A 57,671-nucleotide genomic window follows, 5' to 3' on the forward strand; every position below is an offset into this window, starting at 1 on the left:
TTTGTAATTTTTTTTCCAACTCATGCTGCGGAAGCACCTCCTCACAGCCTCTTACTAGCTCGGCACATACTGAATCTTCAACTATCATGACATCAAAACCTTTATAAATGATTGACCTATCTTCTCACACCGAGTATCTTAGCCCGGTTGGCAATTTCCTGCCATACCTAAAAGGTGATTTAAAATAATTTGTCACCCGAAAATTTAATAAATGCAGACAATAGCATAGTTCCGGATGGCAATGTATAGGCAAACGATGGATAAGAAACCTTATATATATATCGAAAAGCGAAAGACAAATAAAAATAAAAAATCTAAGCCATCTAAGGTATTAATGGGTTTTGCCTTAATTATTGCTTTTTCACTCCCCTATTTTCTTGTAAAAAAATTTTCACATAACACGCATCAAGGAGCTACAACCCAATCTATTTCCTTACCTGATGTTGATGGAGATGATTCCGAAGAATATCAAGACGAAACCTATCAAGAAAATGCATATCAGAATGTAGAAGAGGAAATTGCTGAAGAGTCTAAACCTGTACTTGCCAAAGAAACGGCTAAAACAGTCGTTGCAAGTGCTATCAAAACGATTAAACCGGTTAAAAACATCGTCAAAGACAATGAATGGCAAACCATTAAACCCAGATCAGGCGACTCCATGGCAACCATCTTTAAGCGCCTTGGATTAACAGCACAAAATTTACACCTGGTAATGCAGAAGAACCCTTATGCAAAAGCACTTACTGCAATAAAACCAAGCCAGGAACTGAGATTTTTAATTAATAAAAACAAGTTGGAAAAATTAGTTATTCCAATGAATAACATCCAAACACTAACCGTCTATAGAGATGGGGCAGTCTATAAAACAAAAATAGATTCCAAAAAAGTAAAAACCCAAGAGCGTTATGTAACCGGTGTCGTTACAGGTTCGTTATATTCTACGGCGCAACGCTTAGGCATTCCTAGAAAGCTAATTCAACAAATGACTGCGGTTTTACGTAAAGAAATAGACTTCTCACGTTCAGTTCGTAGTGGCGATCGTTTCGCTATAGCCTATGACAGTCTTCATGTAGAAGGCAAAATGGTAGGCATTGGAGATATTGTTGCTGTAAGTTACACCAATCAGGGAAAAACTGCACAGGCAGTGCGACATATTAGCAGGAATGGCAACCGTGATTACTATACTCCTAAAGGCGAAAGCTTTAAGAAAGCTTTTTCACGCTATCCTATTAAGTTTAGCCATATCAGCTCAACCTTTACTTCTACAAGATACCATCCGATATTGCACTATAAAAGAGCACATAAAGGTATTGATCTGGCTGCCCCCATTGGCACACCAATTCAATCAGTCGGTGATGGAACCATTACCAATATCGGTAGACACAATGGCTATGGCAATATGATTGAAATCAAACACGATAAAACCTATAGCACACTATATGGACACATGCTTCGATTTGCAAAAGGACTATCCAAAGGCAGTAGAATCAAACGAGGTCAAGTGATAGGTTATGTTGGTCAAACAGGCCTTGCTACAGGTCCTCATTGTCATTATGAGCTTCATGTTCATAATCAACCAAGAAATCCAACAACAACCTACCTGCCTACATCTTCTCCAGTTCCTGCGCGAGAAATGGCTCAATTTAAAGCGAAGGTACGTCATGTGTTTGCTCACTTGAAATCACTTGAAAAAACAAGTTACGCCAGTAAAGATAAAAGCAAAGGGAAGAAAAAAACAAAAATTGGATAATTGTTAATTCCGTACGCGCGAATGCGAATTTGTCTGAAATTCCATACCTTGTGGTAGCCCCATAACCTTTCTATAGGAATTTTAAAAAAGTAGCTTGCTTGTTTGCAGCTGGGATTAATCTTTGCAAACTCTTCCCGGTTGTAAACAACCGGGCTACAAGTTCAGTTAACATCAGTGACAGACTTAGGAAAGTTCATCCAAATAAATAACGACACACCATCACAGAGGCAATGATTCCTGCTAGATCTGCTAATAAGCCTGCGGGTATCGCATGTCGTGTCCGCCGAATTCCTATAGAACCAAAATAAACAGCGATCACATAGAATGTTGTTTCTGTGCTTCCCATCATCGTTGCTGCAATTTTAGATATGAGCGAGTCACCACCATATTGATGAACCAGTTCTGCCATCATTCCTGTTGAAGCACTTCCAGAAAAAGGACGAATTAAAGCCAATGGCAATACTTCTGGAGGCATGCCAATCATAGCGAGAAGAGGGGCAAGCAATTTTGCTAGTAAACCAAAAAAACCTGAAGCACGTAGCATGCCTATAGCCACTATCATGGCGATTAAGTAGGGCACAATACTCAAAATCGTATCAAATCCTTGTTTGGCACCAACAATAAATGCGTCAAAAACATTAATTTTTTTTACTGCTGCGGCATATAAAGGAATGCCTACAATAAAAATTAAAAGCATCCAATTGGACAATTGATTCGCAAATCCACTCATAAGCTGTCTTTCCTTCCAACACGAAATATGGATAATTTTGCTAATTGTTTTACGGAAATAATGGCAACTAGAGTAGAAATGATTGTCGCGATTAAAGAGCTGACAATGACACTACTTGGATTAGTGCTGCCGTTTGCTGCCAGATAAGCGATAGCAGTAGCAGGGATTAATTGTACGCTCGAAGTATTAATTGCTAGAAAAGTACACATAGAATTGGTTGCAATTTTTGCATGTTGGTTCAGCGTTTGTAACTCTTTCATCGCTTGCAATCCAAATGGAGTTGCTGCATTGGCAAGTCCCAGCATGTTTGCGGCGATATTCAAGGTCATAGCCCCCATTGCGGGATGATCTATGGGAATATCAGGAAATAGCCTTCTTAAAATAGGTCTAAGTAGCTTTCCCAATAAAGTAACCAAGCCTGATTCATTTGCTATAGACATGATTCCCAGCCATAGGGACATGATTCCTGCCAAGCCAAGAGCGATTTCAAAGCCAAGTTTCGCTGACTCAGTAACAGCACGAGCAACCTCATCAATACGCCCTTCTATCACACCAACTACAACAGAAATCAGTATCATCCCTAACCAGATTAAGTTGAGCATTCTTGCCTCCATACTTCCGAACGGGTTAAGATGTAGTCATTATTTTGCTTTAGATAGAAAAAACTGATGAAGTACACTCTTACTCCCTTAAAAAATCTGATTTTTGTAACCTGTTTCCTCATTTCTTTTTTAAGTTATGCTTTTGACTCAAACGCTACAGAAAAACAGGCCAATTCCTCAATAGAAGAACTATATCATAGACTAAGCAGCATGCCGAATAATTCCATGCCAGACAGGATCGATTGGTTTAGTAGCCAATTTTTAGGTATACATTATGTGCTTGGCTCCTTAGGAGAAGGCCCAAAAGCCCGATACGATCAGTTTCCCCAATACCGTGTTGATGCATTTGATTGTGATACTTATGTGAACACAGTTTTATCTTTAGCTTTGGCAAATTCTCTTACTTCATTTCAACAATGCATCAAAAATATGCGTTATAAAAATGGCACTGTATCTTATCTGCAACGAAATCATTTCCAAGGCTTAGATTGGAATCAAAACAATCAATACAACGGGATACTCAAAGACATTACATTAACGATTAAAGATAAAAATAATCAACCAGTAGCTCAAATTGCTGATGCCGTGATTAATAAACCTAATTGGTATGCTTATAAAACGGTGCAAACAATCAGACTCGAAAATGCGGATAAAGTCAAAGAACAAGAACGGTTAGATGAATTAAAAAAGAAAGGGGCTAAATTGGAAGTCGCATCAGAAAAAGTTCCTTACATTCCCTTTACCGCTCTCTTTCCCGAAAAAAATAAAGCAAATAAGTATTTATTTTCGCAAATTCCTCATGGTGCAATCATTGAAATTGTCAGACCAAACTGGAATCTAAGCGAAAAAATTGGCACTGCATTAAACATTTCCCATTTAGGGTTTGCGATTAAACATAAAGGACAATTGTATTTTCGGCAAGCTTCGTCAGAATATGGTAAGGTAGTTGATGTTCCATTGATTGAATATCTTGAAAAGGCCCAAAGTAGCCCGACAATTAAAGGCATTAATGTACAAATTGTTGTCCCTACAAAACCATTAACAGATTGTAAAATGCCTGTTTAAAACCAGCGTTAGTTTAGGTAAACTACAAAACAAAAGACGTCATCCATCGCTATACTCGGGATGACAGGGAAGGCGCTGCGCTTCACCCAGGTTACACGAAGCATTAGGAACATAAAAAATGAATTACGAATTAACACAAAAGCTCTCATTATCAGACAGCGAATGTCTTGTGCTCGGCGTATTTTCTGATGCGGAACTATCTGATGCAGTGCAAGCCTTAGATAAAGAAAACCATAGTCTAATCAGCAGGCTCATTAAAAAAACATCTGAAGCAGGCGATATACAATGGCATCATAATCTACATGGAACCTTATTAATCATTCACTGTGGCGAGCAAGCTAAATTCAGTCCTTCTCAATTTAAAAAAAGAGTCACTGATATTACAGTAGCATTAATTAAACAACGTGTTCGCAGTGCAACCGTATACCTCCCTCAACTCACCCAATGCTCCGCAGACTGGCAATTGGAACAAATGATTTTGCAAATTGATAATCAACGCTATCAATTACTGGATTTTAAAAAGAAAAAAGCAAAAGCTCATCAATTAGAATCTGTAACTTTTTATTTACCTACCGCCAAAGGCGAGGGATTAATGCTAGGTAAAGCAATTGCAGCAGGCGTTGAGTTGACCCGCAATCTAGCGAATATGCCAGCTAATATCTGTACCCCCACTTATTTGGGCGAGCAAGCAATGCATTTAGCTCAAGAGTTTGCACCCAATATGAGTTGCAAGGTAATGGGGCCAGAAGAAATAAATCAAATGGGAATGGAAACTTTATTAGCAGTTGCTCAAGGTTCAGCCCAGCCACCAAGACTCATAGACATTCATTACAAAGGTGCGAAAGATGCGCCACCAATCATTCTAGTAGGCAAAGGCATTACTTTTGATTCTGGTGGATTATCCATCAAGCCTGCCAATGCTATGGATGAAATGAAATATGATATGTCAGGTGCAGCCAGTGTATTGGGTACTTTAAAAGCCTGTGCTTTACTGAAACTCCCCATTAATATAATCGGTTTGATTGCCAGTGCTGAAAACATGATAAGTGGCACTGCTGTCAAATCCGGTGATATTGTCACCAGTATGTCAGGACAAACTGTTGAAATCATTAATACAGATGCCGAAGGCCGTCTGGTATTAGCTGATGCATTAACCTATGCAGAGCGTTATCAACCCGAATTTGTCATCGATGTCGCAACGTTAACAGGTGGTATTATTGTTGCTCTGGGTACTGTAGCATCAGGTTTTATGACCCAAGATGAAGAGCTTGCACAGTTAATCGAAGAGGCAGCAAAAGAAAGCAATGACCGAGTCTGGCGTATGCCTTTGGATGATGAATACCAAGATGCGCTTGATAGCCCTTTAGCAGATATGATCAATGCAAATTTTGATCGTACTGCGAGTAGTGTTACTGCCGCGTGTTTCCTGTCCCGCTTTACTGAAAAATATCGTTGGGCACATTTAGATATCGCAGGTACGGCCTGGATTTTTGGTAAAAATCGTAACGCAACAGGCAGACCTGTTCCCTTATTAACTCAAATAATACGCCATGCCATCAATTCGCGTTGATTTTTATTTATTAGCAAGCAACCAGAACGATGCACGTTGGCTAATCGCCTGCCGCCTTTTGGAAAAAGCTTATGCTAAAGGACATAAAGTTTATGTTTTATGTAATAACCAGCAGGATGCTGAATTACTGGACGAACTGTTATGGACTTTCAAAGAAGACAGTTTTATCCCACATAACCTACAAGGAGAAGGACCTGAACCGCCTCCCCCAATTCAAATTGGCTATGGGCGTGAACCAAGAGGGTTTAATGATATTTTATTGAATCTTGCGAATTATATTCCGGATTTTTACCCCAAATTTAAGCGCATTATGGAAATCGTAATCAACGAAGAAACCGATAAAGAACAAAGTCGTGCACATTATAGAGACTATAGAGCCAAAGGTTGCGAATTACATACGCATCAGATCGATTGAATAGTCAACAAAATGGAATCCAAAACCGTGCCTGGGTACAGCGCAGCGAAACCCAGGCTACCAAGAAATGCATTAATCCCAGAGCACATCCTTATCTTTTTTGATAGCCGCTTGCAGCAAACTAATTAAAGGAACAGCACGTTTTGCCAAACTGATTTGGGGCTCACCGTCCTCTTCATTTTCAACAACTTTTTTTTCTGTACCGAGACCAGACTGCAACTTCTCTAAAGCCTCAGGAAGATTTTCGGCTTTAATCGCTCCTGGAATAGTGCCACTATGCCCCATTAGAGAAAGCAAACTTTTCGCCACATCCGCAAAATAAGTAATATTTTCATAAGCATCTGTATGAAACGTCACCAGCATAAAATCTCCTTTTTGAAATAGTTGTAGCCTGGTTGCAAGCAACCAGATTTTCTATGTTACCTGGAATGAAGCAAAAAACAGATCATGATTGTAAGCAACTGGGCTACCCATATACTCGTAGCAAATACTCAGCAACCGTACGTAACCCCATCGCCTCACCACCTTCAGGTTTACCAGGTTTATTGCCCAAGTTCCATGCCATAATATCAAAATGCATCCATGGTATGGATTTTGTCACGAAGCGTTGTAGGAATAATCCAGCAACAATTGCTCCGGCATAAGGATGATCACTGGAGTTGGCCAAGTCCGCTACATTGGAACGCAGCAACTCTTCGTATACAGCAAATAAAGGCAACCGCCAAATAGGATCAGCTGCTTGTTGAGACGCTGCGGTTACATCAACAGCCAATTGATCATTATTGGTAAATAGTGCAGCGATTTCAGTACCAACAGAAACTCTTGCAGCTCCTGTTAATGTAGCAAAATCAATCAGTAGCTCGGGCTGCTCTTCACATGCTTTTACTAAAGCATCGGCCAAAACCAAACGTCCTTCTGCGTCTGTATTATGGATCTCTACGGTTAAACCATTACGCATTGTTAAGACATCACCAGGTCTAAATGCATCAGGTCCTATAGAGTTTTCTACAGCAGGAATAAGCATTTGTAAGCGCACAGGTAAATTACGAGTCATAATCCATTGTGCGAGCCCTATGACATGTGCTGCGCCACCCATATCTTTTTTCATGAACCGCATGCCAGAGGCAGATTTAATGTCTAAGCCACCACTGTCAAAACAAACTCCCTTTCCTACAAGGGTAATTCGAGGGTTTTTCTCATCCCCCCAAGTTAATGACAACAAGCGCGGTGCTGACTTGGAGGCACGCCCAACGGCATGAATTGCTGGAAAATTATTGTTTAGTAATTCATCGCCAACCCATTGCTTAAAGTTCCCTTGATAGGTCTGTGCTAATTGCTCCACTACATCAGCTAATTCTTTTGGACCTAAATCGCTAGTTGGTTTGTTTACCAAATCCCTTACTAAAAATTGGGCTTGGGTTAATGCCAGCAGATCATTCAAATCATCCGGATGAACAACTAAAATACGAGGCCGCATCTCGTATTTTTTATATGCTTCAAAGCGATATTGTGCCAAAGCCCAATTCATTGTTGCTTCCTGAGGGCATCTGCCTTGTACCTGATAAATATTTGGTGGAAGGACTAGTGCTGCATTTGCTAAAGCCTGAACATAATTCCCATCACCTGTCCCGATATATGCTTTATCAATTAATCCATCTGCATTCTGGATAAAACATGAATCCCCTATTTTCCCTTTAAACTGATGCAAAGCAAGACAATTCTGTTCTGCAGAAGTAAGCATGCTGCTCTCTTCTTCTCTTTGAGATTGTGACATCAAATAAAGAGGAATAGCACCATCGCTCTGAGTCTCATAAAATAACTTTGCTTGCATTTTTTATTCCTTCACTTGGCCACGAAAATGAGCGGGTCTAAGTCCAGTTAATCCCAAAACTAATAAGTAAATGACTACAGCAATAAATACGTGGCCACATAAGATGCTTAAGCGCATCACTGGAGAAATTCCGAGCCAATAACTTACTGTCCCACTCATTAAAATTAAATAAATACTAATTGCCACATTCGCTAAAAACAATTGCATACTGTATTTTAACCATCCTGGTGAGGGTTTAAATACGCCACGTTTAATCAATAAAAATAATAAAGCCCCACAATTGACATAACCGGCTAATGCAGAAGCTAAAGTCAAACCAGCATGGGCAAAGTGCCAAACAAATAGAGAACAGAGTAAGGTATTAACCACCATAGAAATCGCCCCCACTTTAACTGGGGTACTGATATCTTGTCGTGCATAAAAACCTGAAGCCAATACTTTTATCATCATAAAAGCAGGTACACCTGCTCCAAGAGTAATTAAGCTTTTTTGAGTCTGAATCACATCATAAGCAGTAAATTTACCATAAGCAAAGCAACTCGCAATCAGTGGTAAAGCAAATAAACACAATCCTAAACCAGCGGGAATTCCTATAAGTAAAATGGAGCGTAATCCCCAATCTAAGGCACTCGAGTATTGGCTTAAACTTTGTTCTGCATGCCTTCGCGATAAATGAGGAAGAATCACGGTTGCAATCGCTACACCAAAAACCCCCAATGGAAAATCGGTAAGACGATCGGTGTAATACAACCATGACACACTGCCAACTTTTAAAAAAGAAGCAAAAATACTGTCAACCATTAAATTAAGTTGGGCAATAGAAACACCAAATAAAGCTGGGATCATAAGTTTGAGTACTTTATTAACCCCCGCATCATTTCTAACCAGGCGTGGCTTGACTAATAAATTACGTTGATGCAAAAAAGGGATTTGAAAAAGCAATTGCACAATACCTGCAATCAGAACACCCCAAGCCAATCCCACTACAGGACTTGGTAAATGAGGGCATAAATAAAGTGCAGCAAGAATCATACTGATGTTTAACAATACTGGTGTAAATGCAGGAATTGCAAAATAACCATAGGTATTTAATACAGCCCCAGCCATAGCGGTTAATGAAACCAGCATCAAAAAAGGAAATGTAATCCGTAACATTTCTGTTGCCAATACAGCACGGCTACTGTCATGACTAAAACCAGGCGCAAATAAAAAGATGATCACGGGTGCCGCAAATATCCCGATTAAAGTAACAACACTAAGAATTGATCCCAGATAGCCAGCGATACGCGCAATAAAAACGCGAACATCATCTGGAGAGCGTGTTTTTTGATATTCCGCAAGTACAGGTACAAAGGCTTGTGCAAAAGCGCCCTCTGCAAAGAGACGACGCATAAAATTAGGAATGCGAAAAGCTACAAAAAAGGCATCCATTCCTGCTTGGGCACCAAAAAAATTGGCAAGAACCATATCACGTACAAAACCCACTATGCGTGAAATAAAGGTCATGACGGAAACCAGTGTCGTTGAACGCAATAAGCTCTGTCGTTTAGGTACCATAATCTCTGTTTCTGTTGCTGACATAATTTTTATGCATGAAATAAAATACTTATGATATACCTAAATGAATTAATTTTCATAACCAAAATACGAGTATAGAACTGTAAAATTTAATTGCTAAAGAGGCATTGGTTCCATATTGCCCAACTGATTATGCCTATAAATAAGACATATCGCAATAGATAGCATCAATTTATACTTTAGAAACAAAGAAGTCTATTGACAAATTCTAACTCATTGTGCATGATCATCATCTTTTTGTACCGTCTGAATGAGTGGAGATTTTTAAGTGGCAAATATTAAATCAGCGATCAAACGTGCTCGCCAAAACGTAAAATTACGTCAACACAACGCCAGTGCACGTTCAATGTTCCGCACTTACATCAAAAATGTAATTAAAGCTGTTGAATCAGGTGACAAAGAAGCCGCTCAAGCTGCCTATAGCAAAGCACAACCAGTTATTGATACAGCGGCTGGAAAGGGCTTAATTCATAAAAATAAAGCTGCTCGTATTAAAAGCCGTTTAGTGGCTCGTGTTAAGGCAATGTCTGCTTAATCATATAATTCATTTGCTTCGAACTGGCAATGCCAGTTCGATTCTTTATTACATTTCTTGTTAACCATCAATAAAACAGCTTGGCGTGTGACTCTGATACGTCATCAACTTTTTATACACAAAGTTTTTAATAATTAATAGTAATGATTAATTGAGATCTAAACTCGTGAGCAACAATTAATTCAGCAAACGCTGGGCTTTACAGCCCAGCCTGCACGTCAACAGGAAAGAGAAGGAGGAAGTGGCTGGTCATCATCCATGTGAGAAGATTCCATGTTTGCGGCTACAGTTCCTCTTGCATGGAGTATATCATTCATTAATGATTCATGTAGATCGAATGATTGTAATATAGTCAACAGATGACTATTGGTTTGCATCAGTTTAATAATCTGTCCTGCAACTACTTCATCTTGAGGATAAGGTATTAATCTCTCTAAGGCCCCTTCGATAAGTTGGTTTTTCTTTTGGATTTGAGCTTCTATTTCATCAACTTCATCTAGTGAACTTGCCGCGCCAAGACGTTTTTTAAATGCTTCTTCCTGCATCATAAGTAGTTCTGTAATTGGTTTAAGTTCTTTTAATTTCGTGATGAAAAGCAATAATGCTTCACTTTGTTCATTCGTTAAATCAGTTAGTGATTCTTGCACACTCAATAACTCTTTTTTAGCAACAATACTTTTCGCTGCAAGTTCTGTGTAATTCAACAAGGTCCGTATGTGTTCGAAATTAGGTTGAGAAGTCAAATGCGCCATCACTTTTGGCATAACCTCTTTATCAGCCCCACTCATCAGTTCTAATAAAAATTGATGAACTATTTTTCCCTCGTCGATCAGTTTTTGAACAACCCCATCGAACTGCTCCTTTGTTTGTACCACATAAAGTTCATCTTGAAGGGCAGCCAATGTTTGGCACAAATCCCCAGCCTTTGATTCGGCTGCAGCAAATTTTTCAACAACTCGGTTAGTATGCTCTTTATTGTCCTGAAAAAGTCTACCCATTTCTATTTTCCTCAATGTAATTAGCGCTGTGCTTAAACATGTAACATTATTACGACTTCTTTTGCACTTTGTTTTGCCTGTTCATTTTCTTTTTGTAAGTCGCCAAGAAAAGAAATGCTCACAGGTACTTTAGGTGTTGCGCCTCGCTGTTCTACCATAGGGTGCTCGCTCTTCACAGGTACAGGTACCTTAGGTGTTGCGTCTAGCTGTTCTACCATGGGGTGCTCGTTTTGCACTCTCACTGGAACATTTACCGTTACTACCTCTGGTGCTCTACTAACATCCTTAGGTACAGCCAACCTTTTTCTCGCATCCTCAAGTATAAACTCCTTTGCTTTTGCCACAGCAGCTTGAACACTATGCGCCCACTTTGGAACGTCTGGTAGCTCCTTTTTAAGTTTATCATCTCGTCCTGGCCCCGAACCCACCTGATATCGCGTTCCTCTAAGTTTAGACGGATCAGTTATCTCGGGAGTAAGCCCTCTGCTTCCGCCTAGCTTTCTAAACTCCACAAGATCATTATACTCCTGATCCACTTTCGCTAATAATACACTTAGTTTGTCCGTTGTTAGACCCTCGCTAACAATCCGCTCTATTTCCTTCCTTGCTTTTTCATAGTCTACCTTTAATTCAGAAAGATTAATTCGGCAAGGTTCTTGTTGATGAGAAAATAGCTCTAACTCAATCACATCTTCTAGGTCTAATTTTTGTGAAGGATCACTCAAGTATTGCTCTTCAAGTGAAGGGGCAGTTCCTTCCTTTTTCACCCATTTTGCATGAAACTCTGCAAACTTTTGACAAAGCGCTTCAACTTCACCGTCGCTAAAAAATTCTTGATAAATTTCTGTTTTTGCAAGACCACGCAAATGTTGATTAAATTCTTTTGGAGTATAGGACTTATTATTTTTTAATCGATAATGGTTATGATTTTGCCAGAATTCTGTTTTATCATGGTGCATTAATTTACCATGGAGTTCATCGCTGCCTCGGAGATATAAATCACATCCATCCTCAACTTCTTCTCTTTGAACTTTGGCTGCAGCATTAAATAATTTATCTCTAAACGCTTGGGGGTACTGATCCAGTCCATCTTGAGTCCAAAAGTACCAAGTTAAAGTGTATCCTTTAACCTGCACTGCAACTTGTACCTCTATTTCCTCTCCTTCATCCCTAATTTCATAGACAACGCCCTTGGTCAATCTAAATTTCAAGCCTTCTTCATTAAATTCTTGTTCTTTCTTGCGGTATTCCGCGTTATTACCCGAAGCGGCAAGCAGTTGAAGCTCGTTAGTTTGTTTCGTATTTGTATAAGAAGTAACTTTAGGGACAGTATGTTTTTTCTTTAAAAAAACAAAAAAAGGATTAGGCATAATAAACCACCATCAATTTATAAAATGCAAAAAAAGATCCATATTGGTTGCATATTTTAACCTATGTTTAAAATACAAGCAATCCTTGCTTGCATTTATAGTCCTATGAAAAGTACCTATTGCTTTAATAAAAACAATTAACTAATGAAGGTGTATATGGGGAATAGATATCAATCTAAAGGCTACAACACCCGAAACTGACCTCTCTATCATCATGCCGTTGATAACTGTCTTCTTTACTGTAACTATTTTTTTGTTCATCAGCTTTAGGAATGGGGGGGAATGTTGCAAAAAAATGCGGCCCTTTACACCTGCTATTTTTTCCCAAAAAAAAACGAGAATCCAGGGAAGCAGAGCTTGCTTTTAACGTCTTACTATCAGTTTCAGTAAGCCAGGTTACCTGTTTATCAGTCAGAGAATGAACTTTTTTCAACTCGCCAATAAAAAATAATTTTTCATCACCACTTAATGAAAACAACATTTCAATCGCTGATTTAGAGCCTGCTAGCTTAATGATTACATCATGAACGTTTGTTTTCGAAACCACATCTTGAGTATTTTGTAGGGCACTAATTAAGAGCACTAAAGGCGAATGAGTATAATCGCCAATCGTACTTTCAGGCGCGCAGTGCATAAAAGCATCGCCTAGCCCTTTAGGACCTGTCTGAATCAAATCAACTAAAAAGTCAGATATTTGCGCTATTGGAATTTGATGGTCGATTGCAGCAACCATGGCACGCACTAACATCATAATGCCATTTAGATTAACATGCTCCCCATCATGAATGGTGTCCATTAAAGCTAAATTAACTTTTTCACTCGTATCTTTCTTCCACAAGTGGTGCACTAGATGAGTTAAAGTCTTTACAGCTTCTGAGCTTCGTCTGCTGTATGCAGCAGAAACAAGTGAAATCAGAATAATGTGTAGAACATGTTTCCCTTTATAAGGACCTTGATCATGAATTTTACATAAAGCATCAATCAAATCTTGAGAGCAAATTTTATTCAAATCGATCAGAATGTCACTAATTAGCTGTATGAGTTTCGCATTATTATCTACCGCATTATTTATTGCACCCGCTAAAACATAGACGCCACTTTTACCTTGAAAAGAACCATGTCTAATTTCCTGAGTCAAAGAAGTACCCAGAATAGCTGGAGACTTTTTAACAAATCCCATCAAGAGTTTAGCAAGTAACTCAGCTGTAGACTGAGTGGTCGGTGTAGTAGCATTTGCCAAAGCACGCGTAAGTACAAGAATCGCATTTTTCCCTTTTTCGCTCCCTTCCTCCATATTTTTTGTGACAACATTAGAAAGAGCATCTCCCTTTTGCTCTAACAGTTGACTAAAAATATAGTGTATAGCAACAACTGCTGAGGTATTTCTGGGGTCGTAAGTTGCAGAAAAGAGACTGTCCATCCATGCATAAGCAACAGTTTGCCCTGCAAATTTTCCGCCAAGGGACTGCGCAAAAATTGAAATTAAAATATCTGGATTTTCAGCAGAGTTCAATTGATAAAAAAGCGAACAAATCTGTTGTACTGCACCCTCATCATACAAGCTTACAGCACTTTGAAGGGCGTAAGTTAGCCAGTAGGAAAAATTACTTTGCAGCAAATCACTGGCCTTAGGGGTATTCATTACAAAATGATAAAGCTTTCCAATCAACCAATCTAAGTCATCTTTTGAAAGCTCAGGAGACTTATCACCTTGATATTGAGCGAATGGTGTAGTGAGAAAACCGGAGTGGAATGAAGTTTTACCGCCCATGTAAGTATTGGCCTAAAAAAATACAGTGTTGATTTTTATTATGATAGCATATGATTTTATATACAAGAAGCTTATTGCATTGCGATATTTTAGATGTGCAATCGGTGTAACTGCCTTAAATTTAAAGCAGTTATACTTTAAAAAGAAAGGAGAATGTTGGAGTTACTACCGGCCATGTGATATGTGTTTCTTTGTTATCCTTTGCTTTTGCATTAATAGTGCTACTTGGTCAATCACGAATAAGCAGGAACATCATGCTGTACTTCCCGGGGTATGCCATGCATCACCCGGGACTAAACTGGTGAATTACCTAACCATAAATACTTACTCTTCGTGCTTGATTCAATTGATCAAAAGTACGTTTTGCAGGTGCGAAATTGGGATATTGGGTCACTAAACGCTGTAAAATCATACGTGATAAAATTTCATCTCCTTGATTCCACTCATTTACTGCTTCTAGATACATAAAATCTGCAGTTTGTCCTGCAGTAACAGGCACTTTATTCATCAATACAGGCTCAATAAAACTGACACGAGCTTGAGTTTGTGCTTCCAATCTCTGTAAAACTTTACGTGCCTGCATGCAGCCATTATCACTGGCCTGCTGCAATAATTGCTTGCCTTTAGAAACAGAACGCTCACCCGCAGTGCCCTCAAGATAATAAGTACCTAATTGATATTGTGCGTAAGCATTTTGACGTACGGCCAATTTTTCATAAAGACTTGCGGCCATTTTTGGGTTTTTCTCAACACCCAAACCATAATGGTACATTCTTGCTAAAGCCAACATCGCTTTCTCATTCCCTTTATCTGCAGATTGTTGGTAGTATTTGAGTGCGCTATTGAAATCAAGCTTGGTAGTAACTCCCGTTTCAGACAATAATCCCAACTGGTAAAGCGCATTAGCATTTCCTAAAGCCGCTGCTTTTTGATACCAGGATAAAGCTTGTTGCGTATCACGAGATTGCCCCAAGCCATTGAAATAAATTGCTCCTAATTGATTCATTGCCTCATGAACCTGCTGAGTTGCTGCTTGCACAAATAAGTCTCTGGCTTTTTGGTAATTGACTGGCGTTCCTTTACCATATAAATACATGAGCGCCAGATTATATACCCCTAAAGCATCCCCTTTTGCGGCAGCTTGTTCATAATCTTTTAACGCCTGAGCATAATTATCATTGACTGTTTCATCAATAAAGCCTAAGGCGACAGAAGCCTCTGGCAGAGCTGTGGCTGCTTTCTGATACCACTGCTTAGCCAAACTATAATCAGGCTCTCCACTTTCACCCAGTTGATAAAATTGGGCTAATAAATACTGAGCGAGAGGATTGCCTTGCTCCGCAGAAGCAGTGTACCAACGTTGTGCATCTGCCAAGTTAGGTTCAGCACCCAATCCTTTTTCCAGCATAAAAGCTAATTTCAATTGCGCATACTGATCTCCTTTTGCAGCCAAGCCGGTATAAATTTGTTTGGCTTCTTGCATTTTTTGCGGATCAGAATTTTCTGCTAAATAGTAATCAGCTAAAACAATACCAGCATGACTGTTCCCTAATTTATAAGAGCGGATCAAATTAGGTAAAAAGTCTTCTTTGCTTTGTTTCTCTAATACTGCCATATTAAAGTCAGCATATGAGAACTTGTCATCAACAGATTGCTGTAATTGCGCGATACCTTTTTGCTTGTCTTTCGCAATTCCTTTTCCTTCAGCAGTATAAGTCCCCAGGATAAAATCGCTCACCGCATTTTGTCCTGCTTGTTGGTACCAAGTAATCGCTTGTCCTGGATCTGCTTTTACACCAATACCCCGGTCATAGAGCAAACCGAGTAATAACGCAGCGTTTTCATCACCAGTAGCCGCTTGTTCCTTAGCAACCAGAAAAGCGTGTGCTTGTCTTTGTTTGTCCTGATCCATCGCATTATAAAACGCAAGCGGCAGTAACGCTTGAGAAACACCACGCTCTGCTGCTCCTTGATACAATTGACGAATCATCGCTATTTTGTGCTGTCTCACATTCACACTCAAGCCACTATCATTTTGACGTGCTAAGTTATCTGCTAACTCATATTCTGCAGGGCCATAATTATTCGCTGCAGCAAGATATAACATAGACGTCGCTTGTTCTTGATTTGGTTGGATGTATACAGTGCCGTCTGGGCCAGTTATGCCTTGTGACAGAATTCTAGCCAAAACATATTGAGATTTTTTATTGCCTTTAAAAGCCGCATCAGTCAAATCATTTAATGCAAGCTGATAATCTTGTTTGTCCTTGGCATGCTGCAAATATAAAATCCCTAAATTGTATTCAGCGCCCAAATGTTGTTGTTGCGCTGCATTTTGATAAAAAATAATTGCAGAAGAATCACTTTGCGCCACACCAATGCCATATTGAAACATTTGCCCTATTTGAAATTGTGATTGAGCATCTCCCAATATCGCCTTAAAGTATAAATGATTAAACATACACATATAGTTAAGTTGTGCTTGCCATCCTTGAGTCCATAAATCTATGACACTGGCTTGTGAATTATCATCATAATCATAATAATTGGCATCAATATAAGGTACGGGTTGATTTATTTGGGCATATATTGGCGTATTTATCCTATCTAAAGCAGATAATTGTTGATCCAGAGGATAGAGAGGATATGTCCATTGATTCGCCTGAAAACCAGGGGTTTTATTCAAAATTGCATCATAGTAACTGGTTATAGGAACATCATTAGGTTGAACTAATTCAAACTGGGGTTTAAAAATAGATTGACGCATGACCCGTTTCAATTGTGGTGCCTGATTATAAGCAAAATCGCCTAATACTGTGGGATTTTGCCAAGCACTCAATATTCCTTTCATTTGAAAGTCTGTTTGCTCCAATTTATCTGTTGTACCATTACTTAACCAAAGTGCTGCCTGTGCTAAAGCAGCCTCTTGATTTTTTGAGCTTTCGTCTTGATTCGCCTGATTGAGCCATTGCTTAGCCAAATTAGGATCAGCATCTACGCCTATCCCTTTTTGATACATTGCAGCCAATTCACGTTTTCCTTGTGGTAAGCCATCTTGCGCTGCTTTTAAGGTCCACATGAAGGCAGTTTTTGGATCATAAACTGGGCTTTTAGTTTGTAAATAAATATGAGCCAAATCCAAATATGCTTCATCATTATGCTGATTTGTTGCCTGGGTAAACCACTTCAAGGCTTGTTCTTTTTGATTGTTCTGCAGCGCCAACTCACCCAAAGCAACCATTGCAGGTGCAAAACCTTGAGCAGCTGCTTGGTTTAGTAATTCATCACCTTTCTTTTCATCCTTATCAACCAGCTTCCCTTCAAGATAAAGTTGTCCCAATCTGGTTATTGCCTGGGTGTTACCATTGTTCACAGCCTTATTTAACCAGATAAGACCTAATTTTTTATTTGCTGAATTACGACTATCAATAAAATTCGCTGCTAAAGTAAATTGTGCAATAGAGTTACCATTTTTTGCCGCATTAATGTAATAACGAGTAGCAGCATCCGAGTTACGCTTTACGCCAACCCCATACATGTATGCCGCTGCTGTAAACATTTGTGCATCAACATCGCCAGCATCTGCCGCTTTTTTAAACCATGCAAAAGCCTGTTGTGGATCTTTCTCATGTAATAAAGTGTATTTGGCCAGAATCTGGATTGCAGGAAGATACCCTTTTTGCGCTGATTGGGTAAAATAGCGCATCGCCAATTGAGTATTTTTTAATTGACCATATCCATAAAGATAAATTCGCCCCAAGTAGTAATCAGCAACTGCATTTTTCCCTGATTGATTCATTAAAGGCTCTATCGCTTTATTATAATTCCCTAATCGATAGGCACTGAAATCATCAGCAAAAGCATGTTGGCTTGCTGATGCAACGAATAAACATACCCAAGGTACTAGCGCTTTCATGAAAATTCTCCCTCTTTGCACGGCAATTTCACCTGAATTTTGATTATTATACTTTCAGATTATACCCCCGGTATTATGCCATAATGCACCACCTCATTAACGGCCCCATTTCTTGTAGTGCCATCTACTATCCAGAAATTGCCTTTATTATTTAAACCAAACTTAACATTGACATATTCACATACTTTTATCGTATCAGCACAATCAATAATTTTTCCATAAGAGGTTTTGCCATCACCTAAAGTACAAATAAATTTGACTAATGGCTCTCCGGTAGCCAAAGCTGCCCATTGACGGCCGCCTATTGTATGATTGTATCGAGTAGTATACTGACTGTCTTCATCTCGCATTTGATACAGACTCACAGTTTGTGGCAATTGATTAAAAAAGAAATACAAGGATTGCAAAGCCCCCTCTTTTCCAGGAAAAAGAGACAATACTTTTAAACTTTCTTTATATCCCACCGGCCTGCATCCTATAGGAAATCGAGCCTCTTCTTTTTCTGCCTTAGCTTGTGCTTCTTTAGGATCAATTTTTTTAGATTTGGCTGCATCAAGGTGCGTAGACAGTAGCCCCAAGAAAAGCATCAATGAAATCGAAGTGATTTTTTTAATTGTATTCATCTTATTTCTCACTCACTGTCATTTATTGGACGAACAATAACTGTTGTACCCCTAAAATTATTTCGTTCGCTGGATAACTCAACAAAATTCAGATTTAACCATTTAGCATCCTCGGTAAACATGCGAACACATCCATGGCTTGCTCTTACTCCTGGAATGTCTGAAGAACCATGCAATGCGAAACCTTTATGGAAAAACATGCAGAAAGGCATCTTCGCGCCACCTTTACCGATAGGGAACACATCGGACACACATTTTTCATTTTCTTTACTGAATACTCGATAAATCCCTGTTAGAGTGCGGCAAGAACGATTGGCGTCAGGACATCGATCTCTTCCTGATGAAATTGGTCCCCATCTCACCAAATTACCTTCGGCGTCATAGGCTCCAAAAGCCAGTTTATCTTGATCGACGATAATTTGTTTTTGATGTTCATTTGGAATTTTTAGCGGGAAAGGAGAAACATCAAAAACAGTGAGGTACGTTAGATTTTTTGGAACGGCAATCACCTTACCAGTCCATAAAGGATTATAAGTACGATTGATTTTTTGGACGATATCCCGTTGCTTTTCATCCGGAAATAAGGTTTCCCAACTTTGTCCCGACTCCACCTTAATACAATTGTACTGTGGGTAACCGCATAATCCAGTGCCATAAAAATTACCAGCATGCGCAACGGCAACCATAAACATCATTAATGCAGTTGAAAGTAATTTATACATATGCCCCCCTCTCACCTTACTTTTATTTTTTTACATGCAAGATTTGTGCTTAAATATCAATTTATTCTAATTATTATTCGAGCATATCTAATTTAAGTTTAGTACGAATACTAGAGTTTTTGCTAGGGTTATGAAGAATATTCTTGTTTAATAATAAGTTGCTTGGGCGGAGTGTAGTAGTACAGGGGGTTGGGGCAGAAATGGAGTTCAGTAATTCCCGGGTTCCGCATCGCTACACCCAGGCTACAATTTTCATAGCTACACGTTTTCTCCATGAAAAAATTGAAAAATACGTTGCGCCAGATGTTCACTAATACCGGATACTTTAGCAATTTCGTCCATGGGAGCCTTGGCAAGCTCTCGGATTCCGCCAAAACGATGCAGCAATGCTTGCCTACGTTTTGCTCCGACGCCTTCAATATCTTCAAGCGTTGAATCCAATCTCTTTTTCTGTCTTTTTTTACGGTGAGCCGTAATAGCAAACCGATGCGCCTCGTCTCGAATATGTTGGAGCAAATGCAACGCCTTGGAGTCATCGGGCAAAGTTAGCTCACGTGCCTCATGCACTAAAATCAACTTTTCCCATCCAGCTTTTCGTGAAGGCCCTTTAGCAACACCAAGTAAGAGCACTGTTGAGATCCCCAAAGATAAGAGTACTTTCTGAGCTACAGCAACTTGCCCCTTGCCTCCATCGATAATGAGCACATCCGGCAATGATTGAGCCTCTACTAAACGTTTAAAGCGACGCGTAATTGCCTGTTCCATTGCCGCATAATCATCTCCTGGAGTAATGCCTTCAATATTAAAACGTCGATATTCACTAGGACAAGGCCCTTCATGATCAAACACCACGCACGATGCCACGGTTGCTTCACCCTGGGTATGGCTGATATCAAAACACTCCATGCGTTCAATCGCCTCGTTTAATCCTAAAAATTGCTCTAACTCATGAAAACGAGATTTCATTGTGGAATGTTTTGTAACATATTCAGCCACTGAAACACGCAAATTATTAAGTGCAAAATCCATCCAACGGGATTTTATACCACGAGGATTGACTTGGATTTTACATAACTTACCGCGTTGTTGTGATAAGACCTCTTCTAGTGATTGGTGATCAACCAAATCATGGTTAGTAATAATTAAAGCAGGGATTTTCTCTGGGCTATCCAAATAATAGAATCCTACAAATGCATCAAAAGTTTGTTGCCACAAATCATCCATATTGAATTCATCATCCAAACCTTTTTGCGGCACGGAAGGAAAATAACTATGGCTTGCTAATACTTGGCCTTCACGGATTGTCGCACACTGAACGCAGGCAAAACCGGGACTTACCTCAATTGCAATAGCATCTGCATCACCGCGCAACTGTAAAATACCCTGTTGTTCTTGCACCAAACGTAAACTTTTAATTTGATCCCGCAAAAGTGCAGCCTCTTCAAAATTCAATTCACTTACTGCTTTGTCCATTCGCTTGGCAAGTTCATCGAGAATTAATTGAGACTTCCCTTGTAAAAATCGCATGGCATCGTGCACTGAGCGTTTGTAATTTTCTGGAGTGATATAATTGACACAAGGTGCTGTGCATCGTTTGATTTGATATTGCAAACAAGGTCTTGAACGGGCATTAAAATAACTGTCTCGACAGTTACGAATTTTAAAAACCTTTTGAATCGTTACTATAGTTTCTTTTACCGCGGCACTACTAGGATAAGGACCAAAAAAATCCCCTGCAAGAGGCTTTTTCTTAGAGCGATAGCTTTCAATTCGTGGAAAATCAGGATGATTGGAAAGATGGATGTAGGGATAGGATTTATCATCTCGCAACAAAACATTGTATTTTGGCTTTAATGTCTTAATCAGATTGCTTTCCAATAATAAAGCTTCTGTTTCACTGCGCGTCACAGAAATTTCTATAGAGACAATTTGGCTCACCAAAGAACGTGTTTTAATACCCGTATTTTGTTTATTAAAATAACTCGTGACCCGTTTTTTTAGATTGGATGCTTTTCCTACGTAAAGAACAGTACCTGCTTCATCCAACATACGATAAACACCGGGTTCATTAGGCAGCTTAGTAAGGAACAACGCTAATTCAGTAGAAATATTCATGTAGTAATAATAGCAATGATTTTTGATCTAAATAATGGTGTTTGGATGCTTTGTAGCCTGGATGCAGCGTAGCGGAACTCGGGAGCACCGCTGCTAGGTAAAACCCGGGTTCCGCTACGCTGCACCCAGGCTAGACAAACACCTTTTAATCTTCTGATGCCAGATCAATAGGATTTTCTATAATTCCATGCTTCAGAGCTAAATAAGTAAGCTCTACATCATTTTTAATGCCTAATTTTTCAAATGTACGATAGCGATAACCATTAATAGTTTTAGTACTAAGGAACAATCGGTCGCTAATTTCTTGAACATTCATGCCACTAGTAATCATCAACATGACTTGCATTTCACGTTCAGATAATACATCAAAAGGTGAACCTTGTACTTCTTCCAGGCTGTTGATCGCCATTTTCTGAGCAATTTCAGCACTGAGATACCTTTCTCCTTTGGCAACTTTACGTATCGCAGCAGCCATTTCTTCAGCACCGGACTCTTTTGTCAGATAGCCCATGGCACCCAATTGCAACACACGAGTAGGCAACACATCAGAACACATTGCAGTGACAGCAATAACCTTAACGTGGGGATTTGATTTTTTCAAACGGCGAGTTACTTCCCAGCCATCAATTCCAGGCATTTTCATATCTAAGAGGACCACGTCAGGGGAATGTTTTTTTACTAGTGCTAAAGCTTGCTCACCGCTTTCTGCATCAGCAACTACTTCTACATCCGACATGTCTTCGAGTAATCGTCGAATCCCCATTCTAACCAATGCATGGTCATCAACAATTAATACTTTAATCAAATAATGCTCCTTGACATACGACAGCCAATGAACAAACAGTTGCTCGATGTTAACAAGACTGGCTGCTCATTACAATATACATACCTTTTCTAGATGAGCTATTACTTAAATATCCTAAAACTCATGGGAAAAAGGGATCGATTAACATGCTCGAATATGAATATTAGGGTTATTTGGATCCACCTTAAACAGTGGTGGAAACTCCCCTAACTCCCGAGTTCGAGCCAAGAGTTTACCTATATCCGATAAAACAAAATCATACAAAACCTGGTAATCACTAATCACAAAATAAACTGGTTGTAACATGTCAATACGATAGGGCATACGAAATGCCGCTATTGGTTCAAACATCGCTCTAAGCGGAATATCGCTTTCAACGCTATATACTGTTTCACTAATCGAAGACAGTATCCCACCGCCATAAGCGCGCAAGCCATTCACGCTTTTAATCAAACCAAACTCAACAGTAAACCAAAACATCCGTTGCAATAAGGGCCAATCAGACTCAGGGAAAGTTAGTACTTTCCGAGCATAATCGTAAACAAACTCTGCATAAACCTTGTCCGTCAACATGGGACAATGACCAAAAACCTCATGAAAAAGATCAGGCTCTTTTACATAATTCAATTCTTCTTCATTACGAATAAACGTAGCCACGGGGAAATGTTTTGTTGCCAATAATTCAAAAAATTCCCGAGCGGAAATTAACGCAGCAACTGCAGACACTTGCCACCCCGTTTTTGCTTTAAGCTTTTGATTTAGATCTGGAATCTGTGGAATTGCCTGCGAATTAAGGTCTAACGTCTTTAATCCAGTTAGGAATTCATCACAAGCTCTTCCTGGTAGTAGTTTTATTTGTCGTTCAAATAAAATACTCCAAATTGAGTTTTCTTTTTCAGAATAATTAACAAACCCTTGAGCGTCAGGAACATGCGCTACATAACGGCTTGAAAATTCCATAATTTCTCCTTCATTACAAATATCGCAAAAAGCAGGTGGGATGATGTGTAGTTATCTTAAAAAAAAACCACCTTTTTTAGTTATTAGGCAATTTGCGGATAAATGTCAACAACTATTACAGAATTTTCAAATTATGCTATAAAATCAAACTCATATTGAACACTAGGGAAACAGACAATGACGGTAGGCATTTTAGCAACCGGTGATGAAATAGTTCATGGTGATACTTTAAATACGAATAGCCATGATATTGCCCATGCGCTAAGCTCTGAAGGCTTACCTTTAGGTGTTCATGTTTCATGTAGTGACAAAGAAGCAGATATCATCAACAGTTTACACTTTTTGACCCAAAAACATGACATCATCATTATCATTGGTGGACTTGGGCCAACCACCGATGATCTCACTCGCTTTGCTTTATCTCAATTTACTGGTCAGACATTAATACAACACGCGGCTGCTCTTGAACATATAACAAGCCGACTGCGTGATGCACACTTAGGCCTTAACCCAGGAAATATTCAACAAAGCCTTTTCCCTGAGCATGCCCAGCTTTTGCCTAATCCTGTAGGTAGTGCTATGGGTTGTTACTATCCGTGGAATAATAAACACTTTTTTTTATTACCCGGGCCCCCTCGAGAATGCTTGCCTATGTTTAATCATCATGTATTACCTATATTGCAACAGACGACACACAGTCAAAAACAAATACTGAAATGGCGAATTTTTGGCTTGCCAGAAAGCGAAATAGCCCAAAAATTGGAAGAGGCACTGCAGAATATTGATTGCCAAACCGGTTATCGCTGGGAATCACCTTATATTGAATTTAAGGTGCGCTGTACGCCAAATCTTGCCGATAAAGTAAAAGCAGTTGTTGACCCCATCCTTAAGCCACATATTATTAGTAGCGTAGATAAAAAAGCTTCTGAAAATTTGCGAGAATTAATTGCATCCATTGATAAACCAATAACAATTATCGATGAGGCTACGGGTGGATTATTACAATTATTGCTTAGCAAACCCAATATACATCATTTATTGGACTTTAGTGGCCAGCATAAAAACAGATTATTTTTCCATATCAACGGCTTGGCAGAATATTGGCAGCAGCAACAAACACTTGGAACTGCACAATTAATTATTGACTACAGCAATCGCGATCAGGGGGGGCATGAAACTCATACTATACCCTATCGTACTGCTGCAGTAGTGGAGCATGCTGCAGAGTGGTTATGCTTCAGACTCTTTCATCTCATCAATCAGCTGCATCAATGAATAACACAGTTGTTGTGTTCCTTCGCCGCTGATTGCAGAAATGGCAAATACTTTATCGTGCCAATTCAAGCCCTTTACTATGGCTTGTATTCGTTCGTCCCGACTGGCTGCATCAGGTAGCATATCGATTTTGTTCAATACCAACCATCGAGGTTTTTGTAAAAGCTCAGGATTGTATTCTGCTAACTCATGAATAATTGCTTTGGCTGAGGCAACTGGATCACTCTCATCAAGGGGAGCAACATCAATGACATGCAGTAACACACAAGTACGTGCAAGATGTTTTAAAAACCGATGCCCAAGTCCTGCCCCTGTGGATGCCCCTTCAATAAGGCCAGGAATATCAGCCATGACAAAACTTTTGTGTGAAGAAACACTAACCACACCTAACCCCGGATGTAAGGTCGTAAAGGGATAATCAGCTACTTTAGCTTTTGAACTAGAAACTGCGCGAATTAAAGTAGACTTCCCTGCATTAGGTAACCCTAATAAACCCACATCAGCTAAAACACGTAATTCCAAGCGTAAATGCCGCGACTCCCCTGGACTTCCAGGAGAAGTTTGTCTTGGAGAGCGATTCACACTACTCTTATAACGGGTATTTCCTAAGCCATGAAAACCACCTTGGGCAATTAATACTGGCACGCCGGGCTCTTTAATATCGCCAAGCAATTCCCCAGTATCCACATCATAAATCATAGTACCCACAGGCACTTTTATTGTTAAATCATCACCTTTTTTCCCAGTACAATTTCCGCCCATACCAGGTTGACCATTACCTGCTTTGTAATGACGCATGTAACGAAAATCAATAAGCGTATTTAAATCGGTGCTTGCCTCGAAGTAAACACTACCTCCATCGCCCCCATCACCACCATCAGGGCCTCCTTTGGGAATAAATTTTTCGCGTCTGAAGCTTAGACAACCATTTCCGCCATTGCCTGCATCTATTTTTATCACTGCTTCATCAACGAATTTCATGACCAACCTCAAAATAAAAAAAAACCCCGTTGCCGGGGTTAATAACAACATTGTAATTAGGTAAATACTTATAACCAGGATTAAGAGAACAGCACGAACACTGCCACCTCCAGGATACAGTAATAGGGCCTAACCAAATTAGTTTGCAGCAGTTTCTTCGTTCTGCTCTGCAACTATAGTTACATATTTACGATTTTTTTCACCCTTGACAACAAATTGTACTAAACCTTCAACCAAGGCAAACAAAGTGTGATCACGGCCACAACCTACGCCAGGCCCTGGATGAAAACGTGTACCACGTTGTCTTACAATAATTTCACCCGCATTAACAAATTGACCGCCAAAACGCTTCACGCCAAGATACTTGGGATTCGAGTCGCGGCCGTTACGAGTACTACCACCTGCTTTCTTATGAGCCATTGCTATCCTCTCTTACTTACTTATCGCAGTAATTTTAACTTGCGAATAATATTGTCTGTGCCCCATTTGTTTCTTGTGGTGCTTACGACGACGATACTTGATAATTTTGACTTTTTTGTGACGACCATGATCAAGCACTTCAGCTTTTACTGTTGCCTTAGCAACTAATGGAGTGCCACAGACGATTTTATCGCCATCAGCCAACATGAGTACTTCTTTAAATTGTATTTCATTGCCAACATCTTCAGGCAGTAATTCAATTTTTAACACATCACCTTCCTTCACGGTGTATTGCTTACCGCCAGTTTTGATTACCGCATACATAATTTTTCTCCAACTCGCCTGATTGGCTATCACAAATTCATAAAGTCGCATATTCTATGAAATTATGACAATGACTTCAAGTTCATTTTAAAATATTGTATACTTCGCCACCCTTTCCGGATTTTTTAATTCATAATCCGGTGTTTAATCTGGTCGCGGATTAAATTTTGGGATTTTATAAATTTTTGGAGTATACAATGTCAAACATCCTTTTAGAAGCACAAACAAGAACGGATATGGGGAAAGGTGCGAGCCGCCGCCTACGTCGTCTTGAAAATAAAGTACCTGGTGTAATTTACGGCGGCGATAAAAAGCCAATGTCAATTCATTTTCAGCATAACAAGGTAGTCAAAGCTTTAGAAACTGAAAGTATCTATTCCAGTGTTTTTGATATCACCATTGATGGCAAAGTAGAACATGTTATTTTAAAGGCATTGCAACGACATCCTTACAAGCCAGTTGTAATGCACATGGATTTACAACGCGTTTCCAAAACTGACATTCTGATTAAATTAGTACCGATTCATTTTATCAATGAAGACAAAGCGCCTGGTATTAAAGCTGGCGGTATTATTAACCATACCATGACTCAAGTAGAAGTTCGTTGCCAAGCAAAAGATTTACCTGAGTTTATCGCTGTAGATATGGCTGATGTAAAAATGGATGATGTTGTCCATCTATCTCACTTAAAATTACCTAAAGGCGTACAACTAACTGTTGATGTGACCGATGGCAGCCATGACGCTCCTGTAGTAAGCATTCACATGCCTAGAGTCAGCGCAGCAGAAGAAGAAGCAGAAGCTACAGAAGTTCCTGCATCTGATGTTCCTACTGTTAGCTCTGAAAAAGATGAAGAGTAATCTTTTAAGTTTGATTGAAAAAATGTAACCGTAGTAAAAGTAGCCTGGGTGGAGCAAAGCGAAGCCCGGGTTTCGCTCTTCGCTTCACCCAGGCTACAAAAGCATTACAACCCTATCAAAGAGCTACACCATGGCCATAAAACTTATCATCGGTTTGCGTAATCCAGGCTCAGCATATGAACATACTCGACATAATGCTGGTGAATGGTTAGTCTCTTCTCTAGCTCAGCGCCATAGTGCCTTTTTTAAGCTGGAAAAAAAAATGCAAGCCGAGCTGACTGATTTGGAGTTAAATCAGCACTCAACTAAGTTGGTTTTACCTACAACTTTTATGAATCATAGTGGCCAACCAACCCGACTTATTAGTCAATTTTACCGAATTGCACCTGCAGAAATATTGGTTGTGCATGATGAGCTGGATTTACCCCCAGGACGCATTAAACTTAAAACAGGTGGGGGTCATGGTGGTCATAATGGCTTAAGAGATATAATAGCTCAATTAGGTAGCGCAGAATTTCACCGTTTACGCATAGGAATTGGTCATCCAGGCCACAGAGACTTAGTTCATCAATTTGTGCTCAGTAGACCCTCAGCACAAGACAGACAGTTAATTTATGACGCAATTGATAGAGGCATAGCAGTAATGCCTTCCGTATTCTCAGGTGATTTAGCCAGAGCAATGAATCAATTGAATGTATAGGCACTGTTACCCACAATGCAAAAGTCCTAATATAGGAATGTAGCGTAACAGTTGGTATAGTTTTAACAATAGAGGTACTACACATGGGATTTAAATGTGGCATCGTGGGCTTGCCCAATGTTGGTAAATCAACACTGTTCAACGCACTCACCAAAGCAGGTATTGAAGCGGCAAACTATCCTTTTTGCACGATTGAACCCAATGTCGGAATAGTTACTGTTCCGGATCCTCGTCTTGACGCTTTAAGTGACATAGTAAAACCACAACAAGTACTACCAGCAACCATGCAATTTGTTGATATTGCAGGTATTGTCAAAGGAGCATCCAAAGGCGAAGGTCTAGGCAATCAGTTTTTAGCAAACATTCGTGAAACCGATGCGATTGCGCATGTAGTCCGTTGTTTTGAAAATACAGATGTCGTTCATGTGGAAGGTCAGGTTCATCCACTGAGTGACATCGAAGTCATTAATACTGAACTCGCTTTAGCAGATATGGAAACTCTTGAAAAAGCCATATTAAAAGCAGGAAAAAACAGCCGTAGTGGCAATAAAGAAGCAATTTTTGAAATGAAAACCCTGGAAAAAATCAAGGCGCATCTTGATGAGGGACATCCTGTTCGTACTCTTGAATTGAGTACTGAAGAAGAGCCTATCGCGCGTCGTCTTTTTTTACTCACAGCGAAACCCGTCCTTTACATTGCAAATGTCGATGACAATGGCTATGAAAATAATCCTTTACTAGAGCAAGTTCGTAATTTAGCAATGCAAGAAAAAGCCAGCATTGTTGCTTTATGTGCTGCAACTGAAGCAGAGTTAGTTGAGTTGGATGAAGCTGATCGCCAAGAGTTTATGGAAGACTTAGGTTTAAGTGAACCTGGATTACATCGCGTGATTCGTGCAGGTTATGAATTGTTAGGGTTACAAACGTATTTTACTGCTGGAGTTAAAGAAGTCAGAGCATGGACAATTTCTAAAGGGGCTACCGCACCTCAAGCAGCAGGCGTTATCCATTCAGACTTTGAAAAAGGCTTTATTCGCGCAGAAGTCATCGCATACGATGCATTCATCTCCTGTAAAGGAGAACAAGGTGCGAAGGAGGCAGGAAAATTACGTCTGGAAGGTAAAGAGTACATCGTTTGTGATGGCGATGTAATGCATTTTCGATTTAATGTATAAGCCAAAGTTAAGGCCCGAACTTAGAAGAGAAATCTTGAACTTTGCTCAGATGTACTTACAAGTTAAGCCTACTTTTACTTGACAATACGTAGGTACAAACCTTAGCATTTGCTGATTGAATCGTAGAGGACAAACAATGTCGATTGACAGTATACGCGCGCTGGTTAGTGACGATTTTAATGCAGTTAATACTCTAATTGTGAATAAAATTGAATCGCAAATCGGCTTAATTGATGATATGTCCCATCACATCATAGAAAGTGGCGGTAAAAGGCTACGGCCATTGTTGGTTCTTTTAGCAAGTAATGCATGTGGCTATCAAGGTAATGAACATATTATATTGGCTGCTATGGTGGAATTTTTCCATACAGCCACACTACTCCACGACGACGTCATTGACGAGTCTACATTAAGAAGAGGACGTCAGACCGCAAACGACATCTGGGGTAGCAAAGCAAGCATTCTAGTGGGCGATTATCTTTTTACTCAATCTATCGAACTCATCGTTGACTCCGGAAATCCAGAAGTACTTAAGCTTTTTGCCAGTACCGCACTTGAGATCAGCTGTGGTGAAGTAAAACAGTTATCGAATCGTCATAACCCGGCACTAACATTTGATGAATATTTTGATGTAATTCGTGCAAAAACAGCTCTTTTATTTGCAGCTGCTGCCTGTATAGGCCCAATCATCAGCAAAGCCTCCAAGGAAATGCAAGACAGCCTCTATGCCTATGGCCTGCACTTAGGTAATGCGTTTCAACTGATAGATGATGCTCTGGATTATTGTTCTGATGCCAAAACTATCGGCAAAAATATTGGGGACGATTTGGCAGATGGGAAAGCCACATTACCTTTAATTCATGCATTACAACATGGTACTGAGCGACAAAAACAACAAATCATAGAAAGCCTGAAAAAAGGCAGTTTGGACTTTTTACCTGATATTCTGGTAGCTCTTGAGGAAACAAAAGCAATAGAATATACCAAGAACATTGCAGCTCAAGAAGTCGACAAAGCATTATCCGCGTTGATGATATTACCCGAGACCAAGTATAAACAGGCACTTATCAATTTGGCTGAATTCGCTTTACAAAGAAGCTATTGATTGCAGTAGTCTGGGTGTAACCCAACGACACCAGGATTAAGAGAAGTTTTTTGATACCTGAAAACCTGTGGGTTACGGCTTGCCTTCACCCAGCACGGAGTGTAGCTCAGCCTGGTAGAGCACTGCCTTCGGGAGGCAGGGGTCGCAGGTTCAATTCCTGTCACTCCGACCATATAAATCAAAGGGTTATGCAATTCGCCTTTAAAAAATTTTATAGGGTGTTTACAGAGTGCAATTTTAATGGGTCTTGGTGCTGAAATTTTCTGCAAATGGTGCCTCTATTAAAAAAATGTTTAGTCTGCTTCTAATTCAATATGAACTTCTAAATCTATTTCAAATCTCGATTTACTGCTATAGACGTTCGACTATATGGGTGGTATAGACCATCACTGCTCGATAATCAGCAAATTAAACGTATGATTGAAATGTACAACGAACAAAAAAATACAGTGGCTGAAATTTGTAAGATTTATGAAATTAGAAATCCATTGTTTTATAATTATTTAAAAAGACAACAACCAGAGAAGAAGATAACTAACTTACAAAAAATTCGTGGAAATGTAGGCTATAATTTCAGTATTTGCTAAAACTTGGTAGTATAGACCATGTATGAAGAATTTTCTTTTGAAAACTATTATGCTTTTATCTGTATAGATAGTGCAAATTCCAGCGAAAAAAGGAAACTTGTTCGAGAAGAACACGTGGCAAGATTAGAAAAATTGAAGAATGAAGGAAGGCTTTTTTTAGCTGGCCCTTTGCTTGATACAAAGCATCTTGGAGTGCCAATGGGCGGATTAATTATTGCGAAATTTAATTCTCTTGAAGAAGCAGAAACTTGGTTGAATGAAGAACCTTATTTAAAAGTAAAAGCCTATCAACAAGTAACCATTCACGCTTATAAAAATGTGTTGACTGGCTTCCCATTAGCGAGCACTCACTCATGACTAATAAAACAATAATTCTTGTCAGCTTAAGTATTTCTCCTGAAAAAGAAGCAGATTTTAATGAATTTTATCATCACCGCTATATTCCAAATTTAATGAAAATTATTCCTGAAATTAAGTTTGCAAGACGTTATCAAGAACATAATGTAGAGGGTACGCTTCGATATTATAATAAACAATTTCTTACTATCTATGGATGCGATAGCGAAACGCCTTCCTCTTCTATTCTTGAAGCCATTAAAGAACGCTCAGGCAGAGAAAAAGAAAAGGCTGAATGGAGTAAGTTTCAAACCAATGACTTGCACCATTTGGAAAGTGCCTGTATTTACACTCAGCGTTATCAACATCCTCGAGGTATGGAAAAAACGCTTTTTAACAATCCATTTTTTATGGTGAGTGTTGAAGTAATACCTAAAAAAATAGCACTTTTTGATGATTGGTATGAAGATCATTATTTACCCAGAAATCTTTCGGATGTACCAACCTGGACGGCTTGCACGCGATACAGTAGTCAAGGAAGAACACCTTCTCGACATCTTACCCTCTATGAAGCACAAGATTTAGCTGCATTACAACAGAGTTTGGATTTGATGCGAGCGCAACATCGTTTAAAAGAAAATGCTTCATGGAAACAATGGGATACTGGCAATGATCCTGCTATAACGTGGGAAGATGCGACGAGCTTTAAGCCAATATTTCGTTACCCTGATTAAAATTTTACGCAGGCGCTCAAGATACGTGTGCAAATGGGTCACTTCACTTTTAAAACAAGCATGTAACCCATGCCACATAAGGGCTACAGCGTACCTTTTCAGGTTTCTTTGCAATAGCTGTTCTTTCAAATAACATTTCATCAATTTTTTTTGATAATTCTCTTGTGCTCCATTTTTCGACACACACATTTCGGCATAAAACTCTCTTTTAAACTGATTATTTATATTTAATAAAGATACAAAATGAGTCCACTTAAGATGTTGGCTTAGCGATAAAACTATTTTCTCCTCGGAAAAAAGCCTTTCAAATTGCACGCAACGATGAATAACTCGTAATCCAAAACCTCGTGCAAATTTTATTTGTAATCTATCAGCCAACGTTTTTATGATGCCTGCGCCATACTCTGCTCTATTGCAATTTAATATGTCGTGATTTATTCGGCGACCGGCTCCGTTGCAAAAAAGAATCAACATAAAAAATCTTAACTTTTGGACGGATCTCAGCTGTATAGGCCAAATTGTTCATTAATAATAGATACTTCAGTCCGTGTTCCATACATCCAAATACTGAACTGTCCTTTTTTAAACATTCGCATGATTTCAAATCCCTTAATAGTAGCGTAAGCAGTCTTCATAGACTGAAATCGTCTTACTTCTCCATGAAAATGACGCCATTTAAATGCTACAGGTTTTGTTGAGCGCATTCGGTTTTCCGGTTAATAGTATACCTTGAAATATAAACTAGCCTTCGTTTTTGCAACGGAGCCGAATTTTTTGATATTACTCTAAATAATAACCATGACAAGTCATTCGACATCTGTTGGGTGTCCTTACTAACGGATTTTGACGTCGTTGGGCCGTCAATGAAACAAGCAACAACAAGCTTGATTTGAGGTCACAAAACAGTGACCTCAAATTTACCTACGTCAGCACGCAAAGCATTTTTTCAGCTACCAATAGACGAGAGTCGTTGCTCTCTTTTCGGTGATATAAGCCATAACGGTTCTCTCCCAGTAAAGGAATATCATCTTTATCATCCCGAGCATTTATGCAGGCTTCAGTATTTTTGTTTTCAGGGCGTGGCACGATTCTCTTGATTGGAATCAAATCAGGTATAGTGCCTTTTTGCGTCGCAAAAATATAATAAGTAATGCTTGCTCTCAGTTCGAGCCCTGCTCGCATATCAAAGATATCCTTGGCGTCAAAAGTCGCTCTACGCCCAAAATCCCCGAATACGTTCAAAGGAAAGTACATTTCTATTGGTAACAAAGGACATTGTCCCATAAGGAAATTAAAAACAAATTTTAATCGCCTGTTCTGAAAATCAATAATCTCAACAGATGAGCAAGTGCCTTTCTTATATGGATAATAACCGAACAATAGCCCACCTAATTTGACTCTATTCAAGCTTAAGGAGCCGTATCGATTGATAACAAAATCCTCATCCCCGTAAAGATAAGTCTCAAGCTCTTCGGGTTGAATTGTTTGTAACTGCTCAATGTCAAACAACTGGCCATCAAAGATTTGACTGGCATAATGCTTTGGATCCCGAGGCCCCCCCAGATTATTTTGGGGATAATTCACTAAATAGGGGTTCAACACTGAATTGTGAGCGTTTATGAAGTAGATCAGTTGAAGAAGAAAAAAATGATGGCTGGATAACTGACAAATTTGATTCACGTTAGTTAATTTAGGAACCTGGGAGAAACATTGAGCAAATCGGTCTTCTAAGTCCAACAATGAGATGCGCATACCACTAGAAGAATTATCAATACGATACTGAAGTTCATCTAATATGGAAATTACTTCATCTTGCAAGGGACGCTCTACCTCCTCCATTGAGTGATCCACTTGGGTTAATTCAAATTGTTCAAACAGATATTTAAATGGATGCTTTTTGATAAAAATAGTGCTTGAGAATGTTTCAGGAGGATAATGAGCGAGTATTTTTTTTAAAAATAGCATCTTTGTTTCAGGCTTGAGTGCAGATGGAATCATTAATCGTTTCAGATCCTTTAACATCTGGATACGCCATTTCATTCTACTTCCAGGAGTATGAGTCACAAGATTTTTTTCAAATGAGTTAAAAAAATCTTCCAATTTCTCCGGATCTTCAAGAGCTGCCTCAGAAACCAGACGCACCTTTTTCAAATAAGTCCATTCAACATTGAGTTGACTTAAGTCTATTGTGCGCATATCCACGTTAATAAACCGAGCATAGGCTAAGTTTGTGCCTGTAAAATCAGCCCCCTCAATTAAAGTGCCCTCAAACACGGCACCACTCAAATCAGCCCATCTCAAAATTGCCTGCTTCATATTTGCTTGTCTCAGTTTGACGTTCCGCATATTCGCATGGCTTAAGTTTGCTTTTTCAAGCAGAGCATTATCCAAACAGGCTTTTACCAGAATAGCATGGAGAAGATTTGCTTGCCGCAAATTTGCTTGACTCAGTAAACTTGAGTTCAAATCCGCATAGCTTAAATTTGCGTGAAACAAGATCATTGCAGACATATCCTGCCAGCCAAAACAAAAATGGGATAGCGAGGCATGCGATAAATCAGCTCCAGCCAGATCTACCTCCATCAAGCTGATGAAAGGTAAAAGATTGAGGTAAGTTTTAGGAAAATTTGTCTTAAATAAATCGAATAATGCAGTTGATTTTTCTCTATCAACCTCTGGGGCATACATATATAGATGCTCTCTCGTCCTATCATCGAGATATGGTTTATCAACCTTCTGGGCAGGTTGGATAAGCTCTTGTAGATACCTTATCGTCTTCGCATCGAGATAATGCTTATCAACCTTCTGGGCAAGTCGGGTAAGTACACGTAGATGCACTCTCGTCTTCTCATCAAGATATGGCGCATTCGAGACATTTATTAACTGTTCGATGTCTGGGAGCGCTTTATGGTGTCGAGTCAGCATGTAACATGCTACTTCGTGATCAGACATCGGCATTTTATTCTCAACCAGGCTTTTTAGAGCCTTGTATTCACTTGTACATCGATAACCTTCAACAAAGTCATAAGCTTCTTTGGGTGCTATTTGACTTAAATGAGATATGACCTGAGCTGGATTTTTTTTAAAGCGGACCGCAAAAGCTGTTGCTGCCACTCTCGATAAATTTTTTGATGCAATCTGGGCGGCTAATAAATCTTCTATATCACAATGAGTCAAAATACTGACTTGTACTTCTTCTGGCATCGAAAAAAAAAGATGCTCTTCATGTGGTGGTATAACGGAGGAAACTGAGGTTTTTTCTTCAGTTAATTCATAAGCGTTCAAAAACACAATTAATTCATGAGTTTTTAACTTTAATTCCCTGATTTGACTGTAAAGATGTGTTATCAATTGGCACAGCTCATCCTCAATACTCGGCTTGGATATGTCTCCTGCGTTAAGACTTTTATCAGTAAAGCGAAGTCTATTATCAAAAGTGTTGACAATAGTTGTTTGGAGTTCTTGGCACACTAAAAAAAAATCAGCCCAATGTTTCCCAAGTTGTTCTTTATCAATTATCTTTTGAGAGGCAATGTTAGCAAAAAAAACATCTTGGTTATAAAATTTATTTGGATTGTCTATCCTCTTTTTTAAGGACAGAAAGATATGAATATTTTTATATGATAAGAGTTCCGTACTTTTATTGCTTAGCTCATCGCTCAGAACACCATAAAAATCTAAAAAGGCATGCAATTCACGTAGATCGTGAACCATTTTGGATACCCGTTCCTTAATAAAAAAAATAAAATATTCTTCTCTAAAGTCAAATTGACGATTTTTTTTCATTACTTAATTCCTTGCAATACATAAAGACGTAACGTGACATCGATTACACAATTTTCTCTCTGTTTCGGATTGTGAAGACAAACAAGAGTTCGCTCAGTTGACGAATCGAATAAGAAAATAAGCGTTAACCGCTTTTAGATTTCCTGGATAAAACGAGAAGGTTTTTCATCGGGAACCAAGAGGATGGATAAACTTATAATCTTTTTCAACAGCCAAGCTGCATTTTGATAAGATTGCTAAGTTACCTGTCCTCCAGCATTACCAATATTTTTAGAAAGTAATGAAATAAGTTACAAATTAATCGGATTATAATCGCTTCATGACCTAATGTGTACTTACGTGGTTTAATAGATTTGACCACCCGAGTTAAGAGATAATGCACTTAACTGGAGAAAGTAATGCCGATAAGAAAGAAATACCCCCCAAATTTAAGCCGGATGGAATTAGTCTCGTTTTAGAACAAGGTTATGGGGTAACAAAAGCAGCAAATAATTTAGGCATTGCTCAAGCGCGACTAAGTCGATGGATAAAAGAACACAAAGAACAAGATGGGCAAGCATTTCGAGGAAATGGCAAGTTAACAGCAGAACAATTAGAGATACGTCGCCTGCAGGAAGAAAATAAACGCCTGAAAATCGAAAAGAAAATCTTAAAAAAGTCGGCGGTCTTCTTTCCTGCAATATAGCTTGATGCAGAGTGGATTTATAAATCTATTGCAAAACTAGGCGGATGGACAGACACAAAGAAATTAGGAAAAGCCAGTTGGAAAACGCTCTGGGGTGGTTGGTTTAAACTCCAAGAGCGTGTAGAAGGCTATCTCTTGATCAAAAATTTGACTGATCTGATCAAGAGACAGCTGCAGGCAACCAGGCTTGCTTAGGCTATTTTAAGGCAGCGTGAGGATCTAATATAGGAAAATCCGACCAATTGTATTTATCCACAAGAAGCAACCAAAAATACAAATTGTTATAGCCATTCTCAATGGCAAGAATGGCTGATTTGATTATATATTGCCTCAGGTTTAACTATGCAGCTGTTCTAATTTCTGAACATCGGATTGTTTGTTATGGATTGATTTCAAAATTTCTCTAATCTTGGGATCATGGCTACATTTTAGTAAGTAAGCCGTCATTTGCATGCCTCCTTTAAAGTGATCACTCATTTCACTTATATACATATCATCGAACTCTTTGCCTGAAAGCTGGTCAAACGACTTCATCTCCATAGGTTTCATTCCAGGAATTTGATAATTGGCTGCAGAGGTAGCGGGTAATTTACTGAGTAGTTCTTTCATTTTAACAACTTCCCTGCCTTGCCGCGCGAGCATTTTCTTTGAAATAGCCACTATTTTTGGATTTTGAGATTTTTTTATAGCTAGCTCCATTATTTGCATTCCTTGTTGGTGATGAGTAAGCATCATTTGCAGGTATTCTTTTTCAAGTGCTGCAGTTTGTTTTTTATCTTTAGGACAATGATTTTCATTCACAGACATTTGTCCCATATTTGATTGATCCATTGCAAAAGCACATGAACTTATTAATGTGAGTCCTAAAAGTATTGAACACTTCTTCATTTCCCTATCTCCTAAATTAAGTAAAGGACATTAGAATTATAGGTCAATAATAAAAATAGGTAGCCTCTTATGTTTAACGGGAAATAAATACTTATAAAAATGATGCAAATTTATATGCTAAGATTATTTGTAATCATAATGATTAAAATGGAGCTTTGTTATGGCTTGGAAAAAATTAGGCTCAGGCGTTTATAACGATACCTATGTAAGTGATGATGGAACACGAGTACTAAAAATTCAAAAAAGAGAAAATGAGATTACAGATAGCCCTGAGCGTTCTGTACGTTTATGGAATGAAATAAATCCTGATCTTAAGCCACCAGCAGCAATTATCCAAACAGAGTTTGGCTTGGGTTGGGTTTGCCCTTATATAAAAGGACGCCAATCTACAGATAAAGAAATTAGCGCTGCATTAATTGACATATTTAATCGTACAGGAAGGATTATTGTTGACGCAGCTTCCCCAAAAAATTTTATTACAACTCCAGAGGGTAAGGTTATCTGTGTCGATATAGGAATGGCATTACAACTTGATAAAAAAGAAGAACAGCAATTTGGACGAGAAAGACGTAATAGTGTCATTAGTCAAGCAAGTTGGGAACTTACTAGTGAACAATACAAAGACGTTATTTTCCCTCTTACCCGTTTTGTTCTTAAAATGGAAGACACAGTAAATACAATTAAGGCTTTATTGTTTCTTCGCGAAAATAGACCAGATATAACTAATGCAGATTTTTTAAATACAACTCATTCTTATAAGTCAAAATTTGGAATTATCCTTCAAAGGACTTATTTAACTACGCTTAGTAATGCTTTTTCTACAGAGAAAGAGAAGCAAGATGATGCAATAAATGCATTAAAAGAAGCAAACACGGAAGTTAAAGATCATCGAAGTAATTCTGTAACAACTTCTACTCCAAATGATGAGCAACTCTCTGTTGATGAAGTAATAAAGATGCTTAAAGATGAGATGCCCCCAACTGTAACGACCTTCAAAGGAAGTTGTATTAAAGAGTTAGAGCGATATATTAAATCAAGGGGCTCTCTTAATTATGAAGGACACTTTGAACCATCTTTCTTAACTAGAAAACTAAGGGATGAAGCACTAACTGGAGATAAAGTTGAAAAGGCTTTAAGATTAATAGAGAACATAAGAAAAGAAAATACTATAGAAGGAGTAAAGAGCCTGATAGATGAGGCACAGAAGGATCAAATGGTTAATAAAGCCAGGTTTGGTAGTGGGCTTGCCAGTCGTTTAAATAGATGTATATGCATTCTTGAAAAAGGAGCAGTAACGCTTGCAAATATTGATAGAAATATTGAAAGCCAACATTTATAAAAAGGGCGAGTCCAAAAATGCTGCGCCGCGCTGTGCGCTCTTCGCTCACGTTTTGTCGAACCTCCGCCCCCTCGTAGCCACATTAACAAATGTCACGGCTATCGACTTTTAGCCTATAGTAAGGTATTTTCCAGCGTTTGCCATCATTAATATGTTGGACTAAAACATATTTCAATGACTTATAGAGTACTCACGCTTTAATAAATGACTGAGTTTTGGCTTCAAAGTATTCTACTATGTCGCCTTCTTTAAATTTATTAACCGCGCAAGAAACGCGGATTGGGTTCTCTAATTCATTGTTAATAGCAGTAGCTGCTTTGAAGTAATTCATTTTATTATTAGTCATCTTTTTGAAGTTGATATGCAAAAGATAAACAGAAATTTCAAGAACCTTGCAGCAACTTCCAAAACGATGAGAAAGATATCTCACCATTATCCATTCTTTTCTTCATCGGAAGAAGAAAAGAGATCTAAGATTGTTGAAGAATATCATAAGACTGAGCCATCTTTTTTTTATAAATATATCGTGAATAACCCAGTAGGTATAATCTCACTTGCAATGGGTAATTTTATCCTTTCATCATTTGCTGGAGTTTGCATAGACGAGCTTTTTCCTGGCTATAGACTGGCCCGTGTAGCAGCATCCCTTTCTTTTGTAAATGCCATTTTAGGTTCATTAGTGGTAATCGACCAATGCGTTGATTCCGCCCATAAGAGAGCTGTCCAGGTAAAAGATTTTAAAAATTCCTATTTAAAATTATCTCTATTTAATTTTCCTGAAACCAAAAATGAACAGACTCAGGAAAATTGTCTTGGGAATGGACTTTAGATGAATGATTGAACAATTTTTATGTTGGATCCATGTCTACTTTATGGAATCAGCGAAATAGATTTTCCAATGCAACATGAAAGCACTCCCGATTTGATAACTTTTTACCAGAATCGGGGCCGAACCTCATATCGGCTCACTCCGGTTGGCCACTTAATAAAACATTAATACTTAATGGTATATAATTAAATCATACGACCAATTTGAGAAACACTATGACTAAAAAATCCAAAATAGAACGATTGAATATTCTATGTGATGAATACAAAAGACATCTCGAAGAGGCTTTAATTAGTTATGTAAAGGACATGCCTAAGGATGTCATTAATTATTATACCAATAAAGAAGGCAATATAGACATAAATAAAATCATTGAGCAAGCAAACACCGGACGTTCGCTATACTGGCCAGCTAATGTGCAGAAATATCAATGGACGACACCTTCTTGGGATCTTCACCCAGAGTTATATTTAGTACTTAATAAATATAAGATTGTTAACCAAATGAAGGATGCGCTGAATAATCCGAGCGTTCCAGATGAAGATTTACGGATAAAAGCATGCACAAATGTGCTTACCGAAAAGAATAAAGATACATTAAGAGAACGAAGAGACTCAAACAAAGGTGTTCAGTTTTTAGAAAATGTGCTTCATGTTTTAAGTTTAGGAATCTATTCAAAAGTTACTAAAGGAACATTTAAATTTTGGCAATCTCATGGTGAGGCTTTAAGCGAAAATATTGAAGAAGTTGCAAAAGAAGAAAGTAACCTTAAGATAAAATAGCACTTCTGTTTAGCCAACCCTTCGATAAAGCTACAAATTAACTTTTACTGTGAGGTTTCTGCAAGTTTGCAGAAACCTCACAATGATACAACATTTAAAAATTATCCAGATATAAATTTAATTGCAAATGAAGGATTAGATAAGAAACAATGGGTAAATCTAAAAAAACATATAGAATCTGTTCAACAATTCCTTGGCATAAGAGAGGGTAATAACTATGCGTCGGAATGGGAAAAAGAATCTTTCCTTAAAAAAATTAATGAAAAATTGCAATAACATCCCTTAGCGGGAATTTAGCAACGGATTGATATAATATAAAGAATATTGTTCTGCTCCATTTGAAATAACGGCCTCTTCTTCTCCAATAAATGGTAATACCACACCAAATTTCTCTCTAATATTATGTCGAAATCAATATTTAGAGGACTCAAAGGAGATTAGTATAAAAAATAACTATTCAGCAACCTGCGAGATGACAAACCAAATTAATTGCATTCAATCAACCTACCATTAATAGTACTCAGTAAACCTATGAGCTCAGTTCAAAAAACCGCTCAATTCCTATAAATTAAAAAATATTTAATTGAAACAGTTTCTTAAACCAATAAAACCTACTGAAGTCCAATTTCAATACACAAAATAAAGAGCTCACAAAAACAGTGGTTTTTATGAGCTTAATAATATATTGTGTATTTCTCTCGTACCATAAAGACTAAAACAGAATATTTTTATGGATATAGCAAATTATTCTTTTTGGATAAAAATAAGCGTTTGTTTTTTCCTTTGTTTTGGCATGCAAGCTACTCACAGCACCAGGACCTATTCTAAAGATTGGGCTGTTGCAAACATTATTGGACCAATATCAGAAAACTCTTCTTTTAAATATTACCTAGAGCCACAATTACGTCTAATTGACACTCCTTCGGTCTTTAATCAATTCCTTTACTTAGGTGGATTAGGTTATCAATTTAATAGAAATGTTATGTTGTTTATAGGACCTGGGTGGATTTTAACGAAAACACCTGAAAACAAGACACATACAGAAAAACGATTATGGGAACAGTTAAATTGGCAAGTCATGAAAGATTCTAATTTGAGTATCAATAGCCGAACTCGTTTGGAAGAAAGACAACGTAGCGATCAATCCCAAATTGCTTTTCGTTTACGAGAGCGCTTATGGCTAAGAGTTCCCTTAAAAAAATGGCAAAGTTATTCTTTTTCATGTTTTAATGAGTTTTTCTTTAATCTCAATCATCCTAGTTGGACATCACCATATTTATTTGAGCAAAATCGAGCATTTATTGGGATTGCCAAAAATTTATCCAAAACAGCCATTTTGGACATAGGATATCTAAATCAGTTTCTTCACTCATCTCAAAACCAGAACGACAATGTATTATTGCTTAGCCTCACGATGATTAGATAAAGTGCTCACATAATAAGAAAGCCAGAGAGTTTGCGTGCTCTCTGGCTGAGTTGATCTAAGGGTTTTTCTGACCTTTTTGATATTTTTAGAAGCTTAAGGTCTAATACTATGATTAAGATCTTGTCGGTCTAATTCAGCTGCCTCAGCTACCGTATCAACTGGCCCAATAACCCGTTCAATATCTCTCAATACTTTCAGATTTGCAGTAAAATTTTCTATATCATTATTTGCTACAGGCTCTACTAATTTTTGTCGCTCAGCCTCTTTATTCTGATTTCGCATCGTTTGCAATCGAATACAATCCAAGGGCTTTAGGCTAGTTATCACTGTCAAATCGATTAAGCCCCTTAAGCATTACCTGGGCTTTGAAAAACCTATGAACCCAAACCTTGAAGTGCCGCCAAAAATTCAATAAGAACTCTTTAAACTAGGGTTCAAGGTCTGATCCTCTCGGTTTCTGTTATTGATTATGCAGTTGCAGACAAATCAAGTAATTGATTATGCATTTGTACCCCCATCAATCGTAAGATTAGCTCCGGTAATATAAGAAGCTTCTGGGCCAGCTACAAATGAAACCAATGCAGCCACTTCATCCACCTGACCATAACGTTTAAGTGCTGTGTTTGCCACTTGTAATTGTGCCGAATCGCCAGTTACTGGGTTTAAATCCGTATCTATAGGCCCCGGTTGCACATTATTTACAGTAATTCCTCGTTCGCCTACTTCACGAGAAAGCGCCTGTGTAAATAGTTTGACAGCCGCCTTTGTGGCTGAATAGGTAGCAAGTCCGGGATTCATTATTCGCTCGCCAACACAAGAGCCGATGTTAATGATTCTCCCCCCCTTTTTGAGATGTTTCAGGGCAGCTTGCGTTGCAACAAAAACCCCCATAAGATTGAGTGCAACAACCTCATTCATTTCTTCGAATGAAGTTTCTTCAAAAGGTTTTGCAATCGCCGTGCCGGCATTATTGACCAATACATCAAGACGGCCGAAAGTACTCACCACTTTGTCAATTGCAGCTTTCACGGCCTCCGAATCACGCGCATCCGCTTGTAAAGCAATAGCCTCTCCTCCTGCAGCTTTGATGTCCTTGAGCACTAAATCTGCTGCATCAGAATTTTTAGCGTAAGTGATTGCGACTCGAGCACCATCTTTGGCCAATCTCTTAGCGATGGCAGCGCCAATCCCGCGCGACCCACCGGTAACCACTACAACTTTATTTGCTAACTGGTTCATTCATTTTCTCCTGTTCAATTATTCTTATGCGAGTAAGAGGCTTTTGTCTGTTGATATGTCACATGTCTATTTGCCCCTCCTAAGGGTTTATTTTCTACCGAAACAATTCTCTTTGCGTCATCTCAAGCCGCTGGTGCAACTGGTGCATTTTTTGTGGGTTCGGCAGTTAAATCATATGCGAGTAAATGACTCCGTGATTGCAAATCATTAAAGAAACGGTCACGACATGTAGTCACAGATAATTTATTGGCAAGATCTGCCATTTCGGGTATTGAATTAGACGTTAAATAAGTCGATACCGATAAAAACATTGCTGCAGCTAATTTTTTATTTTTAATCAGTTGAGGTCCTTGTAAAAGCCATAGTTGCATTTCTGGCTGCATCCACCCCATAGCTTGATTAAAATTTAATTTCTGTGTCTGCATAAGCGTATGCAGTTTTGTTGCTTTAGGAACTAAATGGACTATATCTATTTTTGCTGCATATTTTTTTAATTCAGAAGCAATAACAGATTGGAAATCTGGATTGAATGTTGCAAGGGTTTGCAATGCATCACGCTCCGTAGAGAGCGTCATGTGCAGCAAATTAGTAGCAATTGTTTTCAACAATGCAAGTCGGTCGACAGGATTCTCGGCTAAAACTAAGACTTTGTTTGCTTCCGCCACATGTCCTCCTAGAGCATAGCCCAATGCCATATGCCGCAACAATTCGAATCGGTCATCAGGATTCTCGGCTAACTCTAAGACTTTGTTTGCTTTTGCCACATGTCCGCCTTGAGCATAACCACAAGCCATTTCTTGCAACAATGAGAATCGCTCATCAGGATCAGCTAACACTAAGATTTTGTTTGCTTCTGCCCCATGTCCGCCCAGAGCATAGCCATATGCCATTTGCTGCAATAATTCAAATCGGTCATCAAAATTCTGCTCGAGCGCTAAGACTTTGTTGGCTTCTGCCTCATATCCTCCTTGTGCATAGCCACACGCCATTTCCTGCAACAATGAGAATCGCTCAGTGGGATCCTCGGCTAACGCTAAGATTTCGTTTGCCTCTACTATATGTCCGCCTTGGGCATAGCCACATGCCATTTCCTGCAACAATGAGAGTCGATCGACAGAATTATGCACTAACTCTAAAACTTTGTTTGCTTCTGCCACATGCCCGCCGTGGGCATAGCCACATGCCATATCCTGCAACAATACGCGTCGCTCATCAGGATTCTCAGCTAACGCTAAGACTTTGTTTGCTTCTGCCACATGCCCGCCGTGGGCATAAGCAGATGCCATCTCCTGCAACAATGAGAGTCGGTCGACAGGATTATGTGCTAACTCTAAAGCCTTGTTTGCTTCTGCCACATGCTTGCCTTGAGCATAACCATATGCTATCCACAACAATGAAGCATTGAATTCTTTTCTTAAAAAATTAACGGATTCAAAATCACCTTCAGCGGCTAATTTACTGACCGCTGCCTCACTTGTCACATGATGGAATACATCAATAGAAGCAAAAGGAAGTATTTTACTAATCGCTATTTTGGCTTCTTTTTTATTAGGATTTTTCGCAGCCTTGTAAATCAGCTCACTGAAGCATGTCTCACTGGCAATGCGTTTTTTTTGTAGTATCTCTTCAGGATCATTTTTAGAATCTAACTGACTGGCAACTGTTGGCATAAAATACGTACTCCTCTACAGAATGACCTTAACCCTTTAATTTCGGCATATTAACGAGCCAACTCTTTTTCTTCAATGCCTTAAGCATGAAATATCAATACCCTCTAGCCGGTTGTTAATATTTTATTAATCTTTATTAGTTATAGTGTGCGCTTTTTGCCCGAGTATACTAAATGCCAATTACGAATAATAACTATAGAAAACTTACACCTAATGAAATCCTCAACGCCACACTTCACCACTGGCCTAGCACGCAAAAGATTACAAATATCCAATACTCTTATGATCTATCCATTATCCCGCAACAGCTCAAGGACAGTGCACGCGCAAAATATTCGCAAAGCTCATTTGCTCCTTTGAATACTGACAGTATTAATTGGCTGCAAAAAGTTCTGCATGAATGGGAAAAGTCTTGTGAAAACACAATTAAATTCATCTACGTTGGCAAAATTAACTCGAATACTTTTCCAGGTATCGTAATAGCCAATTGTGACGACCTGGGTGATATCAATGGATACTGGCAACAAGTCTTCACCTCAGGACAGTTCCAATTTGGTTTGGTATGTATTCCTTCAAACTACTATGATGCTGCAGGCAAGCTCATGCCGTACAATATTAGAACTATTAGCCATGAAATAGGACATGCTATTGGCTTGCAACATTTCCACGATGTAGAGTCAATCCGTGTCTATTTACAAAATAGCCCTGAAGGGATGGGATATTCAGTAATGCCATACCTCGATGAGATAGAATCTGATACAAACTTATGCGAAAAGATCGATGCCTGTTTAAACACCACTTACGCGGTTATGCCTGGTCCTTTAGATGCACAAATGTGTCAAGCAATCTATGGGAAAGATAGCTTGCTTAAACCCATAAGCTTAGAAGAAATACAAAACTACGCATTCGCCGGAGCATCCATAGGATGTGACTTTGGTGCTCGTAGCGCTGCAGAGTACCTTTTTAAGCGTTTGGGTGATACTCAACTAGACGCCCATTTAAAGACCCTTGCGATTTATTACTCAGTTATCCTTTTAAGACTGGTATATTACTCGTACGCCACTGATTACTCAAGCTTTTTTGAGCAAGCACAACAGCTTATGATCCCATTGGGTAGCGAGTTATGCCACCTGACTCTTAAGTTACTTGGAGATTACTTACGGACCCAAAACCTGCATGTTCTAAGCAATACTTTAGAAATAGCGTCAAGTAGTTTGATACTTCTCAGCTTTAGTCATGGACTCATCGAAGCAGCTAGAGGAAGCTTTCATGCAACCTGGAATTATGGCGCAGCCATTCTATCTGGTATCGCCAGTTATGGTATTGTTAGCTCCATAGGTAAGCATCTGGTTAACAATATCTTTACTCCAGTGGAAGTCGAAAATCCTGGAGTTGTTGAACAAACAACCCAAAAAGGCCTTTTAACCTCGTTATGGAGTTTTTTTGGTACAAATAAACCAGAACAAGAAAGTGCTCCCCAGACACTCACGTCTAACAAGCAACACACATTGTAAATGCCTCCTATTGGAGGCCCATCAAATTATTCATACTGTTTTTTACAGAGTCTAGACCATTCGTGCTCATTTGTGAGGGCATTCCCAGTAGGTCTTATTTAATCAAAAATCTCTTAATGTACTATACTTAAGACTTATGCAAAATAATTAGCTAGGTAAACAATGGCACAAAGTATTTTTTTTTGTAATGGCTTTGCAATACCCGCTGGATGTACTGAGAAAATCAGACAACAAATATTATTAATCCCATACGTTGTTCTATAAAAAAATATCGTATTTAATTTCAACTTTTGTAGATTCAATCAGTTATGAAAAATGAAATAATCATCACAATTAGACTTTTCGGTCTGATTTGCATTTGTGTCTTGTTTTTTTCGTCTAAAACAATCCGTGAATCAGTAGCACGGCCATTAAAAAGAGCTGATTCAACATTCTTTGTTCCTCAATTAACCATTGGCTACCATCAATACAGAGTCAAAGCTGTTGAAAAATCCCCAATTGCTCCTGAGGTCCCTGCCCCTCAAATTATTATCCAGAATATTGCCCTAAAACAAATTTCATTTTTGGATTTACCTGGCTGGGACACCACTGATATAAAAAAATCGTTATCTGTTTTTCAAAATTCCTGCAAGAAATTTTTAAGTCAAGATCCTAATGAAGCAGACGGCTCCAAATACATTGATATACGAGCTAAAGACTGGCAGTCTCCTTGTAGAGTAGCTTTAGCTATCGATCCAATTACAGATAAATCTGCAAAAGAATTTTTTGAAAACTGGTTTGACCCCGTTGAGTTCAATAAAGACAAACCAATCTCTGGCTTATTTACTGGTTATTATATGCCTGTAGTCAAAGGCAATTTAATCAAAACGAGTCAATACAACATTCCAATTTATGGAGCAGTAAAACATAACTCCAAAAAAAATAAACATCCCCAAAAACCAGTCATCGCTTGGATAAAAAGTTCGCTTGAGAGGCTTTTTTTACAAATTGAGGGGGCTGGTATCATCCAGCTTCCCAGTGGTAAGCGTTTATATATTTCATATGAAAATCGAAAAGCGGAGCCTTTAAACCAACAGGATGCTCTAGGTGCTCACGGTATTATACTCACTCCTGGGTACTCCTTAGCCATTGACAAAGACTGGATCCCATTAGGATCTCCGCTCTGGTTATCGACTGTGAAACCAAATATACATGAAAATAATGAGAGTTCATTACAACGTCTCATGATTGCTCAGGACACTGGTGGTGCAATTCGTGGAATAATGCGTGGCGATGTTTATTGGGGTGAAGGTGAAACAGCGGATTTTCTGGGCAATAATATGAAAAATGAAGGACGTTACTGGCTGCTTTTACCAAAACAAGCGTTGGTACGATTATTCGCAGACTTTGAATTTAATTCTTTTATAAGCATCCCCTAATTTAGGATATAACCAAACTTCGAGTAATTGTCTCAATTTTTTAATTAGCAAAAGGAGCATTTATTGAAAACTTGAACAAATTTCGAAGTATATTATAAATATCAACCACAATACCGAAATGCATCAATCCATTTGCGTTATAAACCAGCCTATCTATAATCAAAATTTAACAACCTAAAAGCTTATAAACTGATTGAGAAAAATTAATATTATTATATTTATTTGCTTGCGAATATTTTTCATTGATACTCTTAGTTGTTGATGCGTCTCGATTAAATGCCTTTTTGTTCTATTAGCTAAAAAGAAATAGCAAAAAGAAAACAACCAAACAAGGGAATGGAGATTTATTATGTTTTCACAAGAAATCCTACTTAGTGTTCCTGTGCGCACTGCTATTGGCAACTACAATGGTAGTCTTAGACAAACACCGGCCGTTGAATTAGCGACTACAGTCATCAAGGAGGTAATAAAACGCTCAGCACTTACACCTGAAGCAATAGATACCGTAGTCATGGGTAATGTTATCCAGGCAGGTAATAAAATGAACCCAGCTCGCCAAGCAACTATTCATGCAGGCCTGAGTGTCAACACCCCCGCTCTTACAGTCAACCGTGTTTGCGGTTCTGGCGCACAGGCTATTGTGAGCGCAGCACAAGAAATTGCTGTCAGCGGCGCAGATATTGCCATAGCAGGCGGTATGGAAAATATGGATCTTGCCCCCTATTTAGTTGGTGGAGGTCGATGGGGATATCGAATGGGTGATGCGCAAATTTATGACAGCATGCTGCGTGATGGATTACATGATGCATTTTCCAATAAACATTCTGGTTGGCATACAGAAGACTTGATAATGAAATACAGCATTAGTAGAGAAGAGCAAGATGCATGGGCTTTACGATCACACCATCAATTTACACAAGCCCAATCAGAAGGAAAGTTTGTCGCAGAAATTGCACCTATAACTATTCCTACCAAGGGTGGTACTGTAGATTTTGAAAAGGATGAAACCAACCGACCTGACACCTCTTTGGAAAAATTAACTAAATTAAAACCAGCCTTTCGAGAAAATGGCACATTAACCGCAGGTAATTCTCCAGGTCTTAATAGTGGTGCTGCTGCGATACTGGTAAGTAACAGGGCTGCTGCCAAGAAATATGGCCTAGAACCATTAGCAAAATTGATGGGTTACGCTGTAAGTGCTGTTGAACCAGGGATGTTCGGCATTGCGCCTGCTCCAGCAATACAGACTTTATTAAAACGAGTTGGCTGGACACTCGACGATGTTGAACGCTTCGAGATCAATGAAGCTTATGCCGCAGTACCTCTTGCCGTCATTAAAGAACTGGGCCTTAATGCCTCGCTGGTCAATATTGAAGGCGGAGCCGTTGCTCATGGGCATCCCATAGGTGCAACAGGTGCCATATTAACTACACGATTACTGCACTCCATGCAGCGTGATGGATTAAAGCGAGGTATTGTTGCCTTATGTATCGGAGGAGGCCAAGGTATTGCTTTGGCATTAGAAGCTATATAGCGTATGTCGGGCTTAAAGCCCGACAAGAAAATGCAATAATTAACACTCATAGGTTAATAACATGGTTATCCACAGAATTTGTGGACAAGTCAGTCATAGTTGTTTTGTGTGCGAGTAAACTTCACCCTTTTTACCTTACAATACGAAGGGGTTTATCCGGATAAGACGTACAAGTTTTCCAATCTAGTTCTTACCCATAACGACACATCTACTTCAGTAGTTTAATAACAATCAATCTAGCACCGTTTTTTTTTCAAAGCCAATTACTGTCTATACTTAAATCAGATGAATTTTATTTATACAACATCTTTACGCCAATTGATTTTCCCTTCTTGAAGTATGTTGTATTTAGGAGTGTTGGTATGAGTCTGGGGGATCACTTAGTAGGTTTTTTCAAAAAAAGACCTCAAAGTATTGCTGAATTAGCGTCAACAATAGAGCATAATATCCCTTATTATAGGATTCATGGTGGTTGTCCTGAGTTTGGTTTGCCAACAAGAGGCAATTTTGACAGAGTCACTATTGATGCATTAGTTAAATACATATCGATAAACAAACCACTTGTAGCCTATGGAGGTTCTGTTACTCTTGAAAATTTATTCACTGGATTTTTGAAAGATAAGAAAGTCGAAAATGGAATAAGTGGATTAGTTGTGGGGGTTCCCGGAAGAGTTATTGAGTTATCTTCTTTATATGAACCTTTACTCGATCATTTTATAGGTTTAAATCCAGAGGAAAATTCTAATGCAATTGCAAATTTTATCAAAGAGAATGAAGCAGTTATTGAAAGTTTATCTGAAAATCGAATTCTTGCTTATGTAACTGATTTAAAAGACCTCGTACGCGGAGAATTAGTAAGAAATCACTTTGCTGATTTGAATCCTGCATTGCCTCAAAAAATTACCATACATGAATTACAAGATACTGATTTTATGTGTGAATTATGGGAAGAATTGTCCTCTAAAAATTTGTTAAGAAGAGAATAATAAAATCAAAAATTACGTCTATCTCTACTTCCATATACTCCTTATTAACCACCTTACTTAATATTCTCTTAATAATTTGTCTATATATTTATCAGTCCCGACAAAAAAGGCTTTAATATGAAATTTAAAAATTCTTTATTTGAAGAACGATATAATGAGTACTGGAATAGTAATGTTGTGATATTAGATAAAACCATTCGCAATGCTTCACAAGGCGAAAATTTATTTGCAAAACGAGATAATGTGGGCAACTTGATTCAAGCCTATCAGCAGCATGTACTCAATGTTTTATCAAATTTGGATCGTCAAGCGTATATGTTTGAAGACAATGAATACGTAGAAGAATACAGAAAAAGCACTATTGAACAAGCACGTGAAGACGTCACTACTTATTCAAGTTTATTTCCTGAATGTAAAGAAACTTGCTCTGAATTTTTGAAAGCGTTCGATAACAATTCATCTGTAAAAACTGTTGAAGTTTCAGCGTTTACTCCCACTAAATAATAAGATAGCACATTGCCTGTATCTAAATTTAAGAAATTAATACAGGCAAATCTTAGTTAAAAAATTTTTCAGTTAGATCCCATATACAAAGGATAACCACTTAGCATACTCATTTACGTGAACGCATGCTCACGTAAATGGCCCTACCACAAATACTAGGTTATGCTCTTCATTAGGAAATACTTTTTTGTGCTTTTTCAGCTGCCAAATAAATACAAATAATCGTAATTATCGACATGATAATCAGATAAATTGATACAGGCCAGGTTTTATCATCTGCCCACTCAACCAAACCAGTAGCAATTAAAGGCGCTAGCCCCCCCGACAATGCTGCTGATAAATGATAAGCAATTGCGGTTCCACTGTAACGGATGCGTGTGTGAAAGAGCTCTGAATAAAATGCAGCCTGAGCACCATGCATCATGGCATGAGGACCACACATGCCAAACAACACTGCAAAGAAAATCAAATGTGGGCTTTTTGATTGCAGCAACCAAAAAAATGGAAATGCAAACAACCCCATCAATAAAGCCCCACAGATATATACAGGGCGACGTCCAATTAAATCCGAAACCATGCCAAAGTATGGAATCAGTAGCATTTCAAAAATGGAGCCGAGCATCACTGCATAAAGAAGCAGTGTTTTTGATAAATGCAGGTTAAATGTCCCATAACTTAATATAAAAACAGTTAAAATATAAAAGGAAGAACTTTCAATTAAACGTGCCCCTATTGCGAGAAGAAAATTTCTAAAATGAGAGCGCAACATTTCTAAGGCTGGAACTTTAGGCGGACGCTTATTTTTGGCTGCGTCCACAAAGACTTTACTCTCCATAATCTGTAGCCGAATATAAAGTCCCACAAGAACAACAATGAAACTAAGTAAAAAAGGGATACGCCATCCCCATGATAAGAATTTCTCACTAGGCAATGCAGAAAAAATAAGAAATACCCCAATGGAAATGACTAAACCAAATGGGGCACCTGCATTCGGCCAACTTGAATAGAATCCTCTTTCTTTTTCACGGCTGACCTCCGCAGACAATACGACTGCACCAGCCCACTCTCCACCCACAGCTATTCCTTGAATACATCGCAAAAGTACAAGTAAAATTGGTGCGAATATCCCAATTGAGTCATAGGTAGGCAGTAGTCCAATCAAAAAAGTAGAGGTTCCCATCATACATAACGTGATAATAAGCATATTTTTCCTGCCCACCCTATCACCAAAATGACCAAAAATAATACCACCCAGCGGTCTTGCAAAAAAACCAACTGCATAGGTTGCATATGCGGCCATAATTCCTGCTACAGGACTAATTTTAGGGAAAAAAAGTATGTTGAAAAATAATGCTGAAGCAGTACCAAAGAGGTAAAAATCATACCATTCAATTGTAGTGCCAATCATACTGGCAATAGAAACTCTTCTTGAAGCCTTCGATTTTGGATCACGTCGTATTAGTGCCATAATTTCTTATATAACAAGAGGATATCTCATTTTATCCTATATGAAATATAGTGAGAATGCGAGGATTACTTCCATAAAGCAAATAAACTGTGTAATAGTTCATTTTACTCAGATTATGTGCCCCAAAAAGCTCTTAGGATAGCCATTATTACTTTCTTTTAGTTTTTTTTGCTAAACTAAAAGCGATAATTAGGATTTAGGATCAGGAATAAGGACATTCGAAAATGAACTATTTAGAGCTTATTCTAAAAACATTGAATAAATTTGCGCAAAACTTCATTACTCTTATTCCTAATATTATTGCAGGCATCGCTTTTGCTGTTGTTACCTATTTTCTGGCGAAATTAATTAGTCGACTAATTAATTCGCTTTTACCTAGAATGCCAATTCGCGCCAATTTAGTCACTATTTTTCATAAACTAACTTTTATTGTCGTGTGGTTTGTGGGAATCTTAATCATTTCTGCCATTATATTTCCATCGGTAACCACCGCTAATGTCTTAGCAACATTGGGATTGACCTCTGTTGCAATTGGTTTGGCGTTCAGAAGCATTTTTGAAAACTTTTTTACCGGTATCCTAATCTTACTCAGAGAGCCTTTCAGTATTGGTGATTTCATCATCGTTGATTCACAGCAAGGCTATGTTTATCGTATTTCCGTGCAAAATACTCATCTTCGCAAAACAGATGGTTCTCGTGTATATATCCCTAATTCTAAATTGTATACTAATACAGTGCAGGTACTAACCGACACCCCACTTAGGCGAAAAAAAATTGGCTGTAGTGTTGATTTTGGCACTGACGTGGAAAAAGTACGTTCAGTTATTACCAAAGCAGTGGAACGATGCGAGACTGTTTCTAAAGATAAGTACATTCAGATTTATGTTGTTTCTTTTTCTTCTAATGGGGTTGATTTTGAAATATATTGGTGGGCAAAATCCAAACCCAGTGACCAACGACGCTCACTTGATGAAGTACTCACAAGCATTAAAAAAGCACTTGATGATGAAAAAATACCCATGACCTACTCTACTTCATTATGTTTTAATGAACCATTGCTTATTCAAAATAAAGAAAAAAATAATGACTCCGAAACTCATTGAAGTCCAGCGCCCTTATCCGAGCATTGTAACCTGGATACAGCAAGCCATAATTCGGAAAGATACAAGAAGTCATCAATTGAGTTTTTCTAAGATAGTTAGTACTATACTGAATCAATTTAAAAGCATAAAATTAGCTTTTTACTATTGAAGTTTATTATCCTGTACGTTTGGATGTTTCAAAATGAGCCAATTCATAGATCTATCTCTTCTAAAAAAAAATCGTGACTTCCGATTGCTCTATTTTGGACAATTTATTTCATTTATTGGCACCATGATTAGCAGTGTCGCACTGCCCTATCAAGTTTATCAAATGACCCAGTCAACGTTCATCGTTGGATTATTAAGCTTGGTTCAATTACTACCTCTTTTAATTACTGCACTAATTGGCGGGGTATTTGCAGATCGATACAATCGCCGTGGGTTATTAATTATCAGTGAATTACTTCTAGCTGGAGGCTGTTTCATACTGGTGCTTAACTCATATCAGACCAGTCCCTCTCTGAGCCTTATTTTTATCGTTTCCGCTTCTATGTCAGCGATTAATGGTTTACATCGTCCTGCTTTTGATAGCATTACCCAGCAAATTGTTACTCCTAATGATTATAAAAATGTAGGGGCGCTTGCTACATTTAAATTCAGTTTTTGTATGATTATTGCGCCGGCAATTTCTGGACTTATCATTGCTCAATATGGAATTGTTATCACTTATTTAATTGATTTAATTACATTTATCATGTCATTAATCGCCTTAATTAGGCTTCATAATATTCCTAAGCCAGCATTGCAAGAGCATCCATCTATCGTATCTTCGCTAAAACAAGGAATTTCCTTCGCTCTTAATCGACAAGAATTAATGGGGAGCTATCTAGTTGATTTTATTGCCATGGTTTTTTCATGGCCTAATGCCTTACTCCCTGCGATAGCCCAATCATATGGAGGAGCAAAAACATTAGGTTTACTTTATTCTGCGCCTGCAGTAGGAGCATTGTTTATTTCGTTTTTCAGCGGCTGGACATCAAAAATAGCACGTGATGGCAAAGCAATTGCAATTGCCGCCGCGCTATGGGGTGCGGCAATTATTGGGTTTGGTTTATCAAACTCACTGTGGCTTGTCCTATTTTTCTTAGCACTGGCAGGCGCTTTTGATGCCATAAGTGGAATATTTCGTACCACTTTATGGAATAATACCATTCCAACAGAATATCGTGGTCGATTGGCTGGCATAGAAATGATTAGTTATTTATGCGGACCTAAATTAGGCGATACACGTGCTGGACTTATCGCATCAAGTTTTAGCATTAGCACCGCACTGATATCAGGCGGTGTATTATCCATTATCGGGGTAACTGTTTGTTGTCTCGTCTTCCCTAAATTTTGGTATTATCGCTCACACCAAACCTCTGGCAATGCCACCTAGCCTAGAGCATTCGTAGCCTGGGTTAAGAAGCTTGTTTATGTCTAAAAAACCCGGGTTTCGCTGCGCTGCACCCAGGCTACAATTTTTATATATTGCGACAGGATTGAATCAAATCAAATTTTGGATTGTGTTCCTTTGCTTTTACATCATAAAGCGACAAAAGAGTTGAAAACAAATAATCATGCGATATAGGATCGGCTTGTTTGTTGCGCAAACAATTTTCATTCATGGCTAATTGTTTCGATAATCCTTGTGACAGCCATAAAATCATAGGAACCTTCTTTTGCTCATCTGGCGCCATAAAATAAGGCAACCCATGAAGGAATACATTACGCTCCCCAAGTGACTCACCATGATCCGACACATAAATTAATCCAGTATCATGTGATTTAATGTTTTGTAACAAATCAATTGTGTGAGCCAATATCGAATCAGTATACAAAATCGCATTATCATAAGTGTTCACTAGTGCTTTTTGCGAGCACGAAGATAAATCCGCTGTATCACAAGTAGGCGTCCACTTCTTAAATTGTTCTGGGTAACGTTCAAAATACGCAGGACCGTGATTGCCAAGCATATGCAATACAATCAGCTGATCCCCTTTTTTACTAATAATTCGCTCTTGAAGCTGATGCAAAAGAACCTCATCAAAACAACGTCCATTTTTACATAAATCGTCTACATTTAACTCTTCGACCATTGAATCATCACACACACCTTTACAACCTGACTGATTATCGCGCCACAATACTGAAATATTTGTATGGGTCAATAAATGAAGCAAGGATTCAGTTTGATTGATTTTCTTACTGTTATATGCGTGCATCCCATAAGGAGAAAACATACAGGGTAATGAAACTGCCGTTGTCGTACCACAGCTGGTTACTTGGTTGAAATTAATAACGTCTCGCTTAGCAAGTTCCGGGGTTGTTTGCCTCCGATATCCATTTAGCCCCCAATTTACAGCACGAACCGTCTCACCAACGACAAGAATAATAACGCGTGGTTTACTCTGTTCAGAGCGTGAAAGCTGATGCGCATCCGCGCCAATTTTGATTTTTGTTTTATCTACTCGAGCCTCTCGCGCTCTCCAGTATACTTTTGCAGAAGATGAAAGCATATTTAAAGGAGTAACTAAATAAACAAGTTGCTTTCGCTCTCGAAGAATTGGACCAAGCTCGTGAAATACCGCCCAGGAACTGCCAAACAACATAAATAATGACAAAAAAATAGTTCCTAATCGTCCTGCCCAATATGAAGGAAGACTTCTTTTATAAATTTTAATATGCCAAATGAACCAACACGGAAGCACACCTAGAAATAGAAAATAAGGAAGAATACGCCATTGTAAAAATTCGCTGCTTTCCTGATAATCAGTACTCACAATGTTGGTAATCATGGTTGGATCAATATACACATGAAATGTACTCATGAAATACACTGCAACAGACGTAATCATCAATAAACCAATAGTAAACCATTTAAAGGTCCAACGATTAATCACTAAAAGAAGTAAAAACCAAAACAAACTCGTCATTGCAGTTGCAGTGCAAAAAATAAAAAACCAAGTATGTGGATTCGTTAACTCTTTACCTTGAAGTAACTCCCTCCAGAAAGAGCTATTACATGCTAAAGTAAAAAAAAGGCTGCACACGAGGGTGATCAGTTCACTAGACCAGTAGCTAATGCGATTTGTTTTAAATATGATAACTATTCTCCTCAAAATTTGAGCATAGTTTACAAATTTTTTTTTGTATTTGGTAGTAATTCGTGAGTAGTGCTAAGGAAAACTCAAGGTTGGTGTATAGAAAATAAGGTTCTTCCGTGAACGTATGCGTACCCGTAAGTGAATTATGACTTAAGTCGGATACTTCAACCAAACAGGCATTACCTTATTCAAGTACACCATAAACTTCCATAAACCGACCTGAGATTCGATATTACCGTAAACATCAGTCTTAGTCTCAGGATAGGCAATACCTAAACCAAATAACCCTGGCCCAATAATGCCGACATAGGGATTATGACGTGCATTTTCATAATCACCAATTACAATGCTTTTTCGCTGCTCAAAACCTACCGCATAAACTACTTGGTCACATTCAGGTAAAAAACGGGCAATGTTAGGTTCACTGACGTTATAACGCAGTAGATTAGGAGGCAAAACACCATCAATATGTTCTCGAGCCCAAGCCGCTGTCTGTCCTTTAAGTCCTGTATTATCAAAAAGAATCCAATCATCCATTTCAATAGCATAACAACATGGAGAACGATAAAAATTAATGACTTTTTTAACATCCAACTCAACAAGATGCCTTAAAATGATGATTGCGGAATGAGATGAACCAAATACGCCATAAGTCTCATCACGCTGAACCACTGAAGCCAACTTATCTTTATCAATTGCGACATCAAAAGGAATTACATTAACACCAGGATAATTCAACGTTGAGGGTAATGCTCCTGTAGCCAATATTACATTTTTAGCTTGGTAGCTTTTTGAGTCAGTGCATAAAGACCATACACGCTTGGATAAAAACATATTACGGATTGTTGTCTTTACTGCTTGAACTTTTTTTAATAAATGTTCAGTAACCCATTGCAAAGGCTCAACCATAAAACCTAAGGTGCATGTCTCATCAACTGGTAAATGATTTAATTGAAAATCGGGGGCATCTTGGTAATGAAAAGAACGCACTGCCAATAAAAAATCGTTAAAAAATTTTACCTTTGTATTGCTCGAAACATTATGCCAATGGAGCCCCAAGTCTCCAACTTTAAAATGGGGATCAAACCATAAAATATCTTCAGCTAAAATACCATTATCCAATAACTTACCGACTGCAGCGATCCCGGCAGGACCCGCTCCTACTACTGCCCATTGATATGTTTTTTTATCCATAACTCTTATTCACACGAATTGACTAACACACAAGTACCCGAACTACAATCATCTACTGTTTGACATGAGGGATCATAATACCCCTCATCAGGCACGCCAATAACCACACCAGTATTATCATCCAAATTATCATCATACCAGATATTATCAGTATTCACATTGACACCGCCCACATAACCATCATCATTGTGATAATAGTTACCATGATAATTATTGTAATAGCCATTATTGTTATGATAGACATTATTATGGTATCCATTATTGTGATACACAGTATTAGGCGCGCCCCCATGGTAGCCACCCCCAACATGTCCCTCAAAAGCAAAAA

The 57,671-nt window shown here is 38.6% G+C and carries 52 protein-coding genes, 1 tRNA gene and 3 pseudogenes (2 of these 56 cut by a window edge); 27 read left to right on the forward strand and 29 right to left on the reverse strand.

Translation table 11 applies throughout. From position 1 onward, the window contains the following. Positions 1–88, reverse strand: partial view of a tyrosine--tRNA ligase gene (tyrS, locus tag Lste_RS08710; protein ID WP_058510637.1) — the beginning only. It extends 1,109 nt beyond the left edge of the window; only the first 88 of its 1,197 coding nucleotides appear in the window; it begins with the start codon at positions 86–88; its stop codon lies beyond the left edge, outside the window. Between the two features lie 168 nt (positions 89–256). Between tyrS and Lste_RS08715 the strand changes: the two genes are divergently transcribed. After that, on the forward strand, positions 257–1,750 hold the full coding sequence (locus Lste_RS08715) for a peptidoglycan DD-metalloendopeptidase family protein (protein WP_058510638.1): 1,494 nt from the start codon (positions 257–259) through the stop codon (positions 1,748–1,750). A gap of 193 nt (positions 1,751–1,943) precedes the next feature. Here the strand turns inward: Lste_RS08715 and Lste_RS08720 are convergent, their stop codons facing one another. Both Lste_RS08720 and Lste_RS08725 read right to left on the reverse strand, forming a co-directional pair. Then, complete coding sequence (locus Lste_RS08720; protein ID WP_058510639.1) at positions 1,944–2,480, reverse strand: spore maturation protein; 537 nt, start codon at positions 2,478–2,480, stop codon at positions 1,944–1,946. Next, a complete protein-coding gene (locus Lste_RS08725) occupies positions 2,477–3,082 on the reverse strand; it encodes a nucleoside recognition domain-containing protein (protein WP_058510640.1) in 606 nt (201 codons plus the stop codon). Before Lste_RS08725 ends, Lste_RS08720 begins: the two co-directional genes overlap by 4 nt. A gap of 66 nt (positions 3,083–3,148) precedes the next feature. On the opposite strand from Lste_RS08725, the gene Lste_RS08730 reads away from it, so the two are divergent. From Lste_RS08730 to Lste_RS08740, 3 genes are all read left to right on the forward strand, one after another. Then, positions 3,149–4,147, forward strand: a complete 999-nt coding sequence (locus Lste_RS08730; protein ID WP_058510641.1) for an N-acetylmuramoyl-L-alanine amidase-like domain-containing protein — start codon at positions 3,149–3,151, stop codon at positions 4,145–4,147. Between the two features lie 118 nt (positions 4,148–4,265). After that, positions 4,266–5,717, forward strand: coding sequence for a leucyl aminopeptidase (locus Lste_RS08735; RefSeq protein WP_058510642.1), 1,452 nt, complete (start codon positions 4,266–4,268; stop codon positions 5,715–5,717). Next, positions 5,698–6,132, forward strand: coding sequence for a DNA polymerase III subunit chi (locus Lste_RS08740; RefSeq protein ID WP_058510643.1), 435 nt, complete (start codon positions 5,698–5,700; stop codon positions 6,130–6,132). The genes Lste_RS08735 and Lste_RS08740 overlap by 20 nt, the downstream gene beginning before the upstream one ends. 72 nt (positions 6,133–6,204) lie before the next feature. On the opposite strand, the gene Lste_RS08745 is transcribed toward Lste_RS08740, so the two are convergent. From Lste_RS08745 to murJ, 3 genes are all read right to left on the reverse strand, one after another. Further along, complete coding sequence (locus Lste_RS08745; RefSeq protein ID WP_058510644.1) at positions 6,205–6,495, reverse strand: DUF1840 domain-containing protein; 291 nt, start codon at positions 6,493–6,495, stop codon at positions 6,205–6,207. 103 nt (positions 6,496–6,598) lie between these two features. Next, the gene (locus tag Lste_RS08750) at positions 6,599–7,963 is read right to left on the reverse strand and encodes a leucyl aminopeptidase family protein (protein WP_058510645.1); all 1,365 of its coding nucleotides are present in this window, start codon (positions 7,961–7,963) and stop codon (positions 6,599–6,601) included. A 3-nt stretch (positions 7,964–7,966) separates the two neighbouring features. After that, positions 7,967–9,544, reverse strand: a complete 1,578-nt coding sequence (gene murJ, locus Lste_RS08755; RefSeq protein ID WP_058510646.1) for a murein biosynthesis integral membrane protein MurJ — start codon at positions 9,542–9,544, stop codon at positions 7,967–7,969. A gap of 265 nt (positions 9,545–9,809) precedes the next feature. On the opposite strand from murJ, the gene rpsT reads away from it, so the two are divergent. Next, positions 9,810–10,076, forward strand: a complete 267-nt coding sequence (gene rpsT, locus Lste_RS08760) for a 30S ribosomal protein S20 (protein ID WP_058510647.1) — start codon at positions 9,810–9,812, stop codon at positions 10,074–10,076. 218 nt (positions 10,077–10,294) lie between these two features. On the opposite strand, the gene Lste_RS08765 is transcribed toward rpsT, so the two are convergent. From Lste_RS08765 to phhA, 9 genes are all read right to left on the reverse strand, one after another. Continuing rightward, complete coding sequence (locus Lste_RS08765; protein ID WP_058510648.1) at positions 10,295–11,074, reverse strand: hypothetical protein; 780 nt, start codon at positions 11,072–11,074, stop codon at positions 10,295–10,297. Positions 11,075–11,106: 32 nt separating this feature from the next. Next, complete coding sequence (locus Lste_RS08770) at positions 11,107–12,444, reverse strand: hypothetical protein (protein WP_058510649.1); 1,338 nt, start codon at positions 12,442–12,444, stop codon at positions 11,107–11,109. 175 nt (positions 12,445–12,619) lie between these two features. Then, positions 12,620–14,215 carry a hypothetical protein gene (locus tag Lste_RS08775; protein WP_058510650.1) on the reverse strand — a complete coding sequence of 532 codons (1,596 nt, stop codon included), beginning with the start codon at positions 14,213–14,215 and terminating at the stop codon, positions 12,620–12,622. Positions 14,216–14,525: 310 nt separating this feature from the next. Further along, positions 14,526–18,131, reverse strand: coding sequence for an SEL1-like repeat protein (locus tag Lste_RS08780; RefSeq protein ID WP_058510651.1), 3,606 nt, complete (start codon positions 18,129–18,131; stop codon positions 14,526–14,528). 59 nt (positions 18,132–18,190) lie between these two features. Further along, the gene (locus Lste_RS08785; protein ID WP_058510652.1) at positions 18,191–18,754 is read right to left on the reverse strand and encodes a hypothetical protein; all 564 of its coding nucleotides are present in this window, start codon (positions 18,752–18,754) and stop codon (positions 18,191–18,193) included. Positions 18,755–18,762: 8 nt separating this feature from the next. Continuing rightward, positions 18,763–19,476 (reverse strand): L,D-transpeptidase, encoded by a 714-nt coding sequence (locus Lste_RS08790; RefSeq protein WP_058510653.1) that lies wholly within the window; start codon positions 19,474–19,476, stop codon positions 18,763–18,765. Between the two features lie 258 nt (positions 19,477–19,734). Next, entirely contained in the window at positions 19,735–21,591 is a 1,857-nt protein-coding gene (gene uvrC / locus Lste_RS08795) for an excinuclease ABC subunit UvrC (RefSeq protein WP_058510654.1), read from the reverse strand. Positions 21,592–21,736: 145 nt separating this feature from the next. Beyond that, complete coding sequence (gene letA / locus Lste_RS08800; protein WP_058510655.1) at positions 21,737–22,396, reverse strand: two-component system response regulator LetA; 660 nt, start codon at positions 22,394–22,396, stop codon at positions 21,737–21,739. 141 nt (positions 22,397–22,537) lie between these two features. Then, a complete protein-coding gene (gene phhA, locus Lste_RS08805) occupies positions 22,538–23,356 on the reverse strand; it encodes a phenylalanine 4-monooxygenase (RefSeq protein ID WP_058510656.1) in 819 nt (272 codons plus the stop codon). A 177-nt stretch (positions 23,357–23,533) separates the two neighbouring features. Between phhA and Lste_RS08810 the strand changes: the two genes are divergently transcribed. Next, a complete protein-coding gene (locus Lste_RS08810; RefSeq protein ID WP_058510657.1) occupies positions 23,534–24,631 on the forward strand; it encodes a competence/damage-inducible protein A in 1,098 nt (365 codons plus the stop codon). Here Lste_RS08810 and cgtA read toward each other — a convergent pair. The 3 genes from cgtA to rplU all read right to left on the reverse strand — a co-directional run bounded on the left by cgtA (position 24,587) and on the right by rplU (position 26,356). Further along, positions 24,587–25,612, reverse strand: coding sequence for an Obg family GTPase CgtA (cgtA, locus tag Lste_RS08815; protein WP_058510658.1), 1,026 nt, complete (start codon positions 25,610–25,612; stop codon positions 24,587–24,589). The two genes, Lste_RS08810 and cgtA, sit on opposite strands and share 45 nt — an antisense overlap. A gap of 138 nt (positions 25,613–25,750) precedes the next feature. Next, complete coding sequence (gene rpmA / locus Lste_RS08820; RefSeq protein ID WP_058510659.1) at positions 25,751–26,032, reverse strand: 50S ribosomal protein L27; 282 nt, start codon at positions 26,030–26,032, stop codon at positions 25,751–25,753. Between the two features lie 12 nt (positions 26,033–26,044). After that, positions 26,045–26,356 carry a 50S ribosomal protein L21 gene (gene rplU / locus Lste_RS08825; RefSeq protein ID WP_058510660.1) on the reverse strand — a complete coding sequence of 104 codons (312 nt, stop codon included), beginning with the start codon at positions 26,354–26,356 and terminating at the stop codon, positions 26,045–26,047. Positions 26,357–26,553: 197 nt separating this feature from the next. Here rplU and Lste_RS08830 point away from each other — a divergent pair, with 197 nt between their 5' ends. The 7 genes from Lste_RS08830 (at position 26,554) to Lste_RS08860 (ending at position 31,853) form a co-directional block, all read left to right on the forward strand. After that, a complete protein-coding gene (locus Lste_RS08830) occupies positions 26,554–27,216 on the forward strand; it encodes a 50S ribosomal protein L25/general stress protein Ctc (protein WP_058510661.1) in 663 nt (220 codons plus the stop codon). A gap of 130 nt (positions 27,217–27,346) precedes the next feature. After that, on the forward strand, positions 27,347–27,916 hold the full coding sequence (gene pth / locus Lste_RS08835; protein ID WP_058510662.1) for an aminoacyl-tRNA hydrolase: 570 nt from the start codon (positions 27,347–27,349) through the stop codon (positions 27,914–27,916). An 83-nt stretch (positions 27,917–27,999) separates the two neighbouring features. Continuing rightward, positions 28,000–29,091 (forward strand): redox-regulated ATPase YchF, encoded by a 1,092-nt coding sequence (gene ychF / locus Lste_RS08840; protein WP_058510663.1) that lies wholly within the window; start codon positions 28,000–28,002, stop codon positions 29,089–29,091. A 136-nt stretch (positions 29,092–29,227) separates the two neighbouring features. Continuing rightward, complete coding sequence (locus Lste_RS08845) at positions 29,228–30,196, forward strand: polyprenyl synthetase family protein (RefSeq protein WP_058510664.1); 969 nt, start codon at positions 29,228–29,230, stop codon at positions 30,194–30,196. Between the two features lie 95 nt (positions 30,197–30,291). Further along, positions 30,292–30,368 (forward strand) — tRNA-Pro (locus tag Lste_RS08850). Between the two features lie 433 nt (positions 30,369–30,801). Further along, positions 30,802–31,140 carry a YciI family protein gene (locus Lste_RS08855; RefSeq protein ID WP_058510665.1) on the forward strand — a complete coding sequence of 113 codons (339 nt, stop codon included), beginning with the start codon at positions 30,802–30,804 and terminating at the stop codon, positions 31,138–31,140. Next, positions 31,137–31,853: a hypothetical protein gene (locus tag Lste_RS08860; protein WP_068310919.1), complete on the forward strand. Its 717-nt coding sequence runs from the start codon at positions 31,137–31,139 to the stop codon at positions 31,851–31,853. The genes Lste_RS08855 and Lste_RS08860 overlap by 4 nt, the downstream gene beginning before the upstream one ends. Here Lste_RS08860 and Lste_RS19815 read toward each other — a convergent pair. The 3 genes and pseudogenes from Lste_RS19815 to Lste_RS08870 all read right to left on the reverse strand — a co-directional run bounded on the left by Lste_RS19815 (position 31,764) and on the right by Lste_RS08870 (position 35,639). After that, positions 31,764–32,327 (reverse strand): DUF1016 N-terminal domain-containing protein, encoded by a 564-nt coding sequence (locus tag Lste_RS19815; protein WP_083503937.1) that lies wholly within the window; start codon positions 32,325–32,327, stop codon positions 31,764–31,766. The two genes, Lste_RS08860 and Lste_RS19815, sit on opposite strands and share 90 nt — an antisense overlap. Before the next feature lie 26 nt (positions 32,328–32,353). Then, positions 32,354–32,497 (reverse strand): annotated as a pseudogene (locus Lste_RS08865) (IS6 family transposase); the annotation flags it as partial. Between the two features lie 277 nt (positions 32,498–32,774). After that, a complete protein-coding gene (locus Lste_RS08870; protein ID WP_058510667.1) occupies positions 32,775–35,639 on the reverse strand; it encodes a pentapeptide repeat-containing protein in 2,865 nt (954 codons plus the stop codon). A 398-nt stretch (positions 35,640–36,037) separates the two neighbouring features. Here Lste_RS08870 and Lste_RS08875 point away from each other — a divergent pair. After that, positions 36,038–36,300, forward strand: a pseudogene (locus tag Lste_RS08875) (transposase); the annotation flags it as partial. Between the two features lie 30 nt (positions 36,301–36,330). Continuing rightward, positions 36,331–36,519 (forward strand): annotated as a pseudogene (locus Lste_RS18765) (hypothetical protein); the annotation flags it as partial. A 141-nt stretch (positions 36,520–36,660) separates the two neighbouring features. On the opposite strand, the gene Lste_RS08880 reads toward Lste_RS18765, so the two are convergent. Continuing rightward, the gene (locus Lste_RS08880; protein ID WP_058510669.1) at positions 36,661–37,212 is read right to left on the reverse strand and encodes a DUF305 domain-containing protein; all 552 of its coding nucleotides are present in this window, start codon (positions 37,210–37,212) and stop codon (positions 36,661–36,663) included. A gap of 160 nt (positions 37,213–37,372) precedes the next feature. On the opposite strand from Lste_RS08880, the gene Lste_RS08885 reads away from it, so the two are divergent. The 5 genes from Lste_RS08885 to Lste_RS08905 all read left to right on the forward strand — a co-directional run bounded on the left by Lste_RS08885 (position 37,373) and on the right by Lste_RS08905 (position 41,588). Further along, positions 37,373–38,551: a hypothetical protein gene (locus Lste_RS08885; protein WP_058510670.1), complete on the forward strand. Its 1,179-nt coding sequence runs from the start codon at positions 37,373–37,375 to the stop codon at positions 38,549–38,551. 361 nt (positions 38,552–38,912) lie between these two features. Next, on the forward strand, positions 38,913–39,380 hold the full coding sequence (locus tag Lste_RS08890) for a hypothetical protein (protein WP_058510671.1): 468 nt from the start codon (positions 38,913–38,915) through the stop codon (positions 39,378–39,380). A gap of 215 nt (positions 39,381–39,595) precedes the next feature. Then, a complete protein-coding gene (locus Lste_RS08895) occupies positions 39,596–40,162 on the forward strand; it encodes a hypothetical protein (protein ID WP_058510672.1) in 567 nt (188 codons plus the stop codon). A gap of 66 nt (positions 40,163–40,228) precedes the next feature. Beyond that, on the forward strand, positions 40,229–40,438 hold the full coding sequence (locus tag Lste_RS08900) for a hypothetical protein (RefSeq protein WP_058510673.1): 210 nt from the start codon (positions 40,229–40,231) through the stop codon (positions 40,436–40,438). A 454-nt stretch (positions 40,439–40,892) separates the two neighbouring features. After that, entirely contained in the window at positions 40,893–41,588 is a 696-nt protein-coding gene (locus Lste_RS08905) for a DUF2490 domain-containing protein (RefSeq protein WP_058510674.1), read from the forward strand. 93 nt (positions 41,589–41,681) lie between these two features. Here Lste_RS08905 and Lste_RS08910 read toward each other — a convergent pair whose 3' ends face one another. The 3 genes from Lste_RS08910 to Lste_RS08920 form a co-directional block, all read right to left on the reverse strand. Further along, on the reverse strand, positions 41,682–41,921 hold the full coding sequence (locus tag Lste_RS08910; RefSeq protein WP_157070720.1) for a hypothetical protein: 240 nt from the start codon (positions 41,919–41,921) through the stop codon (positions 41,682–41,684). 165 nt (positions 41,922–42,086) lie between these two features. After that, positions 42,087–42,827 carry a 3-oxoacyl-ACP reductase family protein gene (locus Lste_RS08915; RefSeq protein WP_058510676.1) on the reverse strand — a complete coding sequence of 247 codons (741 nt, stop codon included), beginning with the start codon at positions 42,825–42,827 and terminating at the stop codon, positions 42,087–42,089. A gap of 122 nt (positions 42,828–42,949) precedes the next feature. Next, positions 42,950–44,497 (reverse strand): hypothetical protein, encoded by a 1,548-nt coding sequence (locus Lste_RS08920; RefSeq protein ID WP_058510677.1) that lies wholly within the window; start codon positions 44,495–44,497, stop codon positions 42,950–42,952. Positions 44,498–44,670: 173 nt separating this feature from the next. Between Lste_RS08920 and Lste_RS08925 the strand changes: the two genes are divergently transcribed. From Lste_RS08925 to Lste_RS08945, 5 genes are all read left to right on the forward strand, one after another. Continuing rightward, entirely contained in the window at positions 44,671–46,011 is a 1,341-nt protein-coding gene (locus Lste_RS08925) for a zinc metalloprotease (RefSeq protein ID WP_058510678.1), read from the forward strand. Positions 46,012–46,319: 308 nt separating this feature from the next. Continuing rightward, positions 46,320–47,429 carry an MltA domain-containing protein gene (locus Lste_RS08930; RefSeq protein ID WP_058510679.1) on the forward strand — a complete coding sequence of 370 codons (1,110 nt, stop codon included), beginning with the start codon at positions 46,320–46,322 and terminating at the stop codon, positions 47,427–47,429. A gap of 349 nt (positions 47,430–47,778) precedes the next feature. Then, a complete protein-coding gene (locus Lste_RS08935; RefSeq protein ID WP_058510680.1) occupies positions 47,779–48,963 on the forward strand; it encodes a thiolase family protein in 1,185 nt (394 codons plus the stop codon). Positions 48,964–49,325: 362 nt separating this feature from the next. Then, on the forward strand, positions 49,326–49,949 hold the full coding sequence (locus Lste_RS08940) for a hypothetical protein (protein WP_058510681.1): 624 nt from the start codon (positions 49,326–49,328) through the stop codon (positions 49,947–49,949). A 117-nt stretch (positions 49,950–50,066) separates the two neighbouring features. Further along, the gene (locus Lste_RS08945) at positions 50,067–50,453 is read left to right on the forward strand and encodes a hypothetical protein (RefSeq protein ID WP_058510682.1); all 387 of its coding nucleotides are present in this window, start codon (positions 50,067–50,069) and stop codon (positions 50,451–50,453) included. 172 nt (positions 50,454–50,625) lie between these two features. On the opposite strand, the gene Lste_RS08950 is transcribed toward Lste_RS08945, so the two are convergent. Continuing rightward, entirely contained in the window at positions 50,626–51,921 is a 1,296-nt protein-coding gene (locus Lste_RS08950) for an MFS transporter (protein WP_058510683.1), read from the reverse strand. Positions 51,922–52,145: 224 nt separating this feature from the next. On the opposite strand from Lste_RS08950, the gene Lste_RS08955 reads away from it, so the two are divergent. Further along, a complete protein-coding gene (locus Lste_RS08955; protein ID WP_058510684.1) occupies positions 52,146–53,024 on the forward strand; it encodes a mechanosensitive ion channel family protein in 879 nt (292 codons plus the stop codon). Between the two features lie 181 nt (positions 53,025–53,205). Further along, positions 53,206–54,441, forward strand: a complete 1,236-nt coding sequence (locus tag Lste_RS08960; protein ID WP_058510685.1) for an MFS transporter — start codon at positions 53,206–53,208, stop codon at positions 54,439–54,441. Between the two features lie 85 nt (positions 54,442–54,526). On the opposite strand, the gene Lste_RS08965 is transcribed toward Lste_RS08960, so the two are convergent. The 3 genes from Lste_RS08965 to Lste_RS08975 all read right to left on the reverse strand — a co-directional run. Next, positions 54,527–56,164, reverse strand: a complete 1,638-nt coding sequence (locus Lste_RS08965; RefSeq protein ID WP_058510686.1) for a phosphoethanolamine transferase — start codon at positions 56,162–56,164, stop codon at positions 54,527–54,529. Positions 56,165–56,299: 135 nt separating this feature from the next. Continuing rightward, complete coding sequence (locus tag Lste_RS08970; protein ID WP_058510687.1) at positions 56,300–57,343, reverse strand: FAD-dependent oxidoreductase; 1,044 nt, start codon at positions 57,341–57,343, stop codon at positions 56,300–56,302. 5 nt (positions 57,344–57,348) lie between these two features. Beyond that, positions 57,349–57,671, reverse strand: partial view of a hypothetical protein gene (locus Lste_RS08975; RefSeq protein ID WP_058510688.1) — the 3' portion only. Its footprint extends 55 nt past the window's final position; the window shows 323 of its 378 coding nt (coding positions 56–378); the start codon falls outside the window, past its right edge — the gene reads right to left on this strand; its stop codon occupies positions 57,349–57,351.

It is taken from the genome of Legionella steelei (genome assembly GCF_001468005.1).
Classification (GTDB): domain Bacteria; phylum Pseudomonadota; class Gammaproteobacteria; order Legionellales; family Legionellaceae; genus Legionella; species Legionella steelei.

Bases quoted from the DNA above. Each gene is read 5' to 3' on its own strand.
- Lste_RS08740 (WP_058510643.1), top strand. From the start codon at position 5,698: ATGCCATCAATTCGCGTTGATTTTTATTTATTAGCAAGCAACCAGAAC.
- Lste_RS08955 (WP_058510684.1), top strand. From the start codon at position 52,146: ATGAACTATTTAGAGCTTATTCTAAAAACATTGAATAAATTTGCGCAA.
- Lste_RS08890 (WP_058510671.1), top strand. From the start codon at position 38,913: ATGCAAAAGATAAACAGAAATTTCAAGAACCTTGCAGCAACTTCCAAA.
- Lste_RS08720 (WP_058510639.1), bottom strand. From the start codon at position 2,480: ATGAGTGGATTTGCGAATCAATTGTCCAATTGGATGCTTTTAATTTTT.
- Lste_RS08935 (WP_058510680.1), top strand. From the start codon at position 47,779: ATGTTTTCACAAGAAATCCTACTTAGTGTTCCTGTGCGCACTGCTATT.
- Lste_RS08950 (WP_058510683.1), bottom strand. From the start codon at position 51,921: ATGGCACTAATACGACGTGATCCAAAATCGAAGGCTTCAAGAAGAGTT.
- Lste_RS08745 (WP_058510644.1), bottom strand. From the start codon at position 6,495: ATGCTGGTGACGTTTCATACAGATGCTTATGAAAATATTACTTATTTT.
- phhA (WP_058510656.1), bottom strand. From the start codon at position 23,356: ATGGAATTTTCAAGCCGTTATGTAGCGCATGTTCCTGACGCTCAAGGG.
- Lste_RS08810 (WP_058510657.1), top strand. From the start codon at position 23,534: ATGACGGTAGGCATTTTAGCAACCGGTGATGAAATAGTTCATGGTGAT.
- Lste_RS08930 (WP_058510679.1), top strand. From the start codon at position 46,320: ATGAAAAATGAAATAATCATCACAATTAGACTTTTCGGTCTGATTTGC.
- Lste_RS08765 (WP_058510648.1), bottom strand. From the start codon at position 11,074: ATGGGTAGACTTTTTCAGGACAATAAAGAGCATACTAACCGAGTTGTT.
- Lste_RS08945 (WP_058510682.1), top strand. From the start codon at position 50,067: ATGAAATTTAAAAATTCTTTATTTGAAGAACGATATAATGAGTACTGG.
- Lste_RS08775 (WP_058510650.1), bottom strand. From the start codon at position 14,215: ATGGGCGGTAAAACTTCATTCCACTCCGGTTTTCTCACTACACCATTC.
- Lste_RS08905 (WP_058510674.1), top strand. From the start codon at position 40,893: ATGGATATAGCAAATTATTCTTTTTGGATAAAAATAAGCGTTTGTTTT.
- Lste_RS08725 (WP_058510640.1), bottom strand. From the start codon at position 3,082: ATGCTCAACTTAATCTGGTTAGGGATGATACTGATTTCTGTTGTAGTT.
- Lste_RS08730 (WP_058510641.1), top strand. From the start codon at position 3,149: ATGAAGTACACTCTTACTCCCTTAAAAAATCTGATTTTTGTAACCTGT.
- Lste_RS08770 (WP_058510649.1), bottom strand. From the start codon at position 12,444: ATGCCTAATCCTTTTTTTGTTTTTTTAAAGAAAAAACATACTGTCCCT.
- Lste_RS08830 (WP_058510661.1), top strand. From the start codon at position 26,554: ATGTCAAACATCCTTTTAGAAGCACAAACAAGAACGGATATGGGGAAA.
- Lste_RS08790 (WP_058510653.1), bottom strand. From the start codon at position 19,476: ATGTATAAATTACTTTCAACTGCATTAATGATGTTTATGGTTGCCGTT.
- Lste_RS08845 (WP_058510664.1), top strand. From the start codon at position 29,228: ATGTCGATTGACAGTATACGCGCGCTGGTTAGTGACGATTTTAATGCA.
- Lste_RS08925 (WP_058510678.1), top strand. From the start codon at position 44,671: ATGCCAATTACGAATAATAACTATAGAAAACTTACACCTAATGAAATC.
- rplU (WP_058510660.1), bottom strand. From the start codon at position 26,356: ATGTATGCGGTAATCAAAACTGGCGGTAAGCAATACACCGTGAAGGAA.
- murJ (WP_058510646.1), bottom strand. From the start codon at position 9,544: ATGTCAGCAACAGAAACAGAGATTATGGTACCTAAACGACAGAGCTTA.
- uvrC (WP_058510654.1), bottom strand. From the start codon at position 21,591: ATGAATATTTCTACTGAATTAGCGTTGTTCCTTACTAAGCTGCCTAAT.
- Lste_RS08750 (WP_058510645.1), bottom strand. From the start codon at position 7,963: ATGCAAGCAAAGTTATTTTATGAGACTCAGAGCGATGGTGCTATTCCT.
- Lste_RS08735 (WP_058510642.1), top strand. From the start codon at position 4,266: ATGAATTACGAATTAACACAAAAGCTCTCATTATCAGACAGCGAATGT.
- Lste_RS08920 (WP_058510677.1), bottom strand. From the start codon at position 44,497: ATGCCAACAGTTGCCAGTCAGTTAGATTCTAAAAATGATCCTGAAGAG.
- Lste_RS08880 (WP_058510669.1), bottom strand. From the start codon at position 37,212: ATGAAGAAGTGTTCAATACTTTTAGGACTCACATTAATAAGTTCATGT.
- pth (WP_058510662.1), top strand. From the start codon at position 27,347: ATGGCCATAAAACTTATCATCGGTTTGCGTAATCCAGGCTCAGCATAT.
- Lste_RS08895 (WP_058510672.1), top strand. From the start codon at position 39,596: ATGACTAAAAAATCCAAAATAGAACGATTGAATATTCTATGTGATGAA.
- rpmA (WP_058510659.1), bottom strand. From the start codon at position 26,032: ATGGCTCATAAGAAAGCAGGTGGTAGTACTCGTAACGGCCGCGACTCG.
- Lste_RS08860 (WP_068310919.1), top strand. From the start codon at position 31,137: ATGACTAATAAAACAATAATTCTTGTCAGCTTAAGTATTTCTCCTGAA.
- ychF (WP_058510663.1), top strand. From the start codon at position 28,000: ATGGGATTTAAATGTGGCATCGTGGGCTTGCCCAATGTTGGTAAATCA.
- Lste_RS08785 (WP_058510652.1), bottom strand. From the start codon at position 18,754: ATGAATACAATTAAAAAAATCACTTCGATTTCATTGATGCTTTTCTTG.
- Lste_RS08970 (WP_058510687.1), bottom strand. From the start codon at position 57,343: ATGGATAAAAAAACATATCAATGGGCAGTAGTAGGAGCGGGTCCTGCC.
- Lste_RS08915 (WP_058510676.1), bottom strand. From the start codon at position 42,827: ATGAACCAGTTAGCAAATAAAGTTGTAGTGGTTACCGGTGGGTCGCGC.
- cgtA (WP_058510658.1), bottom strand. From the start codon at position 25,612: ATGAAATTCGTTGATGAAGCAGTGATAAAAATAGATGCAGGCAATGGC.
- Lste_RS08940 (WP_058510681.1), top strand. From the start codon at position 49,326: ATGAGTCTGGGGGATCACTTAGTAGGTTTTTTCAAAAAAAGACCTCAA.
- Lste_RS08780 (WP_058510651.1), bottom strand. From the start codon at position 18,131: ATGAAAGCGCTAGTACCTTGGGTATGTTTATTCGTTGCATCAGCAAGC.
- Lste_RS08885 (WP_058510670.1), top strand. From the start codon at position 37,373: ATGGCTTGGAAAAAATTAGGCTCAGGCGTTTATAACGATACCTATGTA.
- Lste_RS08715 (WP_058510638.1), top strand. From the start codon at position 257: ATGGATAAGAAACCTTATATATATATCGAAAAGCGAAAGACAAATAAA.
- Lste_RS19815 (WP_083503937.1), bottom strand. From the start codon at position 32,327: ATGTTGATTCTTTTTTGCAACGGAGCCGGTCGCCGAATAAATCACGAC.
- Lste_RS08960 (WP_058510685.1), top strand. From the start codon at position 53,206: ATGAGCCAATTCATAGATCTATCTCTTCTAAAAAAAAATCGTGACTTC.
- Lste_RS08855 (WP_058510665.1), top strand. From the start codon at position 30,802: ATGTATGAAGAATTTTCTTTTGAAAACTATTATGCTTTTATCTGTATA.
- Lste_RS08870 (WP_058510667.1), bottom strand. From the start codon at position 35,639: ATGAAAAAAAATCGTCAATTTGACTTTAGAGAAGAATATTTTATTTTT.